The sequence below is a fragment of the Coleofasciculus sp. H7-1 genome (genome assembly GCF_057473865.1).
The window spans coordinates 1-45,483 of sequence record NZ_JBYCCT010000088.1 but is presented as its reverse complement, the minus strand read 5'-3'; the positions used below and the strand labels follow the sequence as shown (position 1 = coordinate 45,483).

General features: G+C 46.8%; 42 protein-coding genes and 2 pseudogenes. 27 read left to right on the top strand and 17 right to left on the bottom strand.

The window, feature by feature from the left end; all coding sequences use genetic code 11:
- Positions 1–1,984 (bottom strand): calcium-binding protein (locus tag AC2VDX_RS25300; RefSeq protein WP_378179218.1); only part of this gene is annotated, 1,984 nt, incomplete at its 3' end.
- 574 nt (positions 1,985–2,558) lie between these two features.
- Here AC2VDX_RS25300 and AC2VDX_RS25295 point away from each other — a divergent pair.
- Complete coding sequence (locus AC2VDX_RS25295; RefSeq protein ID WP_378179215.1) at positions 2,559–3,986, top strand: NB-ARC domain-containing protein; 1,428 nt, start codon at positions 2,559–2,561, stop codon at positions 3,984–3,986.
- A 216-nt stretch (positions 3,987–4,202) separates the two neighbouring features.
- Here AC2VDX_RS25295 and AC2VDX_RS25290 read toward each other — a convergent pair whose 3' ends face one another.
- Together AC2VDX_RS25290 and AC2VDX_RS25285 are read right to left on the bottom strand one after the other, a co-directional pair.
- Positions 4,203–5,141 (bottom strand): WD40 repeat domain-containing protein, encoded by a 939-nt coding sequence (locus tag AC2VDX_RS25290; protein ID WP_378179212.1) that lies wholly within the window; start codon positions 5,139–5,141, stop codon positions 4,203–4,205.
- 2 nt (positions 5,142–5,143) lie between these two features.
- Complete coding sequence (locus AC2VDX_RS25285) at positions 5,144–5,335, bottom strand: hypothetical protein (RefSeq protein WP_378179209.1); 192 nt, start codon at positions 5,333–5,335, stop codon at positions 5,144–5,146.
- 8 nt (positions 5,336–5,343) lie between these two features.
- Between AC2VDX_RS25285 and der the strand changes: the two genes are divergently transcribed.
- From der to AC2VDX_RS25270, 3 genes and pseudogenes are all read left to right on the top strand, one after another.
- Positions 5,344–6,708 (top strand): ribosome biogenesis GTPase Der, encoded by a 1,365-nt coding sequence (gene der, locus AC2VDX_RS25280; protein ID WP_378179206.1) that lies wholly within the window; start codon positions 5,344–5,346, stop codon positions 6,706–6,708.
- Between the two features lie 60 nt (positions 6,709–6,768).
- Positions 6,769–7,728, top strand: coding sequence for an energy-coupling factor transporter transmembrane component T family protein (locus AC2VDX_RS25275; protein ID WP_378179203.1), 960 nt, complete (start codon positions 6,769–6,771; stop codon positions 7,726–7,728).
- 308 nt (positions 7,729–8,036) lie between these two features.
- Positions 8,037–8,159: pseudogene (locus tag AC2VDX_RS25270) on the top strand (ISL3 family transposase); the annotation flags it as partial.
- Between the two features lie 36 nt (positions 8,160–8,195).
- On the opposite strand, the gene AC2VDX_RS25265 reads toward AC2VDX_RS25270, so the two are convergent.
- Positions 8,196–12,338, bottom strand: coding sequence for a chemotaxis protein CheB (locus AC2VDX_RS25265; protein ID WP_378179494.1), 4,143 nt, complete (start codon positions 12,336–12,338; stop codon positions 8,196–8,198).
- Positions 12,339–12,843: 505 nt separating this feature from the next.
- On the opposite strand from AC2VDX_RS25265, the gene AC2VDX_RS25260 reads away from it, so the two are divergent.
- The 8 genes from AC2VDX_RS25260 to AC2VDX_RS25225 all read left to right on the top strand — a co-directional run bounded on the left by AC2VDX_RS25260 (position 12,844) and on the right by AC2VDX_RS25225 (position 20,392).
- Positions 12,844–13,878, top strand: a complete 1,035-nt coding sequence (locus AC2VDX_RS25260; RefSeq protein WP_378179200.1) for a chemotaxis protein CheB — start codon at positions 12,844–12,846, stop codon at positions 13,876–13,878.
- Between the two features lie 105 nt (positions 13,879–13,983).
- Positions 13,984–15,405, top strand: coding sequence for an anthranilate synthase component I (locus AC2VDX_RS25255; RefSeq protein ID WP_378179197.1), 1,422 nt, complete (start codon positions 13,984–13,986; stop codon positions 15,403–15,405).
- A 94-nt stretch (positions 15,406–15,499) separates the two neighbouring features.
- A complete protein-coding gene (gene acpS, locus AC2VDX_RS25250; RefSeq protein WP_378179194.1) occupies positions 15,500–15,892 on the top strand; it encodes a holo-ACP synthase in 393 nt (130 codons plus the stop codon).
- Between the two features lie 187 nt (positions 15,893–16,079).
- A complete protein-coding gene (gene pipX, locus AC2VDX_RS25245; RefSeq protein WP_378179191.1) occupies positions 16,080–16,349 on the top strand; it encodes a transcriptional coactivator PipX in 270 nt (89 codons plus the stop codon).
- 86 nt (positions 16,350–16,435) lie between these two features.
- Positions 16,436–17,107: a YggS family pyridoxal phosphate-dependent enzyme gene (locus tag AC2VDX_RS25240; protein WP_378179189.1), complete on the top strand. Its 672-nt coding sequence runs from the start codon at positions 16,436–16,438 to the stop codon at positions 17,105–17,107.
- Between the two features lie 197 nt (positions 17,108–17,304).
- Positions 17,305–17,895 carry a cell division protein SepF gene (locus AC2VDX_RS25235; RefSeq protein WP_378179186.1) on the top strand — a complete coding sequence of 197 codons (591 nt, stop codon included), beginning with the start codon at positions 17,305–17,307 and terminating at the stop codon, positions 17,893–17,895.
- A gap of 109 nt (positions 17,896–18,004) precedes the next feature.
- On the top strand, positions 18,005–18,817 hold the full coding sequence (gene proC, locus AC2VDX_RS25230; protein WP_378179183.1) for a pyrroline-5-carboxylate reductase: 813 nt from the start codon (positions 18,005–18,007) through the stop codon (positions 18,815–18,817).
- A 48-nt stretch (positions 18,818–18,865) separates the two neighbouring features.
- Positions 18,866–20,392 carry a VanZ family protein gene (locus AC2VDX_RS25225; RefSeq protein WP_378179180.1) on the top strand — a complete coding sequence of 509 codons (1,527 nt, stop codon included), beginning with the start codon at positions 18,866–18,868 and terminating at the stop codon, positions 20,390–20,392.
- Positions 20,393–20,450: 58 nt separating this feature from the next.
- Here the strand turns inward: AC2VDX_RS25225 and plsY are convergent, their stop codons facing one another.
- The 7 genes from plsY to glgA form a co-directional block, all read right to left on the bottom strand.
- The gene (gene plsY / locus AC2VDX_RS25220) at positions 20,451–21,113 is read right to left on the bottom strand and encodes a glycerol-3-phosphate 1-O-acyltransferase PlsY (RefSeq protein ID WP_378179178.1); all 663 of its coding nucleotides are present in this window, start codon (positions 21,111–21,113) and stop codon (positions 20,451–20,453) included.
- 36 nt (positions 21,114–21,149) lie between these two features.
- The gene (locus AC2VDX_RS25215; protein WP_378179175.1) at positions 21,150–22,418 is read right to left on the bottom strand and encodes a DUF3086 domain-containing protein; all 1,269 of its coding nucleotides are present in this window, start codon (positions 22,416–22,418) and stop codon (positions 21,150–21,152) included.
- Between the two features lie 73 nt (positions 22,419–22,491).
- Positions 22,492–22,890 carry a DUF3119 family protein gene (locus tag AC2VDX_RS25210; protein ID WP_378179172.1) on the bottom strand — a complete coding sequence of 133 codons (399 nt, stop codon included), beginning with the start codon at positions 22,888–22,890 and terminating at the stop codon, positions 22,492–22,494.
- 289 nt (positions 22,891–23,179) lie between these two features.
- Positions 23,180–23,977, bottom strand: coding sequence for an MlaE family lipid ABC transporter permease subunit (locus AC2VDX_RS25205; protein WP_378179169.1), 798 nt, complete (start codon positions 23,975–23,977; stop codon positions 23,180–23,182).
- A gap of 186 nt (positions 23,978–24,163) precedes the next feature.
- A complete protein-coding gene (locus AC2VDX_RS25200) occupies positions 24,164–24,562 on the bottom strand; it encodes a hypothetical protein (protein WP_378179166.1) in 399 nt (132 codons plus the stop codon).
- A gap of 14 nt (positions 24,563–24,576) precedes the next feature.
- Complete coding sequence (locus AC2VDX_RS25195; RefSeq protein ID WP_378179163.1) at positions 24,577–24,723, bottom strand: hypothetical protein; 147 nt, start codon at positions 24,721–24,723, stop codon at positions 24,577–24,579.
- A gap of 47 nt (positions 24,724–24,770) precedes the next feature.
- A complete protein-coding gene (gene glgA, locus AC2VDX_RS25190) occupies positions 24,771–26,243 on the bottom strand; it encodes a glycogen synthase GlgA (protein WP_378179160.1) in 1,473 nt (490 codons plus the stop codon).
- 190 nt (positions 26,244–26,433) lie between these two features.
- On the opposite strand from glgA, the gene AC2VDX_RS25185 reads away from it, so the two are divergent.
- Positions 26,434–26,997, top strand: a complete 564-nt coding sequence (locus tag AC2VDX_RS25185; RefSeq protein WP_378179157.1) for a Uma2 family endonuclease — start codon at positions 26,434–26,436, stop codon at positions 26,995–26,997.
- A gap of 75 nt (positions 26,998–27,072) precedes the next feature.
- Here AC2VDX_RS25185 and AC2VDX_RS25180 read toward each other — a convergent pair whose 3' ends face one another.
- A complete protein-coding gene (locus AC2VDX_RS25180; protein WP_378179154.1) occupies positions 27,073–27,414 on the bottom strand; it encodes a XisI protein in 342 nt (113 codons plus the stop codon).
- Between the two features lie 208 nt (positions 27,415–27,622).
- Here AC2VDX_RS25180 and AC2VDX_RS25175 point away from each other — a divergent pair.
- The 5 genes and pseudogenes from AC2VDX_RS25175 to AC2VDX_RS25155 all read left to right on the top strand — a co-directional run bounded on the left by AC2VDX_RS25175 (position 27,623) and on the right by AC2VDX_RS25155 (position 29,847).
- Positions 27,623–28,040: pseudogene (locus AC2VDX_RS25175) on the top strand (element excision factor XisH family protein).
- On the top strand, positions 28,028–28,363 hold the full coding sequence (locus tag AC2VDX_RS25170; protein ID WP_378179151.1) for a XisI protein: 336 nt from the start codon (positions 28,028–28,030) through the stop codon (positions 28,361–28,363). The pseudogene AC2VDX_RS25175 and the gene AC2VDX_RS25170 overlap by 13 nt, the downstream one beginning before the upstream one ends.
- 133 nt (positions 28,364–28,496) lie before the next feature.
- On the top strand, positions 28,497–29,150 hold the full coding sequence (gene acpP / locus AC2VDX_RS25165) for an acyl carrier protein (RefSeq protein ID WP_378179148.1): 654 nt from the start codon (positions 28,497–28,499) through the stop codon (positions 29,148–29,150).
- 287 nt (positions 29,151–29,437) lie between these two features.
- Positions 29,438–29,641 (top strand): type II toxin-antitoxin system HicB family antitoxin, encoded by a 204-nt coding sequence (locus AC2VDX_RS25160; RefSeq protein WP_378179145.1) that lies wholly within the window; start codon positions 29,438–29,440, stop codon positions 29,639–29,641.
- Complete coding sequence (locus tag AC2VDX_RS25155; protein WP_378179142.1) at positions 29,638–29,847, top strand: type II toxin-antitoxin system HicA family toxin; 210 nt, start codon at positions 29,638–29,640, stop codon at positions 29,845–29,847. Before AC2VDX_RS25160 ends, AC2VDX_RS25155 begins: the two co-directional genes overlap by 4 nt.
- On the opposite strand, the gene AC2VDX_RS25150 is transcribed toward AC2VDX_RS25155, so the two are convergent.
- From AC2VDX_RS25150 to AC2VDX_RS25130, 5 genes are all read right to left on the bottom strand, one after another.
- A complete protein-coding gene (locus tag AC2VDX_RS25150) occupies positions 29,839–30,453 on the bottom strand; it encodes a hypothetical protein (RefSeq protein WP_378179139.1) in 615 nt (204 codons plus the stop codon). The genes AC2VDX_RS25155 and AC2VDX_RS25150 overlap by 9 nt on opposite strands.
- Positions 30,454–30,632: 179 nt before the next feature.
- Positions 30,633–31,088 (bottom strand): DUF29 domain-containing protein, encoded by a 456-nt coding sequence (locus AC2VDX_RS25145; protein ID WP_378179136.1) that lies wholly within the window; start codon positions 31,086–31,088, stop codon positions 30,633–30,635.
- Positions 31,089–31,234: 146 nt separating this feature from the next.
- Complete coding sequence (locus tag AC2VDX_RS25140) at positions 31,235–33,154, bottom strand: Hsp70 family protein (RefSeq protein ID WP_378179133.1); 1,920 nt, start codon at positions 33,152–33,154, stop codon at positions 31,235–31,237.
- Between the two features lie 199 nt (positions 33,155–33,353).
- Positions 33,354–34,262: a hypothetical protein gene (locus AC2VDX_RS25135; RefSeq protein ID WP_378179130.1), complete on the bottom strand. Its 909-nt coding sequence runs from the start codon at positions 34,260–34,262 to the stop codon at positions 33,354–33,356.
- A 582-nt stretch (positions 34,263–34,844) separates the two neighbouring features.
- On the bottom strand, positions 34,845–36,518 hold the full coding sequence (locus tag AC2VDX_RS25130; RefSeq protein WP_378179127.1) for a Ppx/GppA phosphatase family protein: 1,674 nt from the start codon (positions 36,516–36,518) through the stop codon (positions 34,845–34,847).
- Positions 36,519–36,628: 110 nt separating this feature from the next.
- Here AC2VDX_RS25130 and AC2VDX_RS25125 point away from each other — a divergent pair, with 110 nt between their 5' ends.
- From AC2VDX_RS25125 to AC2VDX_RS25085, 9 genes are all read left to right on the top strand, one after another.
- Positions 36,629–37,516: a 4-hydroxybenzoate solanesyltransferase gene (locus tag AC2VDX_RS25125; RefSeq protein WP_378179124.1), complete on the top strand. Its 888-nt coding sequence runs from the start codon at positions 36,629–36,631 to the stop codon at positions 37,514–37,516.
- 237 nt (positions 37,517–37,753) lie between these two features.
- Positions 37,754–38,248 carry a TIGR00725 family protein gene (locus AC2VDX_RS25120; RefSeq protein WP_378179121.1) on the top strand — a complete coding sequence of 165 codons (495 nt, stop codon included), beginning with the start codon at positions 37,754–37,756 and terminating at the stop codon, positions 38,246–38,248.
- Between the two features lie 228 nt (positions 38,249–38,476).
- Positions 38,477–39,082 carry a superoxide dismutase gene (locus AC2VDX_RS25115; protein ID WP_378179118.1) on the top strand — a complete coding sequence of 202 codons (606 nt, stop codon included), beginning with the start codon at positions 38,477–38,479 and terminating at the stop codon, positions 39,080–39,082.
- A 139-nt stretch (positions 39,083–39,221) separates the two neighbouring features.
- Complete coding sequence (locus AC2VDX_RS25110; protein ID WP_378179115.1) at positions 39,222–39,431, top strand: hypothetical protein; 210 nt, start codon at positions 39,222–39,224, stop codon at positions 39,429–39,431.
- A gap of 444 nt (positions 39,432–39,875) precedes the next feature.
- Positions 39,876–42,044 carry a polyphosphate kinase 1 gene (ppk1, locus tag AC2VDX_RS25105; RefSeq protein ID WP_378179111.1) on the top strand — a complete coding sequence of 723 codons (2,169 nt, stop codon included), beginning with the start codon at positions 39,876–39,878 and terminating at the stop codon, positions 42,042–42,044.
- A 150-nt stretch (positions 42,045–42,194) separates the two neighbouring features.
- Positions 42,195–43,484 (top strand): glucose-1-phosphate adenylyltransferase, encoded by a 1,290-nt coding sequence (locus AC2VDX_RS25100; RefSeq protein ID WP_378179108.1) that lies wholly within the window; start codon positions 42,195–42,197, stop codon positions 43,482–43,484.
- Between the two features lie 72 nt (positions 43,485–43,556).
- Positions 43,557–43,688 carry a hypothetical protein gene (locus AC2VDX_RS25095; protein ID WP_378179105.1) on the top strand — a complete coding sequence of 44 codons (132 nt, stop codon included), beginning with the start codon at positions 43,557–43,559 and terminating at the stop codon, positions 43,686–43,688.
- Positions 43,685–44,200, top strand: a complete 516-nt coding sequence (locus AC2VDX_RS25090) for an AAA family ATPase (protein WP_378179102.1) — start codon at positions 43,685–43,687, stop codon at positions 44,198–44,200. The genes AC2VDX_RS25095 and AC2VDX_RS25090 overlap by 4 nt, the downstream gene beginning before the upstream one ends.
- A gap of 76 nt (positions 44,201–44,276) precedes the next feature.
- Complete coding sequence (locus AC2VDX_RS25085; protein WP_378179099.1) at positions 44,277–45,281, top strand: DnaJ C-terminal domain-containing protein; 1,005 nt, start codon at positions 44,277–44,279, stop codon at positions 45,279–45,281.
- Positions 45,282–45,483 lie beyond the last annotated feature (202 nt).

Sequence of the window (45,483 nt, the reverse complement as noted above, 5' to 3'; positions counted from 1 at the left end):
CACCCTTGAGGGTGTCACTATCAGCTTCACCGTACAGATGGTCATTTTCCGAACCGCCATCTAACAGGTCATTGCCTGTGCCACCCTTGAGGGTGTCACTATCAGCTTCACCGTACAGATGGTCATTTTCCGAACCGCCATCTAACAGGTCATTGCCTGTGCCACCCTTGAGGGTGTCACTATCAGCTTCACCGTACAGATGGTCATTGCCAGAACCGCCATCAAGGTAATCATCACCTGTTCCACCAAATAGGAAATCATTGTCTTCCTCAGCATATAGTTGATCGTTACCCGAGCCGCCCTCTAAAGTATCGTCACCCGTCCTACCATGTAGGATGTCATTGTCTTCATCACCCTCTAAGAAATCACCTTCTGAGCCGCCGTCAAGGTAATCATCACCAGTTCCACCGTTTAAGAAGTCAATGCCATCGCCGCCAAATAGGAAATCATTATCAGCATCACCACGTAGGACGTCGGTATCCGCCCCGCCGTACAGGAAGTCAACACCATCGCCGCCTTCTAGCCGATCATTTCCACCATTGCCGTGCAGGATGTCACTACCACCTTCACCTATGAAAATGTCTCCATAATCGCCACCATTCATGATGTCATCATGAATGGTGGCGATTATGATTTCGACGTTGCCAACAGTATCTACAGTGCCAAATCCGTCCTCAATCTTGTAAACATCAAACCCTGCATAGTTGACTGCATCAACCTTGATCCTGCCAGGACTACTATAGTAATCAGCGGTATCCTCATTGCCATCTCCGCCATCCAGAAGATCATAGCCAGATCCCCCGCTTAAATAGTCATTTCCCTGCTCACCTCGCAAGAAATCATTTCTGCCTCTTCCAGAGATTAAGTCGTTGCCAGAAGTACCTTCTATCCAATCATCATCTTCTGTTCCAGATATATTTCCTATACCCTGAATCTTAGGGTTGGGAAAATAGTACCCTTGGGGTTGTAATTGATAGGCAAAAGTCTTGAAACTACTCTTAAAACCGTTATCGTCTTTTAAGTAGCGAGTTTCAAGATTGTGACCATCAACTAGTTCCAAAGGTTGATTTAAAGTCCCTCCTATTCCAGCTAAAAGCTGATACTCTCTTGGGAAATTACTTTTGATGTAGGGAACAAGAGGACTGACCAAATCCTCTAATAAACTCTCTTCTAGTAAAAAATCAAACAGTTTTTCTAAAGTAACTCCTGTAAGTCCTCCAAGAGCTAACGATAATATATCAGACAAAATATCTGTGACAGAATTGTCTTTTATTTGAGCTTCTATTCCATCTGAATGACCTTGAAAATAAGTGATTGGATCGTCAATGTTTTTAATATTTGCTCCCTGATACCACCCCGCTCCTGAACCTATATGACCTTGTATAATATCAGCCATTCCTCCAGATGAAGAATAATCTGTTGGTGAGCCAAGACTTATAATCCTAACGCGGCTAGTATCAGGATTTATAACTCTCAAACCATCTTCAACAAACAGGTTTCCTTGAGAGTGCGGGATAAAAATTACAGAATCATTAGACGTCGGCGAAAGCCAATCTCCTACTTTGTCTGCGCCTGTCCAACTCTGATTTACCCAATTACTAACAGTAAGATCATCAGTATAGATTTGCCAAAGAGCCTCACCTGTATCAATAGCAACTCCAATAACAGCTTTTTTTATTACGCTACCTACCGCTTGTAGGGTTAGCGGTACTACCCCTATTCCTCCAGCAATCAGACCAGCGGCGATATGAGAAGCGAAAATGGTTAAAACTTCTGTCATACTCGGAAGTGCAGATGGATTTTGCGCTCCGTCAAGCTTCATTGAGCTTGGTAAATTATTGATATTGAGAGCATCACCAACAGCATTTTTTTGCGATATAAAATCTGGAACCAAAACTCCGTTAATAAAGAATACGTGAGTCTGTCCTCTATCTTTAATAATTTGATCGAGAACCTTATATCCATCGAAGTTAAGGGTAGTCATGATTCTTTGTCCTCTTGTTGTAGATAAAAGATTTGGTGAATATTCTTAACAAAGTGAACTTAGAGATGCACGGCTCAGTGGAAGGCAAGTGAAGCGCGATCGCATCCTCCCTTCCTTCCATCCTCAAGCGCGATCGCTTTCACTTCTCTCTCAGCCTCAAGCCGCGAGTTTTGTGCAAAACGCCATTTTTGTTACAAAGCTTTACAAATAAGCTAAAAGCAACTAAAGCGCGATCGCACTTGTGTTAGGCAAAAGCAACTAAAGCGCGATCGCACTTCAGTAGAATTGCCGATCCGGTTTGGAAAAACAGCCTAAATAACTGTAAGAATTTCCTAGATTACCCTGACGAGCGAGTTTAAATTTTGTCTTCAGCAAACGAGATTTATGAAATTGAGATGAAGTCTAGAGGAAATTTCCTAGATGAAATTACTGAACCTCAGAATAGCAGAAGTGACCGCTATTCGTCTCTTAACGCACGTTAGTAAATTCGCTAAAAAAATATACATACTTTATTAACGCTTAATCATTAATTCGCTAAAATTTTGGCTAGGGGTAGTTATAGTAATTAAACAAAATGGCATCTACATTAAGTAAGTTAGAAGTAGAATTTACAGAAGCGGCAAATAACTGGAACCTGGAAAAGTTATACGTAGATTTGGCAGAGGCAAAAGGCAAAAGCCTCACCCAAGTGGAAAAGAAGTTTTTGCGAGGATTACTCTGCGGTTATAGTCCAGCAGAAATTGCCGTTCAAGTCTATCAAAGTCGGAGCAGCAGTGCAGTTAGAGTTTACTTATCTAATGGAATTTATAAATATATAGAAAAAATGCTAGGCGATAAAACAGGAGGATTGATAAAAGTCAAAAGCTGGAATCGGGTGATTTACTTACTGGAAAAATCCGGATATAAAACAGGTATACTTGAGGAACTTAAACCAAAGAATTGTCTAGCACAACCCGATAAAAAGGTGACTAATTTAGTGTTATCAAACGATAAATATCAAGATTGGGGAGAGGCAATTGATACTTCCGTTTTCTACGGAGGAGAGGAAGAACTAGCTACACTCAAGCAATGGATTGTGAAAGACCACTGTCGCATTGTGGCAATATTAGGCATGGGAGGAATTGGTAAAACGGCTTTATCTATACGCAGTGCAGAATTGATTAAGGATAAATTTGATTACGTAATCTGGCGATCGCTACACCATGCGCCACCCATCCAAGATATCTTGGCAACCCTGCTGAAGTTCCTATCCGACGATTCCGAAACAAATTTACCAGACACCGTAAATGCTAGAATATCGCAGTTGATTAACTGGTTACGCTCCTCTCGCTGTCTGATAGTTCTAGATAATGCCGAAGCAATTTTGCAAAGTGGCGATCGCGCTGGTTGCTACCGCCAAGGATATGAAGGTTACGGAGAACTTTTGAGACGGGTGGGAGAAACACTGCATCAAAGCTGTCTGGTACTGACAAGTCGGGAAAAACCAAGAGAAATTGTAGCTTTGGAAGGCAATAAGCTACCCGTGCGATCGCTACAGATGGGTGGTTTGAAACCGCAACAAGGACGGGAAATCTTCAAGGCAAAAGGAGACTTCTTTGGTTCTGAAGACGAATGGATAGCATTAATTGAGTTTTATGCAGGCAATCCCCAGCTATTGAAGATAGTCGCAGCGACGATTCAAGTGTTGTTTCAGGGTAATGTTTCCCAATTTTTAAAACAAGGTAATCTAGTTTTTGGCGACATTTACGCTCTTTTAGACCAGCAGTTTAATCGCTTGTCAGACTTAGAAAAGAAAGTCATGTACTGGCTAGCAATTAAGCAGGGATCGGTTTCGCTGACTGAGTGGCGAGGAAATTTGCCTCCCATATCTCAGTCGGAGTTACTAGAAACTCTGGAATCTCTGTTGAAGCGATCGCTGATTAAGAAGAATTCAACCAATTTTACTCAAAAATCGCTAGTCATAAAGTATGTGACTAAACGATTAATCGAGCAGGGTTCTTAGTACAATTGTCTCCAGTTGATTGCTACAATCAGCTTTGTTGTTAGCGTTCGTATCCCAGCTTAGGCAGAGCCTCTTCCTTCATCAACCCTGGAAATCGATTAGACTTTTTGATTCAGGGCTAACACCTTATTAACGGTTGTTAATCGTTCCTGAGTCTGACTAGCTTCAAAACGGCCTCCGGCGAACAAACAGCCACTCTACGGGCGTCTAAAGTCCTTACTCTTGAGCAGGCACCTGCCAAATCTTAATGCTGCCGTCATTACTGCCACTCGCTAAAGTTTGTCCATCGGGACTGAAGGCGAAGGATTTCACTTGGCTGTCATCTCCGGCGAGGGTGCTTTTGAGTTCGCCAGTGCGGGGATTCCACAACTTAATAGTATTGTCCAAACTGCCGCTGGCGATTGTCTGTCCCTTGGGGCTGAAAGCGACAGAATTAATTAAGGTGGTATTCCCCTTCAGAGTGGCGATTGGTTCTCCGTTGCGATGATTCCACAACTTGATGGTGCCGTCATTACTGCCACTGGCAAGGAGTTTTCCATCGGGACTGAAGGCGACGGAATTCACCCAGTCAGAATGTCCTTCTAGGGTGCGGATGCGGATGCCCGTGCGCGGATTCCATAGCTTGATGGAGCGATCGGCACTACCACTGGCTAACATTTGCCCATCCGGGCTAAAGGTAACGCAATTCACTGCATCTAAATCCCCCGTCAGGGTGCGGATGAGTTCCCCACTGCTTAGCTTCCAAAGCTTGATCGTCTTGTCTAAACCACTGCTGGCTAAAGTTTTGCCATCCGGACTGATGGCAATGGATAAAACTGAACTTGAATCCCCGCTGAGGGTGTGGATGAGCGCCCCGCTACTGAGCTGCCAAAGCTTGATGGTGCCGTCATAACTGCCACTGGCGACGAGTTTTTTATCCGGACTAATGGCAAGGGCATGAATGGGTTTTATATGCCCTTCTAGGGTGCGGATGCGGATGCCTTTGGGTAAATTCCATAACTTGATGGTACTGTCATCACCGCCACTGGCAAGAATCTGCCCATCGGTACTGATAGCGATCGCCTGCACATAGTTAGAATGCCCTGTAAGCGTGCCGATCGGCTGGGCTGACTCGGATGCCGTGGTTGGTGTAGACGCTAAGGATAAATCTTCCACTTTTACAGGTTTGGCAGAGGATTCAAGCGAACTGCACAAGCGTCAAAGTAGTCACTGCACCCAAAGCGATCGCTCTTGAAACTTTTCCGAACTTTGGCTGATGTGTCATGGATAGTCACCGCAGAAAACATCACGTCTATCCAGGATGGATACAATATAAATTTGGAGCTGTCATCATCCAGTCGGATGAGCATATCTGGTTATGTCCCTGCCTGTTGTCGCTATTATCGGTCGCCCTAATGTGGGCAAATCTACTCTTGTCAATCGCTTGGCAGGTGTACAAGACGCCATTGTGCATGATGAACCTGGAGTCACGCGCGATCGCACCTATCGTTCCGCCTTCTGGGAAGACCGGGAGTTCGTCGTCGTCGATACCGGCGGATTGGTGTTTAATGATGACACCGAGTTTTTACCCCTGATTCGGGAACAGGCAATGTTGGCACTCTCGGAAGCGAGTGCGGCAATCTTTGTCGTCGATGGTCAGAGCGGGTTAACAACAGCGGATGAAGCGATCGCTGAATGGTTGCGTCAACAGCCCGTGCCCGTCCTGCTAGCTGTCAATAAATGCGAATCCTCCGAACAAGGTCTCACCCAAGCAATGGAGTTTTGGGAACTGGGATTGGGCGAACCCTTCCCCGTCTCTGGCATTCATGGTAGTGGCACCGGCGAATTACTCGATGCCCTGATTACCTATATCGTGCCAGCTGGAGAAATTCCCCAAACTGAAGAAATTAAAGTCGCCATTGTGGGACGCCCCAATGTCGGCAAATCCAGCTTGTTGAACGCCTTTGTCGGCGAAAACCGCTCTATCGTCAGCCCCATCTCTGGCACAACCCGCGATGCCATCGATATGGTAGTAGAACGCAACGGCAAAACCTACCGATTGATCGATACCGCCGGGATTCGCAAAAAGAAAAACGTTGAATACGGCCCGGAGTTCTTTGGAATTAATCGCGCGTTTAAAGCGATTCGTCGCGCCGATGTAGTTTTATTAGTCATTGATGCAGTCGATGGCATCACCGAACAAGACCAAAAACTGGCTGGGCGGATTGATGAAGAAGGTCGATCTTGTGTCATCGTCATCAATAAGTGGGATGCTGTTGAAAAGGATTCCTACACCATTTACGAGTTTGAAAGCACCTTTAAAGAACGGTTGAACTTTATCGATTGGGCAGAAACGATTTTTGTCAGCGCTCAAACGGGTCAGCGGGTGGAAAAAATTCTAGATTTGGTCAATACAGCCGCCGAACAACACAAACGCCGCGTCACGACTGCTGTAATTAATGAAGTGCTACAAGAAGCTATCTCTTGGCATTCCCCGCCAACTACCCGCCAAGGGCGTCAGGGCAAGATTTATTACGGCACCCAAGTGAGCAGCCAACCCCCAGCGATCGCGCTATTTGTCAACGAACCCAAACGCTTCAATGACAACTATCGCCGCTACATCGAACGTCAATTCCGAAAACAGTTAGGCTTTACTGGAACCCCAGTGCGCTTATTCTGGAGAGGGAAAAAAGTCCGCGACATGGAAGCGGGCAGTCGTAGTAACCGAGCCACTCGCGTTTAATCAATTAAAAATGCAAAATGAAAAATTTTTGCATTTTTAATGTTTAATTTTTAATTTTCTATGGATTTACTGCGATCGCTCCCACTAGGGCTGTACCTCGAACAACCAATCACTTGGCTGCATCACCTCGACCCCAGGGTGAAAATAGCTTGGTTGATGAGCTTTCTCATCGCTCCAGTTTTGGCAAATCCCCTCTGGCGCATCGCGCTGGCGGTGCTGCTAATTGCCATTACTTTGACGGCGGCGATTCCATTGCGCGTGTGGAAGCAACAAATGGGTTGGCTATTGATGCTGTGCTTTTTTGTCTTCATCCTGAGCATAATTGCGCCCGATGGACTTGCATCAGACTCTCAGCGCCGTCTCCCAGCCGATGATGTATCTTTTGGGCAACCCGCTACTTTGAAGCCAGGAGTTGTCAAATCAGCTTCAACTCAAAACCCAGACGCGATCGCCCTTGTCTCTACTCAAAACTCTTCAAACTACCGCTACGTCCTGTTCCACCAAGGGCCAGTCAAAATTACTCGCAAGTCCTTGGATCTAGCGATTAACGTCAGTACCTTACTGTTTACCTTAATTTACAGCACTAACCTCTTTTTGCTGACGACAGCTCCAGAGGAAATTACTGCTGGGATCGAGAGTTTGATGGAACCGCTACGGGCATTCAAAATTCCCGTGACAGAAATTGCTCTGACCTTGACTTTATCGCTGCGCTTTATTCCCCTGGTTTTAGAAGAAGTGCAGAATTTAGTTCGTTCCGTGCGGACACGGGCAATTAACTGGAAAAAACTGGGCATCCGAAAAAGCCTGCAACTTTGGTTGATGGTTGCGGAACGGTTGCTAGAAAATCTCCTCTTACGAGCCGATCAAATTGCCAGCGCGATGAAGGTTCGCGGCTTTACCAGTCCCGATCGCCATCGCGTCCAGTGGCACCAGTTGCGTCTCAAAAAGAGTGACTGGGCGGGGCTAGTGAGTTTAGTCGTACTCTGGGGGGCACGGCTGATCTGGGGATGGGAGGGTTAATACCAATTCACTATTTTGATGCCACATTTGCGCTCCCCCCAAATCCCCGCGCTAACGCGCCGCTTCGCTAGTAAAAAGGGGGGCAATAGACGTATTTGTGGCAGACATAAACAGGAACGCAACATCACCGCATAGTCAGGGCAACCACAAGGGATTGCCCCTACAAAACGCTATATGTATAAGCCGCGCTAGTAGGTTGGGTTGAGGAACGAAACCCAACACACATAAACATTTGTTGGGTTTCACTATCGTACCGCTACGCGGAAGCAAGCTACAACCATTCCCTACAGCTTAAGTCAGTGCCATTCGATTTAAGTCAGTTATCAAGATTAGGAATAGATGAAATTGCTGGGAAGAAGGTGCAGAAAAACTATGTAGTAATCTTGGTAAATTTAGCTCCAAAAAAGCCAATTGCTATGAGCAACTCACGACGGTAGCAAGATATAACAAAGCTTTCAACTCTGCTTTCAACTCTTACCAGCTCGTCCAACCAAGTTCGCAATCATAAATCGCAATTGAGTAGGGTTAATCGGTTTAGCCAGATGCATTTGGAACCCAGCAGAGATTGCCCTTTGACGCTCTTGTTCGCTAACGTAGGCAGTGGTTGCCGCTGCCGGAATTTGTCCTCCGGCTTCAACGTCAAGCTCTCTCACCTGACGAATCAAGCAGTAACCATCTTCCTCTGGCATCCCAATATCTGCTAGCAGCACATCGTATCTAGTAGGGTTTTCAGTCAGAGCCGCGATCGCTTCCCTGGTCGAGGAAACAACCACCACTTCAACTCCCAAATCTTCCAACATCCACTTCATGAGGTCGCGGCTAGCTGCCTCATCATCTACAGCCAAGACGCATAAGCCTTCAAGGGATGGAATTTCACCACTCAAGGCATCCAGCGGCTCTTCCAAATCGCTCGGCTCTAAATAACTCAGCGGTGTAAACTCCGGTGGCATCGATTGCAGAGGCAGTCTCACGGTCATTGTGGTTCCTTGCCCCTCGCCTGGACTCTCTGCTTGAACTGTGCCGCCGTGAAGTTCCACAAGATGACGGACGATCGACAAGCCCAATCCGAGTCCCTGACTCGCTTTGCTACTGCTGGAATCTCCTTGGCGGAAGCGATCGAACACATACGGGAGCAAGTCGGCTCGGATGCCTTGTCCCGTGTCGCTGACTCGAATCTGGGCGTGAGTCTGCACAGGTTCCAGCGTGATTTCCACGCGCTCACCGGATGGCGTGAACTTAATAGCGTTAGTAAGTAAATTCCACAGAACTTGTTGTAAGCGATCGCTATCTCCCACAACTGTCACCGAGTTCAACTGCGAAACAATTTGAATATTTTTCGTCTCGGCGGACAATTGCACAGACTCAATGGCTGCACTCACTACTGAGACCAAATCAATTGGACGAGTGTTTAGATGAAGTTTCCCGCTCGTAATCCGTGAAACATCCAACAGATCCTCAATTAATTGAGCTTGCGCCTTAGCACTCCGTTCGATCGCTTCCAAGGCGCGAGTGACTGTTACTTCATCTAGCTGGCGCTGGCGTTTGAGGAGAAGTTGCGCCCAGCCCAGCATACTATTGAGCGGGTTACGAAGTTCATGGGAGAGGTTTGAGAGGAAGTCATCTTTGGCTAGATTTGCCGTCTCCGCCTGTTGACGAGCTGACTGTTCCTGCGTCAAGAGATGCGATCGCTCTGTCTCAAACTGCTTCCGTTCGGTGATGTCTTCAATCGCCAGCAAAATCATTTGAGCATCGCCCTCTTGAATAACTTTCCAACCATTTAGCAGCATGGTTTTCTGTCCAATTCCCTCAAACCAATGCTCAACCTCAAAGTTTTGAATATTGGTATCGTTGGCAAGAAGGTTTTCTAGAAGCGATCGCAGTCCGGGCAAGTTCCAATGACCATTCCCCAGTTCAAAGATCGGCGATTGCGCGGTTTCTGGTGGCGAAACCTGAAACGTTTCATAGAACGATCGATTGGCTTTGTTCACCCGGAAGTCAGAATCAAGCACGATTAATGGCACTTGTACCGTCTCCACAATTGCTTCCGCGTAATTCCGGGCGGATTCTAGCGTGGCTGCACTGCGTTTAAGGGCATCAATATCGACCAACACTAACACCACGCCGTCAATCTGGTTTTCTGTAGTGCGATAAGGACGGATGCGGAGGTTGTACCAATGCCCCTCTTTAGTTTGGACTTCTAGCTCCTTGACGCTAAGCGATTCAAGTACCTCCAAAATCAGCGGTTCTAAGTCAGGAATGTTGAGATTGGCTCTGATGTCGCTGAGAAGTCGTCCGGTATCGGCGGGAATGAAATTGAACAGTCTCTGCGCCATTGGCGTAAAACGCCGAATCCGTAAGTCGTTTGTCAATATCAAAATCGGAATATTGATGCTGGCAAGCAAATTCGTCAAATCGTTGTTAACTTGGTTTAATTCAAGATTACGAAAACGAAGTTCTTCGTTTGTCGTGTTGAGTTCTTCATTGGTTGCCTGAATTTCTTCTTTGGCAGTTTCTAACTCCTCATTGGTGCTTTGCAACTCCTCGTTACTCGACAGGATTTCTTCATTGGCAACTTTGAGGTCTTGATTGATGTTCTCCTGCTCTTGAATCACCGCTTGCAGATACTCCTGAGTCGCTGCCTGTTCTAGGTTTACAGCCGCGAGTTCCTGCCTCAGCCCAGCATTCTCAAGCTCTAAGTCTCCCGGCTCTGGGCTTTCAGGATCGATCGGGCTGAGGCTGTTCACCGTAGGTGGAGCTTCTTCAAACAGAACTAAAAAGTAGCGTTCTTCAGCAGTCGGAGCTTTAAACGGAATCACCTGAAGATTGACAATTCTGGAGCGATCGCCCTCTTCAATCCGTACCCCGTTCTTTCTGACTGGAATCTCTTGCCGTTGCGCTTGATAAATGGCGGCGCGTAGCTCCATCAGCAAGCCCTCTCGCACCATATTGAATAAGTTGAGATTGGCTGTTCCAGATACAAGTTTTAGGTAAAGATCGATTTCTCCCCGAAGTTGCAGCACCTCCATCTTGTTGTTGATCGCCACACCCACTGGGGCATAGTAATTCAAGATCAGTTGGTCAGTCTTCTTCTGTAAGTCAAAGCCATCAGTCGGATTCTGCTTCATCGGCTGACGGTCCCCTTTGGCGATCGCATGATTGCTGGTAACAAAAGAAAAAGTTGGATGAGTGGTGGTTAGCTTCTTGGCATAGATTTTGTACTTTTTGTCAATTGAAGTAAACAATTCCGAGTATTTACCTGTACTGTCTGAGGTGCCAAGCAGCAGAAAGCCAGTCGGGTTGAGACTGTAATGGAAGATGGGCACGATCCGTTTTTGCAGCGTCTCTCCCAAATAAATCAGCACATTCCGACAGCTAATCAGATCCAGGTTGGAAAAAGGCGGATCGCTGCCCAAGTCTTGGCGGGCAAACACACACAGTTCGCGCACAGCCTTACTGATTTGGTAGCCGCCCTCCTCAATGGCATTAAAGTATCTGCGGCGGCGTTCTGATGAGACATCTATCATCTGATTCTCTTGATAAATGCCTGACCTGGCTTTGTCGATCGCCGTTTCGCTAATATCTGTTGCAAAAATCTGGATCTGCGGCTGGGTTGCTTGATTCTCCAAAAACTCCAGCAGGCAGATGGCGATTGAGTAAACCTCTTCACCTGTCGAACATCCCGCGATCCATATCCGAATCGGAAATCCCGACTTATTTTGCGTAATCGTGGGAAAGACTTGCTTTTTCAACAGTTGAAACGCTTCCGGGTCGCGGAAAAAGCTGGTGACGTGGATCAGAATTTCTTCATAGAGCGCCTTGACTTCAGCCGGATTGTCTTGCAAATAGCGAGCATAATCCTCCAAGTTTTCCAGCTTGTACAACAGCATCCGTCGCTGGATTCGGCGAGCGAGCGTGGTGGGCTTGTAGTGGCTGAAATCAACACCAGTGGCCGTTCGCAATAACGCAAAAATCGTTACCAGGGCATCTCCCGGCTCAAGCAATTCCGCAACCGCGATCGGCGGCAGTGGGTAAACCAGTAGCGGATTGCGACTGAAGTTGGCCAGTTCTTCGGCAATCTTTTCCGGCGGCAGAATAAAATCGACATTCCCTGTGGCGACAGCGGTAATGGGCATACTGTCGAATTTTGCTGTGTCTTCACACTGAGCAAACGTCACGCCTCCGGCTGCCTTGATTGCCTTCAGCCCCAGCGAACCGTCTCCATCCGATCCTGATAAAACCACGGCGATCGCTTTGTGTCCGCGATCGGATGCCAAGGATACAAAGAAGGCATCACCCGGCATATATTTCCCTTGAACTTTCTCTCGCGGCGTCAGTTGCAGCATCCCTTGAGACAGCACCATCTTGGTGTTGGGCGGAATCACGTAAACCTGATTCGGCTCCACAGTCATCCCAGACTGCACCTCCTGCACAGGCATTTGCGTCGTTCTGGCGAGAATCTCGCACAACAGACTCTCGTGATTGGGGGATAGATGCTGAATCAGCACAAACGCCATCCCGGTATCTGTGGGTAAGTGCCTGAGTAACTCGGTAAATGCTTCCAACCCTCCGGCAGAAGCGGCAACTCCAACGATGGGAAAGGGAGCATCCATATTATCTTGCTGCGTCGCGTCGATCTCTTGCTGCGTCGCGTCGATCTCTTGCTGCGTCGCGTCGATCGCTTCAGCAGCAGTGGATTCGGATGTAGTTTGCAAGGGTTGAGCGGAGGTCATAAGAAGAAGTCTGGTACTGCAATTATTTAGCAGCTCAGGTTTATATTCTAGGTCGGTTTATTTACATCTTGCACCAACTGCCCCTAGGCTTTACCCAGGGGCTATACAAACGCGCGAACTGACAAGTCAGCGCTTCGCTATCGCCTGCTTTGGACTCGCGAAAAATCAATGATTTTCGAGCCTGCTCTCGTCAGGCTTTGGATGTGTAGCTCCACGCTTCAGGGTGTCTGTCAAAATAAGGCTCTTAAGGATAAACTAACCTCTCAAATCGCGGATAGAGCAAAGAAGAAACGGGAAGCGCAATGCTCTGGCTATATGTGAAGTGTAACTTGTACTGGCAGAGATAGAATTGACTAAGTGCAACTAGCGGTCACAAAAAGAATCTATGCCGGGACACGACATCATCGTCATTGGGACTTCGGCAGGCGGACTCAAAGCGCTGAGTACTATCGTTAGCGGTCTGCCCACTGACATCAATACTGTCTTCTTTATTGTTCAACATCTTGCAGCAGATAAGCCGAGTATTCTGCCCCAGATTCTTGAAGATGTCGGCTCTCTCCCCGCGTCTCACCCGACAGACGGAGAGAAAATCAAAACCGGGCGAATTTACATCGCCCCACCCGATCATCATCTGTTAGTCAACAGCGGAGTGATGCGTGTAGTGCGTGGACCGCAAGAAAACCGATTTAGACCCGCAATCGATGCGTTATTCCGTTCAGCCGCTCGCACTTATGGTTCAAGGGTTGTGGGTGTGGTTCTCACTGGCTACTTGGATGATGGCACAGTGGGGCTACAGGCGGTCAAGAAACGGGGCGGACTTGCGATCGTTCAAGACCCGAAAGAAGCAGAATACCCAAGTATGGCAAAGAGCGCACTGCGGTATGTCAAGGTAGATTACTGCATTCCGCTTGCAGAAATCCCAGACCTCTTGGTGCGTTTAGCAAGTGTTCCCGCAGTAGAGGAGGAGGCATACCCAGTGACTAAAGATATAGAAATTGAATCAAATATTGCTGAACAGGCAATGAACACTAAGGATTTTTTGAAAAACGTAGAACAGATTGGGACGCGGACAACTTACACCTGTCCTGAGTGCAATGGTAGCATTTGGCAAATTGGCAAAGAAGAACCGAGCCGATTTCGCTGTCATATAGGGCATTCCTTTACTGCTAATGTTTTTCTATCAGAGCAAACTCAGAATGTAGAAAACGCTTTGTGGTCGGCTGTTCGAGCTATGGAGGAAAAGGTAACGTTTTCGCGTCAAATGGCAGAGCGAATGAAAAATTACAATTTACAGAAAGCGGCAACAAAATATGAAGATCATGCGGAAAGCTTAGATAAAGAGGTATCCTTGATTCGCGAAATAATTCTAAACGGCTTTGCCACAAAACGCAGCATTGCCGAAGAAGATGAAGAGTCTTAGAGCAGCAAGAAAACCTTAAAAATGCAAAATTAAAAATGAAGAAAATTCTTAATTCCTTCTTTAAATTCTTAATTTTTTTCTTTAAATTTTTAATTTTTAATTTTCATGAAACCTTGGTTCTGGCGATCGCTTCCTCTACAACATCGAACTGGCTCAGAAGTATTCGCCGCCCTGTTTCTAGACGCAGGTAAAATTGCCACGCTACTTGAAAGTCCCTACAATCCACTCCAACACTCAACTGAAGCGAACAGAGCGATCGCTCGATATTCCATTTGTGCCGGTGCCCCGCGCCTTGTAGATGGAGCGCAGGCAATGTGGACTCCACCCGTCGGAGAGATCCTCCCCTTCCTGCGCCGCTTGCTGCAACGTTCTGCCTTCAAGGATGAGTCGATAGGGGCGCACTCAGAACTGCCTTTCACCGGCGGCTGGCTGGGATGGCTGGGTTATGACCTGGCTTGGGAGATTGAGCAGCTACCCAATTTAAACTCTGACCCGCTGCCATTCCCTGTTGCTTATTGGTATGAACCGGCGTCATTTGCCGTCCTCGACCACTGGAAACAAACGCTATGGCTAGCCGCTAGCGATGAAGCCGAACTCGATTCCTTGCAAAGCCTGCTGGAGCAAAAGAGCCGAACCCAGTGCGGGATAGCAGATTCTTCAATCCAAAATCCCAAATCCCCTCACTTCCATTTTTGGACGCCCCAAACTGATTACGAAGATGCGGTGCGGCAAGCGAAAAAGTATATTCAAGCTGGAGATATCTTTCAGGCAAATCTTTCCATACGCTTTGAAAGCCACATCACTGCCCATCCTTGGGCGATTTATCAGGCGTTACACCAAATCAATCCTTCTCCCTTTGCCAGCTATTGGCAGACGCCGTGGGGGGCACTCATCAGCTGTTCTCCAGAACGATTGGTTCAGATGCAAGATCGACAAGCGCAAACGCGACCGATTGCGGGAACGCGATCGCGCGGCACCACGCCCGCCCTCGACGAGCATCTGGCGCAAGACTTGATTGCCAATGCCAAAGAAAGAGCCGAACACATTATGCTGGTGGATTTAGAGCGGAACGACTTGGGGCGAGTGTGCGAGTGGGGTTCTGTAGAAGTCAACGAACTTTTCACGATTGAGCGCTACAGCCATGTCATGCACCTCGTGAGCAACGTCATCGGCAAAATTCGCCCAAACTACGACGCTGTTGACCTGATTCGCGCCTTCTTCCCCGGCGGCACCATCACTGGCTGCCCGAAAGTCCGCTGCATGGAAATCATTGAAGAACTCGAACCCGTGCGTCGCAATTTGTTCTACGGTTCCTGTGGCTTTCTCGATTGGCGTGGAGACTTGGACTTAAATATATTGATCCGCACCCTCCTCTATCCCAATCGTGCCGATGTAGCGATGGTTTACGGGCAAGTCGGGGCGGGAATTGTTGCCGATAGCGATCCAGAGCGAGAATGGCATGAGTCTCTACACAAAGCTCAAGCTCTGCTAGCAGCCCTGGGAAGTTTTAATGTTATTAGTGATTAGTTCTTGGTCATTCGTCAAGTGTCATTGACGAGTGGCTCGTGGTCAGACACGGTTTTGAACAATTAGCCATTCGCCATTAGCAACTAGCAACAGAATGATTCGGCTGGGAACGGATATTGTGTATATGCCTCGGATTAAAGCAGCTGTTGAACGCTTTGGCGATCGCTTCTTGCAGCGCGTCTATACCCTAGATGAACAACAAGATTGCGGGTACACTCAAGACGATAGCAGCCGCCTTTCTATCAACCAGCTAGCAGGGCGCTGGGCGGCAAAAGAAGCCGTTGCTAAAGCACTGGGAACTGGGTGGCGGGGAGTCAGCTACACCGATATTGAGATTCGACGCCTACCCACGGGTGCGCCGCAAGTGTTTCTCCACCATTCAGCTGCCGCCCAGACAGCAGGCTGGGGAGATTGTCAGTGGCAGCTAAGCATCAGCCATGATGGGGATTATTCTGTAGCCACAGCCATCCTCGTTTGCTTACGCTAAAAAGCGCCGCCAATTCTCAAACATTATCTCTGAGGTGCCCGAATCAAGCTATCATCTGCATAGTTTGAACTAGAGTGAAACTCTTGGGTTTCAACAGAGAGCGGCGGGCGCGATCGCACTGCCGCTTACACTCTTTGACTTTTCCCAATCTCTCACTTAAGGATGGACATTCTTCGCGTGGATGTTAATGAGCAGCGAAACCTATTTAAATCACCCTACATTTGGCTTACTTTACAGAGTGTGTCTGCTTGAGGACAGCCAGGAATTATTTACGACCCTTTATGCCCAGCGTCTCTTCTTTTTGGTGAATACCAGTCCTAGCGGCATCAAGTTTGAACCGATTACCCGTAGCGATGGTCGCCTCATGGTGGAAAACCGTTTGCGGATGCTCCGTCGCAGTGGTCAAATGGAGGATTACGAAGGGCTTCAGGCTATTCATAAGCGAACATTTCAATAGGGGCAAGCGATTATAAAGTTAAAAAAGGATGTTTAATGCAAGCATTTTTAATTCTTGCTTCTGTGCCTATTTTCAAGTGAAGTCTAATGACTGGAGCGATCGCCCAACGCCTTTTTCAAATTCGCCAACAACTGCCGGAATCTGTCCGCCTCATCGCCGTTACTAAACAGGTTTCCCCTGAAGCCATGCGCGAAGCTTATGCAGCGGGAGTACGGGATTTCGGCGAAAGTCGCATATCTGAAGCTGAACTCAAACAAGCGCAACTGCAAGATTTACCAGACATCACCTGGCACCTGATTGGACACCTCCAGAGTAATAAAGCTCGAAAAGCCCTAGAACAATTTCAGTGGATTCACTCTATAGATAGTTTAAAATTAGCCCAACGATTGAACCAACTGGCGCTTGAGCTGTCGCGTCCGCCCTTCATCTGCCTCCAAGTCAAACTGCTGCCAGATCCTAACAAGTACGGTTGGACAGTTCCCGAACTGCTTGCCGATTTACCAGCCCTGAATGAGTGCTACAATCTGCAAATTCAAGGTTTGATGACAATTCCCCCTTTCGATCTCAATGCTTCTGAAATTCTGTCAGTATTTGATAGCACCCGCAAATTAGCCGATGAAATCAGACAGCAAAACTGGTCGAATATTCAAATGCAGCAGCTATCAATGGGAATGTCGGATGATTACCCTCTAGCCGTGCAAGCTGGGGCAACGATGGTACGTTTGGGGCGAATTCTTTTTGGGGAACGGACACCCTGAAAAGTCCCACTACGCCAACAAAAGTCAACATCTACTCCGAATAGATGAGTAGGGTAATTAACAGGCATCGGATATTATATTGCCAGCACGACTATATGATTGTTATTGTCGTTTCCTTAAACTAGGACTGCTGCCTCAAGGGTGCCCTGCGATCCCAGCCCCAGAGTCTAACCTTAAATTGTGATGGAGCGTGAACTGTGAATAATATTTTTTCTAAGCTACGAGATTTCGTGGGTCTCAATGAGCCAGCCAACTACGAGTATGACGAGTACGAAGAAGCGGATGCAGAAGAGTACCAAAATCTCTATCAAGAACAGCATCCTCAACCGACGACAGCAGAAGAAGAACGTCGCCAGAGCCGTCGGACGCGGACAAGCACACCTGTTGCACGAGAAGTAGAAATGGGGACAACAATGAATAATGTAATTGGTATGCCCGGATCGGTGAATGGTATTTCGGAAGTGGTCGTGATGGAGCCGCGTTCTTTTGAAGAAATGCCCCAAGCAATTCAAGCTTTGCGCGAACGGAAGTCAGTGGTGTTAAACCTGACGATTATGGACCCAGATCAGGCGCAACGGGCTGTAGACTTTGTTGCCGGTGGCACTTATGCAATCGATGGGCACCAAGAGCGAATCGGCGAAAGTATCTTTCTGTTTACACCAAGCTGCGTTCAAGTCAGTACCCAGACTGGCGTGGTTCACGAAGTGCCTCAACCGCAAGTACGGATTCCCCGTCCCTCTGCTCCCTCCCCAGCTTGGTCAAACGAACCGACTCGGATGGCGCAGTAAAAGTTCTGAGTCGATACGCTTGTTAGCGGTCAATGGTTAGTCGTAAAGACTCAAAACAACTGACCGCCGACAGCGGACTTTTCATGCTGATAGGGATCGGGAGATGAGGTTGGCTACTAAATTCGGCATGATTGGTGGCGGGGTAATGGGAGAAGCTCTGTTATCCCGCCTGATGCAAAAGCAGCTTTATGCCCCAGAGGAAGTCTTGGTGAGCGAGCCGCAAAGAGAGCGGCGAGACTTTTTGGCGCAGCAGTACGGCATCCAGGTGACGGCAGAGAATCGGGCGGTGGCGGCGGCAAGGGATGTGCTGTTACTGGCGATTAAACCTCAAGTGTTTGCAGCGGTGGCGGCAGACTTGGCGAAGGAAATTTCTGCCCAAGAGTCGCCGCCGGTGGTTATTTCGATTATGGCGGGTGTTTCTTTGAGTCAACTGGAAGTGGCTTTTCCCCAGGCTCCAGTGATTCGGGCGATGCCGAATACTCCGGCGACGGTAGGGGCGGGAATGAGTGCGATCGCGCTTGGTCAGCACGCCACCAAGCGCCACCTAGAACAGGCAAAGGCGATCTTCCAGGCGGTGGGAGAGGTGGTTGAGGTGCCAGAATCCTTAATGGATGCGGTGACAGGACTTTCGGGTTCGGGTCCGGCTTATGTGGCACTGATGGTGGAAGCGCTCGCAGATGGTGGGGTGGCGGCTGGATTGCCAAGAGCGATCGCGTCTTCGTTAGCCCTACAAACCGTTCTGGGGACTGCCCAGCTCTTGCACGAATCGGGAATGCATCCCGCTCAACTCAAAGACCGAGTGACTAGCCCTGGAGGTACAACTATCGCTGGGATTGCCCAGTTAGAAAGGGCTGGTTTCCGTTCGGCTTTGATTGAAGCAGTGGTGGCGGCTTCTCGGCGCTCTCAGGAGCTTGGTCGTTAAGATACTCTTCATGCTGCCAGAAGTAAAATGATTTGTTAACAATACTTTATGTGGCAAAAATGGGCGAGTAGAATCTTTATTTTTAGCCTTTTGCTGATACTAGCTGTTACACTCTTTCCTTATGATTTCGCCTTTAAAGAGAATGCTATTAAAATAAACTATCGCTTTCTCACTTCAGAATTTTTTAAATTAAGAAATTTTTACGACTTAATCACTAACGTTTTATTATTTTTTCCTTTTGGTTTTACCTTTTCCTGTTTGACACAGCGAAAAAGATTTCCAGGAATAAAGATACTTGGTTTCACCTTATTAACTTCTTTTTGTTTGAGTTTTATAATTGAGGTTTTGCAATTATTTATCCCTTCTCGAAGTTCCTCTTTATTTGATATTGGTTCCAGTATTTTAGGTGCTTTTATCGGCTTTTTATGCTTTCGTGTGGGGAAAGATAAAATCCAGGGAGCCACCTTAAATCTTGTTAGAAGCAATAAGAGTTTCCTTTCAATCAAAAAGTTAACGGCTGTTTTTATTGGATATATTATATTGATTTTTATAACAACGCTCGTTTGGCAAAATTCTGGAAGTCTCAGCAATTGGAATCAAACTTTCCCGCTGAGTATTGGCAATGAGCCAACGGGAAATAGACCTTGGAAAGGATATATTTCCGAGCTATATGTCGCGAATAAAGCAGTTTCAGACCAAGAAGCAGAATCCGCATTTTCCTCGGAAATTCCATTTTCTGCAATCAAAAAATACCTAGTAGCTGTATATCAGTTGGCAGGTACAGGCAGTTACCCCGATTTAACTGGGCACCTTCCAGATTTATCTTGGCGACAAAATTCTCCAACCACTCAGGATCAAAGAGGTGTTTCTCTCGATTCCAATCATTGGCTAGAGACAAAAAGCTCTGTAGCTTTGATGACACAAAAGATTGCCGCAACTTCTCAATTTACGCTAGGTGCCGTTGTCGCTACTGCGGACATAATGCAGCATGGCCCTGCCCGAATTATTTCACTTTCAGCAGATGATGAAAACCGCAATTTTACCCTTGGACAAAAGGGATCGGATTTAGTGTTTCGAGTGCGAACTCCAATCACCGGAAAAAATGCCACAAGTTATCAACTAAATGTTCCAGATGTTTTTGGGGACACCAACAATCATCAGCTGCTTCTCACCTATAAAGGGTCAATTCTTCAAATTTACATAGATGGAGTAAAACAACCCTACGCCCTGAAACTGATTCCCGAAGTGATGACTTTTCAGCTATTACCTTTTGATGCTAATAGTATCAAGCTAGAAATCTACAAGATTTTGTATTATGGATTAATCTTTATCCCTCTCGGTTTATTTTTAGCACTCATTCGTGCTAAAACCAGGGGAAAAGTTATTTTTTATGCCTTATTGCTTTGTGGAGGAATTTTAGCCCCCGCTTTAATATTGGAAGTCATGTTAGCAACTGGAACTCAGAGAGCAATTAGGCTGGAGAATCTACTCTTTAGCATGGCACTTGCTGTTAGCACCATGCTAATCGTGAAACGGTGGGCTGAATCTTGGTTACGCGGCGAGATAGCAGCATAAAAAAGAGCAGAGACGCGAAATGGCATTGAGTACCGGAACGCTTACGCATCTCTACTCGTTAGGAACTTTGTTCGGGTTCTGTTGCTAATTTTTGACCTACTTGGGGTTCGGTACCGGCAAGTAAACGCTCAATGTTGCTGCGGTGTCGCCAGACGACGTAGATACCGCCAGCGCTCGCAAATATTAGATAAGGTAACGGCTGCTTGAAAATTAGCATCAAAATGGAAACCGCGATCGCGCCCGCAATGGAACCGAGGGAGACAATTCGAGAAACGGCGATAACCACGCCAAACACCGCCGCCGTTCCCAACGCCACTGGTAGGGACATGGCTAATAAAACGCCGAGGCTAGTTGCAACTGATTTACCACCCGTGAAGTTCAGCCAGACAGATTTACTATGACCGACGGTGGCAGCGAATCCGGTGCCAGCGACTAGCCAAGATTGCCAGGTGGCAGGCAGGACAGGCATTGGTGCAAAGGTATACAAGGCGTAAACCAACGCGATCGCGCCGACTCCTTTCAACAGATCGATCGCTACCACCACGATGGCTGGCCCTTTTCCTAGGGTTCTGAGAACATTGGTGGCACCCGTCGAGCCAGATCCTTGCTCTCGAATATCAATCCCTTTGAGCCAGCGTCCTGCCATATAACCCGTAGGAATCGAGCCTAAGAGATAGGCTGCGATTAACAATGCCCCACTTAAAGCCAGCTGTAGACCCATCTAACGCCTCTTGCTTGTAGCTCAATTAGTCTGTCGCTAATATCTCATATCAGCGGACATCTGCTGAGGATCGGGTGCAAAAGCTAACCAGAGGGGAAATTGCAGCAGCGACAGATTAATCTGCTCTTCTGTCTCATCAATGATAATCAGCGGCATCTGCCGTTCCTTGACGAGACGCTCTGCCTTTTGCACGACCGCTTCTGGGGATTCAAACAAAACAATTCCTTGTTCTGGACCAAAATCAGCGCGGGAAATGCCCAGACAGTCTTGTAAACCCCGCCGCCATTCTCCTAATCGTTCTGGGGAGTTAGCGAGGAGCAGGGCGCGAACGCGATCGCCATACAGCGTGCTTAATACCGAGATGACCGACGAAGCAATCAGGATATTTTGCAAGCGACTGCCCATCGTCCGCAAAGCGCCTCTTCCCCCTTGCGCGAAAAACCAGTTCGCAACTCGCTCCGCATGAACCGGCTCAAAGGTACGACGCAATTGCCAGGGCGGGCCATAATAGTCAGGTCGCGTCCGGTACTGGTCTAAAATACTGCGAATTTGTTTTGCAGTTGATTGAAAGCTCTGTTCTGTAAATTTGGGGTTTACAGGCGATGCCGCCTTCGATTCCACCGCTGGAACTGGCTTTGCGGGTTCCGGTTCCTTCTGGAGTTGCAATTCTTCTGCCGCTACCACCAAATCTTGTAAGCTACCGACGAGATAATCTTTAAAGCCTTGCACCCGAATTGCCAGTTCTTGGGAGGTGCCAGCAAAGCTTCTTCGCATTTCCTCTCGGATGCGTTCCCGTCGTCGTTCCAGTTGTTCTACGGAAATTTGTAGTGTCTGTCTGCGTTGTTCCAGCTCGTTCAAAGACTCCTGCACCAGGCGACTTAAAGCCGCTTGAGTTTGAGCCATCTGGTCTTGCAGCATTTTGTTATGAGAAGCTTGCAGTGCGGCAATTTCCTGAATTAATGCCTCCTCTTGCCGTTGTAAATCAGCCACTCGTTGCTCTAGAACAGAGACGGGATCTGGCGTTTTTACTGTCTCATTGTCAGCGGGATTGTCCACCGCTACAGTTACACTTGGCTCCTCAGAATTATCTGATGCCTCAACAACGGCGACAATTTCCGCTTCTGAATCATCAAATACCTCCACAACGGCGACAATTTGCGTTGCTACAAGATTGTCTGAGGCTGGATCGGGAGTTACAGTTTCCTCTTCTTGCTCTTCTAAATTGTCCGATGTTTCAACAACTGGCGCTTGCTCTTGCTTTTGTTCTTGCTCTTGTTCTTGGGTTTGAGGTTCGTCTGAATTCATCTAACAACTAACAATTAACAACTAACAACTAACTACTCAGGACTCAGTTGTAGGGACGCGCATCTGTGTGCCCCTACGCACTTACTTTTGGACAGCGTTGTTCCAGGCAAGTTTTTAGCATTTTGGGATCGAAGAGAACCGGCAAAAAGTGAATGCTTTTGACTTCTTTGAAGTAAAACAGAATCGGCACTGGAGTCCAGAATATCTGCCAATTTTGCCATTCTTGGTAAGGAAAACGTCGAATTAAGGTTTGGGAACGATAAACATCTAATGCTGTTTCGGTGAATTGCAGGCGAATTGTTGCCGCCTGAAACAGCAGGAACAACCCAAATGCAGCGATCGCTAAACTCACCCAAGGTTGAACTAATAACAGCCCAATCGAAGCTGCCACCAACACCAAAGGGAGTGCGTAGCTGGGTGCCAGTTCAACAGTTTGTGATGGTAAAGAAGACGCAGTAGTAGTCACAGGCATAAACCCGGTATTGTAAACTATCGTACTAGACCTACCCACTTTCTTGGCGTACAAGCTGAAGTGGGACGGCAGCTGAAAGACTATCCAAAACTCCTGAAACTCTTGAAAAATCGTAGGGAATGGTAGAGCGATAGCGTTACCCAACAAACTGCACCAGTGCTGGGTTTCGTTCTAAGGGCCCAGCCTACACATCCGAGATTTGGATAGTCTTTCAGGGGGCGGCAGTCTAAATCCCGATTCGAGATTAAAATCGGGATTGCAACTTTATTTATTTTAAAGGTTTTCAGCCTCAGACCCCTTTAAGTACGGCACTACCAGTTCCCTGAAACATCAACCACGATAAGAAAAAGTTAGAAATAAAGATAGCCAGCAAAGCTGTGACGACTGCCGTGGTGGTCGATTGTCCAACGCCTTTTGCTCCCCCAGTGGTTGTTAAGCCCCAACTGCAACCAATTACGGCAATCAGCGCCCCAAAGCAAAATGCCTTAATTAATGCACTACACAAATCCCAGACTTGCAGGAAATTCCGGGCAGACTCTAAAAATATAGTTGGGGAAATTCCGTAGAGATTTCTAGCAATTAGCAATCCCCCCGCCATGCCGGTGAGGATAGACAAAATGGTTAAAACTGGCAGCATTAAGCAGCAGGCGATCGCGCGGGGAATCACTAGGTAATCAATCGGGTCGGTTTTCAGCATATAGAGGGCGTCAATTTGCTCGGTGACGCGCATCGTGCCAATTTCAGCGGCAAACGCCGAACCGACTCGTCCCGCCAAAATCACGGCAGTCAGGACGGGGCCAAGTTCCCGGCATAAGGAAAGCGCCAGCACTCCGCCCACAGCACTACCCGCACCCAAGTTGACAAATTCTCGCGCCACCTGAATAGTAAATACCATGCCGACAAAACCGGCAGTGACTAGAGCAATTAAGAGCGATTCTGGACCAACCATTGCCATTTGGTCGAGGGTGTTGCGCCGATGGATTTTTTTGGTCAGGAGGTGAACCACCACCTGCCCACCCAGCAAAATCGCCGCCAGCAATCGCTGACCCCATAACTCTAAGCTGGAACCGGAAGTAGTCTCGCTCAAGGATGCCCTGCTGACTCAACAACTTTGTAAAGCATAGCTGATGAGCGGCGAGCTACAAGAATCTCTTTTGTGCTGTTTGTGTTGTAACTCAGCATTCGAGGGGCGGGGAGACTCTGCCCCTACGGCACTCCTCTAGAAAGAATGAATGAATTTCTGAGATATGTTTACGGACTTTAAACAAGATTTTTAAGGTTTATTTAAGATTTCTGACAGATCGGCATAGCGTCCGCGATCGCTCCTATTGTATATAAAGGTTGAAAGTATCGTTCCCGATTCCACGCTCGGCAGTTCATTCACACCCACGGTTTCATGAACATTTTGCCTAACTATTTCCGTTCCCTCATCCTGACGAGTTTTCTCAGCTTCACCGCCCCGATTCTCCTGTTCGCTAGTGTGTTGGCAAGTCTGTCCATACTGGGTTACATTCCCCTCCTCGAAGCAGTCAGTCAGTGCGGCAGAGCGCTGATTTTGGAGTTTCTCACCGTCTTCGGCAGCGGGTGTTCCATCGAAGGTCTTCTGGTAATCGGTTTTACCTGTAGCATTGCTGGAGCCATGTTTGACACCTACGCCTTTTATCGTTACCAAAATTTACGTGGAAATTAATCTTCGGCGATCGCTTTCGTCGTTGCCAAATCTCCAACCCTCACCAAGAGTTCTGTCGCGCGATCGCAATTCTGACAGAATTCGTTAGAAAATGCTGTCTTTACCCAAGTCAGGCAAGATTGTGCCCCCCAAAAGTGAGGCACAACCACAAAAGGCTTACTTCACAGATTCCAGCGACCACAATTTAGCTTCATTTGTGTCGAATCTGGTCGTAAATCTTCAAATATTCCGCTCCGGGATCGTTCCACGAGTAGTCATACTCCATACCCTGAAGCGCAAGCTGGCGAAACTCTTCCGGATGGTTGTACCACAGCTTAAAAGCACGCTCCATTGCTGACTCAAACGCAAGCTCATCACTGTGATAGAACACATAGCCATTCCGTTCTTCCGGAGGCTTAGTTTGGTCGTAGTCTCGGTCAAACACAGTATTCACCAGTCCACCCACTGCCCGCACAACTGGCACCGTGCCGTACTTTAAGCCAATCATCTGAGTCAGTCCGCAAGGTTCGTAGTAGCTAGGGACAATAATCATATCCGCCCCTGCATAGATCAGGTGGGATAACTCTTCATTAAAGGCAAGTTCTAGATGAACGTCAGGATTATCGTTCAAAAAGCCTTTTTCGTACTGGAAATGGGCATTGATTCCCGGTTCTGTTGCCGAACCCAACAACACAAATTGCGCCCCATTGTTGAGCGCGTAGTAAATGGCATGATGGACAAGATGAACGCCTTTTTGAGCGTCTAAGCGACCGATGTAGGCAACGATAGGTTTATCAACGTCGCCAAGCAGAAGTCTCTCCCGGAGGGCTTTTTTAGTCTTGGCTTTTTCTTCAAAGTTTTCTTTGCTGTAGCGAATGGGTATATAGCGATCGCTTTCGGGATTCCAAAAATCATTATCAATGCCGTTGAGTACCCCAGTGAATTTATCCTGGTGCAGATGCAAAGTATGACCTAAACCACAGCCGATCTCCGTGCAGCGGGCTTCCCAGGCATGGTGGGGCGAAACGGTAGTCACGGCGTTGGCGTAAACAATCCCCCCTTTCATAAAGTTCAAGGCAAAAGGGTTGAAGCTATCTTGCAGGCGATCGTAAGTGAAGTAGTAAGATTCGTTATTCAGTCCGGTTGCCCACAGGATCTCTGTACCGCCCATCCCTTGATGTTTGAAATTGTGAATGGTGTAGCAAACCCGTTGATGACCCATCTCATACTTGTAATTCTCGAAGAGCATGACTGGAACTAAGCCGGTCTGCCAGTCATGGCAATGAATGATATCAGGTCGCTTGTTGCTTTGGAGGAGAAATTCTAAAGCGGCTTTGCTGAAGAACGCAAACCGCATATTGTCGTCGTTGCACCCGTAATAACAGCCTCGATTGAAGAAATTATCTTCAGAGTGGGGTTCGATAAAGAAACACACCCGCCCGTGTACCCAGCCGCAATAAACTGAACAGTGAACTTTACCGCCATACCAAGGTACCCACAAGTCACGGTAAGCATCGTGGAGTCCCCAGATGTGGTCGTACCGCATACAATCGTACTTAGGCAGAATAAGCTCGACGCAATTTCCCTGTTTTTCTAACTCCCGACTCAGCCCGTAAACTACATCTCCCAAACCACCAGCTTTGATGACAGGAGCGCATTCAGAGGCAATTTGTACGATGTACATTTTTACTCCTCTTGAGATAGAAATCTATTTTCTTAATTTCACAAAAGTATATATATACCTAAGCAATAGCGACCCCACCATTCGGTATAAACAAGCCGGACATCGTTGTTTGATTCCAGCTTCCTTCGCTGGATGCGACCCGTAGAATAGAGAGCAAAGTTCGTCTGAGTTATGAGGAGGCTTTTCGCAAATGGTACAGACACCATCCAAACCCTTAATCTTGGAAGAGTTTCTGAAGCTACCAGAAACGAAACCCGCTAACGAATACATTGATGGTCAAATTATCCAAAAACCTATGCCGCAAGGGAAACACAGCACAATTCAGACAGAACTACCCGGTGCTATCAATGCAGTTGTCAAGCCTCAGCGCGTTGCAAGAGCTTTTTCAGAACTGCGGTGTACTTTTGGCGGACGATCAATTGTGCCAGATGTGTCCGTATTTACCTGGGCTAGAATTCCCCGCGATGAGAATGGCGAAATTGCTAACGTTTTTCAAGCAGCTCCTGATTGGGTAATTGAAATCTTATCGCCCGACCAAAGCCAAACGAAAGTCACCAAAAAGATTCTGCATTGTCTAAAATATGCCACTCAAATGGGTTGGCTGATCGATCCAAAGGAGCAAACGGTGTTTGTTTATCTTCCAAATCAGCTTTTGGAAGTATTTGATGAATCAGAACAGCAACTTCCTGTGCCATCTTTTGCTAATGAGCTGCGACTTACAGTGGGAGAGTTGTTTTGTTGGCTGTTGGAGTAACCTAAATTAATTAGCGATCGCGTCTTGGTCTTGTTTGAGTTAGGCGATCGCAAGGTGAACCTATTCTATTGGGGGCTAAGCGGTTGCAAACTCCGTCAGCGATCGCTTACTTGGATGCTGAAATCCCAAAACAATATCTTCATGGGGAACCCCTGCTTCTAGCAAGTCATTCACAATTCCCTGCTTCGTCCAATCCTCCTCAACCCAAATCTTTCCATCTCGAATTCGCAGGTAAACCATTACTCCCTGCACTCTGAGCTTGCCATCCCAGCCAACGTGAAACCAAAAGTAATGATCTCGAACCTCATCAAATGATAAGCATTCCTCTACACCATCTCTAGGAGTGTTAGATGCCCACTCATAGTATTCCATTAAGATTTTCTTGATTAAGTTGCGATAGTGATTTAGTTTGTCCATCGAGAACAATGATAAGAGCCGATTTGACAACGTTGTGATAAATATCCTTGAGCTGGCATCTGAAGCACCAAACTTTATCCTTATTTTAGGACTAAGGTACAGAGAGGCGATCGCTCTCCTACATCTACAAGATTTAAGCCCTATCAATATCCAATAACCCAAGGTAATTTTAGGATAGGGGACTGTAAGCTTTATCCATTGGTTGCCTATGCCTGCTCTAGACATCTATCACGATGCTATGAAGAATGCACTCGTCAAAGATGGGTGGACAATTTCTCACGATCCGTTTCATCTGCGATGGGGCAAAAAAAGATATGTATGTCGATCTTGGCGCACGGCAACTCTTGGCAGCAGAACGGGAGGAGCGCAAAATTGCAGTAGAGATCAAGAGCTTTGTTGGTGCTTCCGAAATGGAAGACCTGAAAAATGCAGTCGGTCAGTTTGTTCTTTACCGAGCTGTAATGCGTCAAACCAATCCAAATCGGACTTTATATCTGGCAGTTCGCGACACAACGTTTAATTCTCTATTTGAGGAACCAATTGGTCAACTTTTAATTGCTGATGAAAATCTGAACCTAATCGTATTTGAAGCTCAAACCGAGGTAATTGTGCGATGGATACCCTAGAGAAATATCGAAAGATTATCAAGAGCGTTCTTGAACCGTACACTAAAATTCCATACGCTCATGGAGAACTTACTTGTAAGGCAGTTTTTGATGAATTAGCTGATAGCTATTTATTAGTTACTCTGGGTTGGGATGCGGCAAGGCGCGTTCATGGATGCCTTGTTCATCTTGATATTATTGAAGATAAGATTTGGGTGCAGCGAGATGATATAGAAGATGGCGTAACTAAGGAACTGGTTGCTGCGGGAATTCCTAAAGACAAAATCGTTTTGGGGTTTCATCCACCGGATGTAAGGCAGTATACAGGATATGCGGTTGCTTAGCGATCGCTTTCAAGTTTTTGCGTATCTAGCGATCGCGTTTTGGTTTGTTCGAGCCATAGCGATCGCGTTGGGGTCTGTTCGAGTTAGGCGATCGCTTTCATAAGCGATGCAGAGATTTGCAGGAGATCAAACATTGAGTGAAGTAGATAAAGGTTATGAGTTAAAAGTGCTGAAGATGGTAGCCAATAAATACCTAGACAAAACCATATTAGCTACGGAGGAAAGTCTTAAAGCACTTGAGGCTAATCGTGACCAAGTTGTGTGGGAGTTAGCCACGAGAATTTATAGCCAGAGTGGACATAAAGTTGAATTATCCACACTACGAGATGTAGTTAATTCTCGAATTGGAGATGTGAAATATCAGCTAGCTGCTGAAAAGGAGCGTATGGCTGAAGAAGCTCGGCGTGTTGCTGAAGAAAAAGCTGCTGAAGAAGCCCCTTTGCGTGACGAAATAACTAGAATAATGAGAGAACTTGGAATCGAGGAGAGCCAAGCTAATATCTTTGTTAAAGTTCGGAAAATAGTCAGTGAGCAATTAGAGGTAGATGAGAGTGAAGTGACTTTGGATAGTCATATCTCAAATGATTTGAACGCTGATGGGCTTGATACTATTGAGCTGGTGATGGCGCTAGAAGAGGAATTCGACATTGAAATACCAGAAGACCTGTTGGGGGAGGGTATTAAACAGCCTCTATCATATTTCAGTAGTTCTTCTGATAATCTAGTTGCAGTAGCTTGCACCGTCAGGGAACTCTTGATCTTTATTCACAAGAAAGTTTCATCTTAAACGGCATTGTTAAAATATCCAAAATATGACTTACTTCATTGATAAAATAGTCTCGCTTATCAATCCAGATTGTTTTATCAGTCAACTTGAGGAATTTCCAATCCGTTCCCGTAGTTACGGCTCCATAGCTACTTTTGATCGCCTTTCCATTCCGTTGATTAAATAATTTGGGCTGCAACCATTTCAGCTTTGTAGCTTGGTTTGCAAGCTTATTTTATCTACCGAGCCTCTTCATCTACCACATTGAAGCCTGTTACCATATTCTCAACAACTAGCTCAATATGTGTATGAAAATCAGAGCAATTATTCATCCAGCAGAAGAAGGTGGCTATTGGGCAGAGGTTCCTGCGTTTCCCGGTTGCATTACTGAAGGAGACACGATGGAGGAGGTGGTAGCTAATTTAAAGGACGCTATTGAAGGTTGGCTCGATGTTGCAAACAGTCGTGATGCAATTGAGTCAACAGATCAAATTGTCGAAATTGCTGTATGAAATCTATTTCTGGGAAGCGACTGTGCAAGATTGTGGAGCAAAAAGGTTGGGTTTTGCGAAGAATTACTAGCAGTCATCATATCTATGAAAACCCTGAAGTTGAACAAATCCTGTCAATTCCTGTTCACCGCAATCAAGATTTGAAAGTTGGAACGTTGAGAGCATTGATGAAAATAGCCCAGCTATCTGAGGAAGATTTACTGTGATTGTGAGTCTTTAAACGGTGTTATTAAAATACCTAAAAGATGACTCACTTCATTGATAAAATAATCTCGCTTATCAATCCAGATTGTTTTATTAGTTAACTTGAGGAATTTCCAATCCGTTCCCGTAGTTACGGCTCCATAGATACTTTCGATCGCATCTCCATTCCGTTGATTAAATAATTGAGCTGCAACCATTTGGGCAATACACTGTCCTAAGCCAGATTTAATACTTTCATTCTTAGCCTCTGCCAAAGTAACAACCGGAGTGCGAATTTCATAGGATTCTTTTGAGGCAGTAAGAATATAATCACAATATCCGCTTAAACCTGCTTGGAAATCGACATTAAACTCCGAGCCGGAGAAAAAGCCGATTTTAAAATTAAATATTCGCCTGATTTCTAATAAAACCGGAGCAATAATTAATTCTGAACGAGCCTTTTCTGTATTGATGGCAGTTGCCAAAAAAACATTCTCATTTAAGGTAGTCTGGAGATAAGAACTTGGCAAGACTTCTGGAAGATCAGTAAATAGATCGATAGATTCTTCAATGGTTAAACCAAAAGCTTCTCTAACTTTAGTTAAGGTTGTGAAATCACTGTATGCCATAAGCTAGAACTGTATAATTTAAATCAATTATAATGGCGAAGCTTTACTAGGCTGGCGATCGCTGTACTGTTAAATATCAAATACCTTCTAATTATTAGAAGTATCAGAAATGAGGAAAGATCAATTAGCCTGAAGGAGTAGCGCGATCGCTATCTTCAGTCACAAGGGAAGGCGATCGCTTATTCTGGCAAAAAGTTAGAATCCAAAACTTCTGCGGATGTGTAGGGAGATAATTGCGGAAATCTCTCTAATGGTAGTTCAGTTTCAGCGCTTGCTCGATCAACTGCATCTGAATAACATTCAACAAAGACTTCTTCAAGATAAGGCTTGAGGCTGGGAGAATCTTTTAGAGCTTCGCGAATGCGTCTACGATGCTCAACGATGCTACCTTTCCAGCTACCGCTTCTAAACTCTGGCTGATATTGCCACTTAAGTAAGTGAGTCAGGACAATAATAAGATTACTCTTTAGGCTCCTGCGCTCACTTCGTCCCATGTCCTCGATTTCTTCGATTAGATTTTCCCAGTCGATATTAGAGTAGTCTCTAACCCGTAACTTTTCTACAGTGGTTTTAATCCATTTCAGGTAGTCTGTCTCATACAAACTCTGCCGGTTAGCTTCTAGTTCTCTTGTCATAACCGTTTCCTCTCAAAGTACCGAACTAGCTGACACAAGACGTTTCCCAATGGATTGTCAGTAATATGGTAGCGATCGCACTCATCCAATCAGCCATAAGCAGCAAGGAAAGAGCGATAACTTCGTTAAGCTTCGCTAACGCATCCCTACTGAATGAGAATTACTGCCTCTTCCGCCTTGGTATTTAGAGCTTTTTTTAACTCTTGTCCAACTTTCCCAATCAGTTCGTCAAAAGCTTCCTGATTTTCTGTTAGTTGTTGTCTAAAAACCTTCTCTAATTCAGGTTTCATTTGCTCGCAGGTAGAGTCGATCTTGCTATCGCTCAAAAGAAGAGAACGGCTCCAACTCGGAACATCTACCTTTGTCTTAATTGCTTCTTGCGTTTTGCTGCGGGTGATCTCCACTCCGGCAGCAAGAACCGAGGCACCATAGACTAACACGATGGGCCAGGTCAAATGTCCGGTTAAAATTAGAGCGATGATGCTACCGACAGTCCCTCCACCAATCACTACATTGACGATAAACCCCACTGTCTCGGCAAGAATAGTGTCTCCAATTGATAGGTCTGGACTAACCACGTCAGGGTCGATACTTTCCTCAAATCTTAAACTACTTCTAGGTATCTGAAACTTTTGACAAATAGGATCGGTTTCTTCAGCTAATTCGGGTTGGATCTTGCTGTTAAACCAAGTGGCACATTGAGTATTAACAATTTGCCGAGCGCCAGGACTTTCGATCCACTGCTCCGCCTGCCTTTTCATAGAGTCTTCCAGGTCAGACAAAGTTCGTATTTTGTTGTTTTGCCAGTCTTTCAGACTTGGTTTAATTACATTTTCAATCAGACCATTTGAAAGTGGATTCGTCAGCAGTTCGATTAAATCTGGAATATGTCGTTTGATCAGCTCTTTTAACTTCTTTGAGTCAAATAGTTTATTGACCTCTTCTTTAAAGGCAGCAGCACGCAGATCCCATCTTCCTACCCGCGCTAAACCCAAGGCAATGCAACGTTCGGGTTCTGGATCGGGACGAACTTGAGTTTCCGGTTCCGGGAAGATTTCCTCGCAAATCTGGCGCGTAAATTTCATCCGAGATGCACCCCCAGTCATCAGCAAAAATTGCGGTACAAAGCCTTGTTTATCGAGCCTTTCTTTCGCCTCATTCACTGCTTCCCGGAAGGACTGAATCCAATTGCCGCCCAATTCAGGCAAGGGGTGGTTCAAGATTTCATCCATAATTGCTTTATTAACTTGAGGCACAAAGTAAATCTGTTCGTTGATCGACTCAAAGCCTCGTGCAAATGATTGTGGATGGCTGTATACCTGTTCGTTAGAAAAGTAATCTTCCTTAGCTTTGCGACAAGCAAGTTCGCAACGTGCTTGGTGATGGGGATATGCCTCCAATACTCGTTCGAGTAACGCCTTTTCTTCGTGGTTGGCGAGAGTCCGGGCAAAAATTGCTTTATCAATTAGGGAAGCTCCCAGAGCGTTACTTCCGAAATCTATCGGGATTTCGTGCAAACTCTTAACCAGAGTAAAATCCGTAGTCGAAGAGCCAATATCAACAATTAGCACCGACGATTTGAGTTTGTCATAAGAAAGCTTCCCGGCTTCCTTGGCTTGCATGAAAGCCGCCCGCGACTCTGGGACAACACTGAGTAAGGGAATACCTGATTCCTTCAGTAACTTTTGATATTCTTCTCGTTCGTCAACAGACCATCCTGAAGGACAGCCGACATAAAATTGGCTGGTTTCTCCACCTTCAATCTGTTTGCTTTCTTTCAAAAGGCGGTAGTAGGTTTCTATAAAATTGCGGAGTGTTTCTCTGTAATTTGGATCGTTATGAGGTTTTTGCTTAAAAGCGATTTTAAGCTGAGTAACACCCGCTTGAATTAATGCTTGTTCTCCAATTAGATAACCGATATCGGGATGCCAACCCAGTGCTGTGATTTGAATTTTCTTATTATTAACCTCAAGCATCTCTGGAGGCTCGATACTCTCTACTCTTGCTTTCGCGATCGCTGTTTCACCGTGCCCTAGATCGAATCCGATTGTTTCTAAAACTTGCATTGTTATACTTTCCGCTAATCAACCATGTACAACTTTCCGAATAATTCCCCTATTTTTAAGCAGGGCTAGGGGGATTTTCCCTTGTTAGCTGAGAGTTTTGATCCCCCCAACCCCCCTTGGAAAGGGGGGCTAAGAAAAAAGGGAAATACTGTCTAAATGAAGACTTTGCGGCTACATACAGCCACGACGACAAGACATCTTACTCTCTAGCCTGGGAGTAGGCTGGCTGAATAACTCGACCGCGTCGGAGCAAGCGATCGCCTTTAAACAAAGCGGGAGTTATCGTTACATAGTCTTTAGCGGTAGGATCGATACTTGGCTCGAAGTCAAAATACTCGCGATCGCGATGAGTATCGTTCGCTTGGTAAATCTGAACCCGAATTCCCTGCTCCATTAAAATCTGTGGCAGCAGTTTGGTGAGTTCAAGCGACATCTGGGGTTTCTCTAGAATTGACGCACCCATTAGTCTCTGAAGCAGATTCAACAGTTCTGGTAGCTCTTCTATTCCACTAGCGTCGAGCGGTTTTTTCACTTCCTCAGTCCGGGCGACTGCCAAATCAATGGTGTTCAGAGCATCGGTAAGGTTGTCCAGAAAGACTTGGCTATCGACCCGGATGCTCGGCTGGGGCGCTTCTACAAGTTGAAGAGAGACTGCACGATTGGCGCGATCGCGTTTGTCGATTTGGGACACCACTTCTAGTCCAACCAGCAGAGACACCAGTAAGATATCCATCCAAACTCCTGGCTCATCTGAAGTCAAGGAGAATAGTGAATCTAAAATACCTATACAGATGAGTCCCTGTAGCACTTTCAAGATTAAGCTTTTGGGAGAAAAGCTTGGGGCTTGGTTAACACTTTGCTGAGGCTCTAGCTCCGAAACTTTCGTCTCATTGGCTGCGGTAAGAGTCCCCAAGGACTGGCGCAGCGTCTCCAGAAATAGGGAAGCTAGACGTACCTGAGCGACGTTTAACTCGCCCACGTAACTGCTCTGAATATTATCGAGTCGCTTTTGAACCAGCTTAACGACCTGCTCCGGGCTAGTTGCCTTATCGATCTCTGTCTGAACTTCGCTCCGTTCTTTGCTAAAAAGTGTATATAGTGTTTTCATCGCAAATTAAGACTTCAGCGTTGCTAAAATATTGAACGATCGGTTATCTTACTAAAATTTTATGTAAATGCTTGAAGCTAGTTTTACAAATTTGTTTTTATGAGGCATTTTTATGGTTGGGAAGGTTATCAATATTTTTTTGAGAATCCCCTTTGTTGAATTTACTTAAAGAGTGACCAGGTTAATCTAAAACTTTCTGCCTACCTTGATACTTTTCTATCTATAGCAATCCTATTTGATTTGCGAAACCCTGTAGAGACGCGATTAATCGCGTCTCTACACTTAGGCGAATACTCGCGCACAACTCAAATAGGATTGCTATATAATAACTCGGTAAGGGATATTGCTATTTTTCTTACCGTGAAAAAGTTCTTAGAGAAGTTTTTTAGACGGTACTTACTCTAAAGATAACTTTTACGACTGATTCCAACTTCTATCCTAAGGAACAGCGCGATCGCTCTCAGGAGAACTAGCGCCAGGAATCTTACTTGAATGGTGAGCCAGAGTTTAGATTCCCGACTTCTTAAAGAAGTCGGGAATCTCGCATTCACGAAAAGAAGTCGAGAACCTCGCATTCACGAATTATTTAGGACTGCTATAGCTAATTGGAACAGCAGAAGCGTTCAAAACTGGCAGTAATTTAACGCCGTATTCTGCCTCAAAAACGTCTTTTTTATAACCTAAACTCCAGAGTTCTAAAGCGCAATCATCATCGGGTTGAGTTGGTTTTAGGTGGAGCTGAAGTTCTTTAGTTTCCGCGTTGTATTCGCACTGCACTTGCTGAACTGCTCCAATTTGTCTCCGATCGAGAGCAACTGCTAATCTGAGCAAAGCACTCAACTGAGCAACGATCTGCCGATGCTTTTTTGTCGGCAGATTTTGATAGTTATCGTGCTTTTTCTTCGGCGCACTCTTGCGGTGATAACGGGCTAAATTCGCAATCACATCTATTTCGGCTTCCGTATAGCCTAAAAGTTCACCGTTGCGAATTAAGTAAAAAGAGTGTTTGTGGTGGGAAGAATGACTGATATGGTGTCCGCAATTGTGTAAAACTGCGGCTGCCCAGAGTAGTTCCCGTTCTTCTGAACCCCAGTGGTGGAGGATACCTTGGGTTTGGTCAAATAAGCTAAGGGCAAATTCTGCAACTCGCTGACTGTATTCTAAATTAACGCCGTATTTGCGGGCGGTTTTGATTACATTACGCTCGCGCACAGAACTTTGGTAGCGCAGCTTGTCTTCTATTAAGCCGTGAGAAAGCATCCAATCGACGATGACTCCTTCCCGGAGACTCCGTTCGCAGACCGTTAGCGATTCAATGCCCAGCAGCGTCATCGCTTCTTGTAAAATAACCGCCCCGGCAACAATAATTTCTGACCGCCGCTCCGACATTCCCGGAATTGTAGCGCGTTCTGAATAATTAAGCCTTCGCAAGCGATTAATTAAATCTCTGAGGTCTTTGAGATTCATCTGGTAGCCATTCAGTGAAAAGGGGTTAGTACCCAGATGTTCTCGCGCGTGCATCGTCACCAGCGTCTCAATCGTCCCGGAAGTTCCCACTAAACGCGGCTGTTCCCCCGGTTGGAGAACTGCCCGCAATTCCTCGACGGCTCGTTCTAGCTGTCCGCGCACATAAGCTTGTAGGTACTGAAATTCGCCGATGCTGATGGGGTCGGTGGCGATCAATTCTGCGGTTAGTCGGACTGCACCGACTTTGGTGCTGCTGAGCGATCGCGGTTCGTGACTATCCCCTAAAATTAACTCCGTCGAACCGCCGCCAATGTCAATAATGATGTGGGGATGGTTGTTTAATTCCATCCCCGACAGCACGCCTAAGTAAATTCTCCGGGCTTCTTCTTGACCGGAAATGAGGTTGACAGACAAGCCTAAGTCTGTTTCTACTTGTTTTAAAAAGTCTCGCCCGTTGGGGGCTTCTCTTACCGCGCTAGTTGCCACGGCGATAATCTGTTCGGCGTTGAGACTGTTGGCAATTCCCTGGAAGCGGCGCAGGGCTGCGATCGCTCGTTCCATTGCTTCCGGTGTCAGATTGCCCGTCTTTTTATCGCGATCGCCCAGCCTCACCGTGTCTTTTTCTCGATCAATAATCGAAAAAGCAGGCAGCTTTGGTTGAATTTGCACGACCACCATGTGCAGGGAATTGGTACCCAAGTCAATCGCAGCCAGAATCCGATCTCGATCCACACTAGGAGTGGAAACACCCGCAGAATTATCTTTAGCGTTGGCAACTAAATTGACCATTTCGATGTATCCAGGGTTGCTTTCCCCAGCCGAGATTTGATGAATAAGGATATTCTATAGGGGATAAAGATGTGATTAATGATATTTCTGGATACTCATTTTTCTAGACCATGCTCACCCAGCAAGAACCCAAAGAAACAGAACCCACTTGGCTGACGATCGTCCGGCTTTTGAGATGGGATAAGCCAGCGGGACGCCTGATATTGATGATTCCGGCACTATGGGCGGTCTTTCTGGCGGCAGGAGGAAAGCCACCGTTGCCGCTGGTAGGCGTGATTGTACTAGGTACTTTAGCGACCAGTGCTGCCGGGTGCGTTGTCAATGATTTGTGGGATCGGGATATCGATCCGCAAGTAGAAAGAACGCGATCGCGTCCCCTCGCCTCTCGCGCTTTGTCTGTCAAAACCGGCATCGTCGTCGCCTTGATAGCAATGAGTTGCGCTGGGGTTCTCGCACTCTACCTCAATCCCCTCACTTTCGGGTTGTGTGTGGCGGCAGTTCCCGTAATTATCTTCTACCCCACCGCCAAGCGCATCTTTCCAGTGCCTCAGCTAGTGCTGTCGATTGCTTGGGGTTTTGGCGTGCTGATTAGCTGGAGTGCTGTAACTGCCAAGCTAGAAGAACCCACCTGGATTTTATGGGGCGCGACGGTACTCTGGACACTCGGATTTGACACCGTTTATGCCATGTCAGATCGGGAAGATGACCAGCGGATTGGCATTAATTCCAGCGCTTTGTTCTTTGGCAATTATGCTGCTGAAGCTGTTGGCGTTTTTTTCACCGGCACGGTTATTTTACTTGAATGGCTGGCAATTGTTATGGATCTAAAGCTAAGTTTTTGGTTCGCTTTGAGTTTTGCAACCTTAGCCTGGATTTGGCAATATTCTCAACTCAGCCAAAAAGATATCCCGACGCCAGTATATGGTGAAACTTTTCGCCAAAATGTTTGGATCGGCTTTATTTTACTGGCTGGAATGATTGCTGGTTCTCTTCGTTAATCGTTAGTCTTTTTTTACGCAAAGGTACGCAGAGGTTTACGCTTTCGGTACGCAAAGAGGAAATATCGATTGATCGTCTTTTTATAATAGCAATTCACTTTGTTGATGCTACACTTGCAATTCTTATTTTGCCCCCTTAAAAACTGCTGTTGGGTGAAACTATATAACTTTGCGTACCGAAAGCGCGAACCTCTGCGTACCTTTGCGTTTAATAAAAAATTAGCTTGTAAGTTTTTTATGAGAAAAACCATAATTGGCGTCATGGGACCAGGAGTCAACGCCACAGAAACCGACTTAGAAAACGCTTATGAACTCGGTCAATTAATCGCCCAAGAGGGATGGGTTTTGCTGACTGGTGGCAGAAATGCTGGTGTGATGGATGCGGCGAGTAAAGGTGCAAAAGCTGTCAATGGTTTAACAATTGGCATTCTTCCCACTAACGATACCAGCGCTGTTTCTGATGCCGTAGATATTGCGATTGTTACCGATATGGGAAATGGGAGAAACAATATTAATGTCCTTTCTTCTGATGTTGTGATTGCCTGTGGCATGGGTGCGGGAACGGCTTCGGAAATTGCCCTGGCTTTGAAGAACTATAAAAAAGTGATTTTATTAACGAATCATTCAGAAAGTAAAGTTTTTTTCCAAAGCTTGTCTGAAAACCATATTTTGATTGCCAATACTCCAGCAGCGGCAATCGAAATTGTGAGAAAAGCTTTGACTCGCTATTAATTATCTCTTTGGATAGATGCAATAGAGATAAGTTAGTGAAAAGTGGCATAGAAATTCGCACAAAGCGTTGATTTTGGCTGTTTCTCGACTTTTAAGGTACAATCCAGTGGTTAAGTTTTATATCGCCAGCGATCGCAACCTCGATCTGGCGAGACTTATATCATTAAGAAGAAAAAAACTTCTTCATTAGTTTTAAGCTAGAAAGCAGTTAGCAGAGGATTGAACACAATGGCATTTGAACTACCCCCTTTACCTTACGCTCAAGACGCTCTAGAGCCGTCTGGTATGTCGGCGCGGACACTTGAGTTCCATTACGGCAAGCATCACGCTGCTTACGTGAACACTCTCAACAACCTGGTTAAGGACACGGAACTAGCCGACAAGTCGCTCGAAGAAATCATCAAGGCAACCTACAAAGCTTCAGACAAAGCTGCTGTATTCAACAACGCTGCTCAGGTGTGGAATCATACCTTCTATTGGAATGGCATCAAACCGAATGGAGGCGGCAATCCTAGTGGCGAATTAGCGGAAAAGATTAACGCTAGCTTCGGTAGCCTCGACAAATTCAAAGAAGAGTTCAAAAACGCCGGAGGCACCCAATTCGGTAGCGGCTGGGCTTGGCTGATCGAGGATGGTGACACCCTGAAAGTAATCAAGTCTCCGAACGCGGAAAACCCGATTGCCTACGGACAAACTCCCTTACTGACGATGGATGTTTGGGAACACGCCTACTATCTAGATTACCAGAATAGCCGTCCAAACTTCATGCAGAACTTTGTTGACCACTTGATCAACTGGGACTTTGTTGCCCAAAATTTAGCGACGGCTGCTTAAATAACTGCTGATGTTTAAGCTACGTCAAATTTAATCATCTTGAAAACAGCCACGTTTTTAGTAGTGGCTGTTTTTTTATGCTCTGTAAACTTGGGCTGCCTGTATCTTTAAAGAAGGTAAAATTTCCACCAGATAAATTATGAATAGTAAAGAGCTAGCGCAATACATCGAAGCAACAGATAGCATCTCTAAGTCTTGGCTATTAGTGCAATTGCGGCTAAAGAAACTACAAGAACGCCGCCCGACGATCTCTCCAGAGGAATATGTCCAAGAATTAGCAGATATTCACCGAGATTTGATGAATCTAGGTGAGTGGTGGCGGGAAAGGGAAGATGAGGTATTTGGTTGAAAAAACTCATCGAATTGCTATCGTCCGATGGGCATAGGCTTGGCGACCAGTGCTGGTGTCTCAGGCTAAAGAAGGGCGTAGCGATCGCTAACTGAAGCCTGCCTTGAGAGAATAAACCTATGGCTTTTGCATGAGGTCACTATACTTAACGCCTTTCTGTGGATAGGGTTTGGGTCATCTAAGTCAGGATACGATGAATTAATAACACAGCCAGAGTTAAGATGAGCGCATTTTAAAAATCAGGACTTACGCAAAGCTTATACATATAGAGTTTTGTAGGGGCAATCCCCCTGTGGTTGCCATTACTATGTGGTGATGTGCGGCGAGTCCTGAAAATGAATGGTAAAGCAATCAGCGCGAATCTGCGCTCAATTCAGATGGAATTAACTGGTTGGTGTTGCAAGTAACAATGAATACCTGCCTGCCTCCCTCCCATTAGAATATATGTCAAAAGCGAAAAAGACCTCAGCCACACAAGATAATATTGACCCAAACCATCCGCAGTACTATTTCAACCGAGAACTCAGCTGGTTGGAGTTTAACAATCGAGTTTTGCATGAAGCGATCGATCCTCGGACGCCGCTACTAGAACGTCTGAAATTCATGGGGATTTTCAGCGCCAACTTCGACGAATACTTCATGGTGCGCGTCGCTGCTCTTAAGCAACAGGTGGAAGCAAAGGTGAGCCAGCTGACGCCCGATGGTCGGACGCCCAGCGACCAGCTAGAAGAGATTAGCGTGTCCGCACGACCCCTAGTAACGCAACAGAATCAACACTTTGAGAAGGCATTGCGACCCTTGATGACCGCGCAAGGCATTCATCTTCTAGACTACGTGGATTTGAACCAGGAACAGCGGGCTTACCTGCAAAACTATTTTGAAGAGCAAATTTTCCCAGTTCTGACCCCCTTGGCTGTTGATCCCAGCCATCCTTTTCCCTATATGTCCAACCTCAGCCTGAATCTGGCTGTGGTGGTCAAAGACCCGGACACGGGTGAAGAACTGTTTGCCAGGGTGAAAGTACCAAAAGTTTTACCTCGATTTTTGCCCTTACGGTTAGAATCCGGGCTGGGAAGTCGGTCGTCTGCACTCGAAGAGGAACGATTCCGGAATGAACGGCTGATTTGGATGGGTGTGCCCCTAGAACAGGTGATTGCCCATAATCTAGAGTCGCTGTTTCCGGGGATGAATATTCAGGAATATCACCCCTTCCGAATCACCCGCAATGCAGATTTGGAGGTGGAAGAGGATGAAGCCGACGATCTGATGCTGGCGATTGAGCAAGAACTGCGTAAACGTCGGGTGGGTGGTTCGGCGGTACGGATGGAAATTCAAGCTTCCATGCCCGAATCGGTGAAAGGGATGCTGAGGCGGGAACTGGGGCTGTTGGAGCGGGATGTTTACGAGGTGGACGGGCTATTGGGGCTGGCAGATTTGATGTACTTCATGCAATTGCCACTCCCGGAACTGAAAGATCCTGTGTGGACGCCAGGGATACCTCCACGCCTGCGACGCTTGAGCGAACCGGATCTGGATGAGGGAGAAGATATTTTCTCGGTAATTCGCACCGCAGATTTGATGGTTCACCATCCTTATCAATCTTTTGGGGGAACGGTACAGCGCTTCATTACCCAGGCGGCGATCGATCCAAATGTGCTGGCGATTAAAATGACCCTCTACCGAACATCGGGGGACTCGCCGATTCTCAATGCGCTAATTACAGCGGCTGAGCATGGCAAGCAGGTGGCGGTTCTGGTGGAACTGAAAGCCCGTTTTGATGAAGAGAATAATATCAACTGGGCACGTAAGTTAGAACAAGCGGGTGTTCATGTGGTCTATGGTTTGGTGGGTTTAAAGACGCACACCAAAGTGGTTTTGGTGGTACGCCGCGAAGAAAACCAGATTCGCCGGTATGTCCACATCGGCACGGGTAACTATAATCCCAAAACAGCTCGGATTTATACAGATTTGGGGCTGTTAAGCTGCCGCGAAGACTTGGGGGCGGATTTGACGGATTTATTTAATTACTTGACGGGTTATTCGCGGCAACGGTCTTACCGCAAGCTGTTGGTAGCCCCAGTGAATTGTCGCGATCGCTTTGTGAGTTTGATCCGCCGCGAGATAGAACATTGCCATCATGGCAAAAGCGGTCGAATTGTCGCCAAAATGAATTCCCTGACAGACCCCCAAATCATCGCTACGCTTTACGAAGCCAGCCTCGCTGGGGTAAAAATCGATTTGATTATACGCGGAATTTGCTGTTTGCGACCCGGTTTGGAAGGGGTGAGTGAAAATATCCGGGTAATTAGCGTTGTCGGGCGCTTTCTAGAACACTCGCGGATTTTTTACTTTCAAAATGCTGGCAGCGAGGAAGTTTATCTTGGCAGTGCTGATTGGATGCGCCGCAACTTGGATCGACGGGTGGAAGCGATCGCGCCAGTAGAAGATCCCGAAATTTCTAAAGATTTACAAGAAATCTTAGGCATTATGCTCGCAGATAACCGTCAAGCCTGGGATTTACAACCAGATGGTCGTTACATTCAACGTCACCCCAGTGAGAAGGAAAGAGAACAAAGTGCCCAGAAAATTTTGATGGAAATGGCACTGCAATAGATAAGTTGTAGGGGCAGTGCCTTGTGCCTGCCCCTACTTTTTCCTAATTATCCACGACCCCTACCACCGATTACCGCTCCCCCCCTTGCCAACTGCCCCAGACCGTCCGACACTGGTTTTGGGAGTTGACTGGCAATCGAGAGGTTTGAAGTGAAAAAAGTTCTAAGCATCATTCTCGGAGGTGGCGCTGGCACCCGCCTTTACCCACTGACCAAGCTGCGAGCTAAACCAGCCGTGCCTCTGGCAGGAAAGTATCGCCTAATCGATATTCCCGTCAGCAATTGCATTAACTCAGAGATTTACAAAATCTACGTCCTGACGCAATTTAATTCAGCTTCCCTCAATCGCCATATCGCCCGTGCCTACAGTTTTGCTGGCTTCACAGAAGGGTTTGTGGAGGTGCTAGCCGCCCAGCAAACGCCAGAAAACCCCAACTGGTTCCAAGGCACTGCCGATGCTGTCCGCCAGTATCTCTGGCTGTTGGATGAGTGGAACGTTGATGAGTACCTGATTTTGTCAGGAGATCATCTGTACCGCATGGACTATCGCCAGTTCGTGCAACGCCACCGCGACACCAATGCCGATATCACCCTCTCCGTTGTGCCAATGGATGAGCGACGGGCGTCCGATTTTGGCTTAATGAAAATTGATGACACCGGACGGGTGATCGATTTCAGCGAAAAGCCCAAAGGTGATGCTCTGAGGAGTATGCAAGTCGATACGACTACGCTGGGATTGAGTCCGGAAGAAGCGAAGAAAAATCCCTACATCGCCTCAATGGGGATTTATGTCTTCAAAAAAGAGGTGCTGATGCAGCTGCTGCAAAGTAACCAAGAGAGAACCGATTTTGGTAAGGAGATTATTCCGGCTTCGGCGCAGGATTTTAATGTCCAAGCTTATTTATTTAATGACTACTGGGAAGATATTGGAACGATGGAGTCGTTCTATGAAGCGAACCTGGCTCTCACCAGGCAACCGCAGCCGCCTTTTAGTTTCTACGATGAGGATGCTCCAATTTACACTCGCGCTCGTTACTTACCGCCCAGTAAGCTATTAGATTGTCAGATCACCGAGTCGATTATTGGGGAAGGCTGCATCCTGAAAGAATGTCGGATTGAGCATTCAGTTTTGGGAGTGCGATCGCGCATTGAATCTGGTTGCTTAATTGAAGACTCCCTGGTTATGGGTGCCGACTTATACCAACCCTTCGCCGAACGACAAGCTCACTGTGAAGACGGTAAAGTTCCCTTGGGGATTGGTTCAGGCACCCGGATTCGCCGCGCCATCATTGACAAAAACGCCCACATTGGTTGCAATGTGCAAATCATCAACAAAGACAGGATAGAAGAAGCCGAGCGCGAAAGCGAAGGTTTCTACATCCGCAGCGGCATTGTTGTGGTACTGAAAAATGCCTTGATTCCGGATGGAACCATCATTTAGGATGGGAATTAGTACGGGGAATTGTTAATTGGGAAAGAGTTTTAAATAGAGACGCGATTCGGGAGCATCCCGATGGCAGCAAATATACGCCCACAGGCTAGAAGCCTGGGGCTAGAAGAACGAAGCCTGACGAGAGCAGGCTTTGTTTGTTTAGCCGCGAATGCGAGTCGTCGGACATTTTTACTTCCCAACACCGAAACATGACTCGATTAATTCTCCTAATTGGGTTGCCCGGTAGCGGCAAATCTTCTCTGGCGCAACAGCTAGTAGCAGAATGCCCTCTGCATCGGCTGATTGCCACAGACGCTATCCGGGAACAACTTTTTGGGGATGAAGCGATTCAAGGGTCGTGGCTGTTGGTGTGGGGCGAGGTACAGCGCCAATTAAGCCAAGCCGTTGAGGAGAAAAGACAAGCGATTTACGACGCTACGAATGCGGCTCGTAAACATCGACGAGAAGCGATCGCCACTTCTCGCGATCGCGGTTTTACCCAGATTACCGGCTTGTGGCTAGATACGCCAGTGCAGGAATGTCTGGAAAGGAATCGATTGCGATCGCGCCAAGTCCCTGAAGAAGTCATTTTACAGATGCACCGACAACTGGTAGAAGCACCGCCGACCCTTGCTGATGGATTAGATCGCTTAATCCGTTATTCAGCAGCAAGTACGGAAATCGCGATCGCATCGGTGCGGACAAGCCGAACTCATATTCATTGACTGATTTGATACCCTAGCTCTGTGAAGGTAAAAAATAAAACTTAAACTAAATTTTTAGACGAGAGGAGGCAGGTTAATGGCTGCGACCGATTTTAAAGACTATTACGCCATCCTGGGAGTCAGTAAAACCGCCAGTGCCGATGAAATCAAAAAAGTCTACCGGCGACTGGCACGAAAGTACCACCCTGACATGAACCCTGGCAACAAAGAAGCTGAAGCTCGCTTCAAGGAAGTCAGCGAAGCCTACGAAGTGCTATCCGACCCAGAAAAACGTAAAAAGTACGATCAGTTCGGACAGTACTGGAAACAAGTCGGGGAAGGATCGCCCTATCCAGGCGGAGTTAACGTTGATTTTGGTGGCTTTGACTTTAGCCAGTACGGCAGTTTTGACGAATTTGTCAACGATCTACTGGGCGGCTTAGGGGGTGCCAGTGCCCGCCCTGGCAGTCGTGCTGGACGCCGCACCACTTATCGCACTTCCACAGGCTCCACTGGGTATACAGACTTTGGCGGGTATTCTGGCTTCGATCAGCAGCCTCCAGGAGCCGCCGATCGAGAAGCCGTCATCAAACTCAGCCTCTCAGAGGCTTTTCACGGCGTCCAGAAGCGTTTAGATTTAGGCAATGAAGCCATTGACGTTCGGATTCCCCCTGGCGCTAAACAAGGCAGTCGCATTCGCATCAAAGGCAAAGGCTCAGTCAGTCCATACACTCAGCAGCGGGGTGACTTGTACTTAACTGTGGAACTGCTGCCTCACTCGTTCTTCCAATTTGATGGCGATAATCTGGTCTGCGAAGTGCCGGTAACGCCAGATGAAGCCGTGTTGGGGGCACCCGTGGAAGTGCCGACGCCGGATGGTTCTGTCACCGTCAACGTTCCCCCTGGTGTCCGTTCGGGACAATCTCTGCGGCTGCGCGGCAAAGGCTGGCCCAACCCCAAAGGCGGACGTTCTGACCAGCTGGTGAAGATTCTGATTGTGACGCCGAAAGAACTTAGTCCGAACGAACGAGAATATTACGAGAAAATCCGGGAGAGCCGCACCTTCAATCCCCGCAGCAATTTGCCGCAGGTACGGCTGTAGACTTTATACAAGCTTCCCATCTGAACCCCACCCCCTGCCCCTTTCCCGCCAAGAGGCAGGGGGATTTGATTTAGGCAGGACTTACGCAAAGCTTATACATAGGGCTTGCTGAATAAGTCGGAAAAGATCACACTCTAGAGCTTGTCTGGCCGAAAAAAGGTGGTTAGGTGCAAGAAAAACAGCTAAAATAGCTCAAAACCCT

Excerpts from the sequence above, each read along its gene's own strand:
- AC2VDX_RS25295 (WP_378179215.1), top strand. The coding sequence starts at position 2,559 with ATGGCATCTACATTAAGTAAGTTAGAAGTAGAATTTACAGAAGCGGCA.
- AC2VDX_RS25285 (WP_378179209.1), bottom strand. The coding sequence starts at position 5,335 with ATGCTCATCCGACTGGATGATGACAGCTCCAAATTTATATTGTATCCA.
- der (WP_378179206.1), top strand. The coding sequence starts at position 5,344 with ATGTCCCTGCCTGTTGTCGCTATTATCGGTCGCCCTAATGTGGGCAAA.
- AC2VDX_RS25275 (WP_378179203.1), top strand. The coding sequence starts at position 6,769 with ATGGATTTACTGCGATCGCTCCCACTAGGGCTGTACCTCGAACAACCA.
- AC2VDX_RS25265 (WP_378179494.1), bottom strand. The coding sequence starts at position 12,338 with ATGGATGCTCCCTTTCCCATCGTTGGAGTTGCCGCTTCTGCCGGAGGG.
- AC2VDX_RS25260 (WP_378179200.1), top strand. The coding sequence starts at position 12,844 with ATGCCGGGACACGACATCATCGTCATTGGGACTTCGGCAGGCGGACTC.
- AC2VDX_RS25255 (WP_378179197.1), top strand. The coding sequence starts at position 13,984 with ATGAAACCTTGGTTCTGGCGATCGCTTCCTCTACAACATCGAACTGGC.
- acpS (WP_378179194.1), top strand. The coding sequence starts at position 15,500 with ATGATTCGGCTGGGAACGGATATTGTGTATATGCCTCGGATTAAAGCA.
- pipX (WP_378179191.1), top strand. The coding sequence starts at position 16,080 with ATGAGCAGCGAAACCTATTTAAATCACCCTACATTTGGCTTACTTTAC.
- AC2VDX_RS25240 (WP_378179189.1), top strand. The coding sequence starts at position 16,436 with ATGACTGGAGCGATCGCCCAACGCCTTTTTCAAATTCGCCAACAACTG.
- AC2VDX_RS25225 (WP_378179180.1), top strand. The coding sequence starts at position 18,866 with ATGTGGCAAAAATGGGCGAGTAGAATCTTTATTTTTAGCCTTTTGCTG.
- plsY (WP_378179178.1), bottom strand. The coding sequence starts at position 21,113 with ATGGGTCTACAGCTGGCTTTAAGTGGGGCATTGTTAATCGCAGCCTAT.
- AC2VDX_RS25215 (WP_378179175.1), bottom strand. The coding sequence starts at position 22,418 with ATGAATTCAGACGAACCTCAAACCCAAGAACAAGAGCAAGAACAAAAG.
- AC2VDX_RS25210 (WP_378179172.1), bottom strand. The coding sequence starts at position 22,890 with ATGCCTGTGACTACTACTGCGTCTTCTTTACCATCACAAACTGTTGAA.
- glgA (WP_378179160.1), bottom strand. The coding sequence starts at position 26,243 with ATGTACATCGTACAAATTGCCTCTGAATGCGCTCCTGTCATCAAAGCT.
- AC2VDX_RS25185 (WP_378179157.1), top strand. The coding sequence starts at position 26,434 with ATGGTACAGACACCATCCAAACCCTTAATCTTGGAAGAGTTTCTGAAG.
- AC2VDX_RS25180 (WP_378179154.1), bottom strand. The coding sequence starts at position 27,414 with ATGGACAAACTAAATCACTATCGCAACTTAATCAAGAAAATCTTAATG.
- AC2VDX_RS25170 (WP_378179151.1), top strand. The coding sequence starts at position 28,028 with ATGGATACCCTAGAGAAATATCGAAAGATTATCAAGAGCGTTCTTGAA.
- AC2VDX_RS25160 (WP_378179145.1), top strand. The coding sequence starts at position 29,438 with ATGAAAATCAGAGCAATTATTCATCCAGCAGAAGAAGGTGGCTATTGG.
- AC2VDX_RS25155 (WP_378179142.1), top strand. The coding sequence starts at position 29,638 with ATGAAATCTATTTCTGGGAAGCGACTGTGCAAGATTGTGGAGCAAAAA.
- AC2VDX_RS25150 (WP_378179139.1), bottom strand. The coding sequence starts at position 30,453 with ATGGCATACAGTGATTTCACAACCTTAACTAAAGTTAGAGAAGCTTTT.
- AC2VDX_RS25145 (WP_378179136.1), bottom strand. The coding sequence starts at position 31,088 with ATGACAAGAGAACTAGAAGCTAACCGGCAGAGTTTGTATGAGACAGAC.
- AC2VDX_RS25140 (WP_378179133.1), bottom strand. The coding sequence starts at position 33,154 with ATGCAAGTTTTAGAAACAATCGGATTCGATCTAGGGCACGGTGAAACA.
- AC2VDX_RS25135 (WP_378179130.1), bottom strand. The coding sequence starts at position 34,262 with ATGAAAACACTATATACACTTTTTAGCAAAGAACGGAGCGAAGTTCAG.
- AC2VDX_RS25130 (WP_378179127.1), bottom strand. The coding sequence starts at position 36,518 with ATGGTCAATTTAGTTGCCAACGCTAAAGATAATTCTGCGGGTGTTTCC.
- AC2VDX_RS25125 (WP_378179124.1), top strand. The coding sequence starts at position 36,629 with ATGCTCACCCAGCAAGAACCCAAAGAAACAGAACCCACTTGGCTGACG.
- AC2VDX_RS25120 (WP_378179121.1), top strand. The coding sequence starts at position 37,754 with ATGAGAAAAACCATAATTGGCGTCATGGGACCAGGAGTCAACGCCACA.
- AC2VDX_RS25115 (WP_378179118.1), top strand. The coding sequence starts at position 38,477 with ATGGCATTTGAACTACCCCCTTTACCTTACGCTCAAGACGCTCTAGAG.
- AC2VDX_RS25110 (WP_378179115.1), top strand. The coding sequence starts at position 39,222 with ATGAATAGTAAAGAGCTAGCGCAATACATCGAAGCAACAGATAGCATC.
- ppk1 (WP_378179111.1), top strand. The coding sequence starts at position 39,876 with ATGTCAAAAGCGAAAAAGACCTCAGCCACACAAGATAATATTGACCCA.
- AC2VDX_RS25095 (WP_378179105.1), top strand. The coding sequence starts at position 43,557 with ATGGCAGCAAATATACGCCCACAGGCTAGAAGCCTGGGGCTAGAAGAA.
- AC2VDX_RS25090 (WP_378179102.1), top strand. The coding sequence starts at position 43,685 with ATGACTCGATTAATTCTCCTAATTGGGTTGCCCGGTAGCGGCAAATCT.
- AC2VDX_RS25085 (WP_378179099.1), top strand. The coding sequence starts at position 44,277 with ATGGCTGCGACCGATTTTAAAGACTATTACGCCATCCTGGGAGTCAGT.